The following is a 56035-nucleotide window of genomic DNA, read 5'->3' on the forward strand; positions in this document are numbered from 1 at the left end:
GTGCGGCTCAACCTCGGCGTGCCGCTGGTCCGCCTCGGCGAAGGGGCCAGCGACCTGCTCGGCGTGCCGGCGCCCGCCGCGCAGGGCGACCGCGCCGTCGCGACGGCAGCGGTGGCGGCGTCTGCCGTCGTGCCGGCGCCCCGAACGCCGTCCACGCCGTCCACCTCGTCCACGCCGGCCCTGGCGGCGCTGAGCAAGCTCGCCGGCCAGTCGAGCGCCGCCGCCGAGCTGGCCTCCCTGCTGGGCGGCGCGAACAACGGCGGGAGCGGGCCCGGCACGCCGCCGGCGCCACCACCGCCGCCGGAGGTCCACCGCACGGTCCTGCGGGTCGCCCTGGACACGATGCCGTATCTGCTCGACCACTGCTTCTTCTCCCAGCCCGACGACTGGCCCGATCCACAGGACCGCTGGCCCGTGGTGCCGGCGACCACGGTCATGCAGCACATGATGGACGCGGCCCGGCAGGCGGTTCCCGGCGCGCGGGTGGTCGCCGTGCGCGACGCCCGGTTCAACCGCTGGTGCGTCGCCGCGCCGCCGCAGGACGTCGAGATCACCGTCAAACCCGCCGGACCAGGCAGGCTCTCGGTGATCTTCGGCGGCTACTCCCGCTCCACGGTCGAGGTGGCGCCCGACTACCCGGCCGAGCGCCCGGAGGTGTGGCGGCACGACCCGGCCACGGAACAGCCCCCGAAGATCAGCGCCGAGCAGATGTACGCCGAACGGTTCGTGTTCCACGGGCCCTCGTTCCGCGGCCTGACCGAGGTCCGCGCCATCGGTGACGCGCACGTCCGCGGCGTGCTGACCGCACCGCCACCGCCTGGCGCGCTGCTCGACAACGCGTCCCAGCTCATGGGCGACTGGCTGTTCACGACGCAGCCGTTCGGGGCGCTGCCGGTCGGGATCGGGCACGCGCGGTTCTTCGGTCCCGAGCCTGCCGCGGGTACCGCGGTCGACTGCGTCGTCCACATCCGCTCGGTCGGCGCCGAGCAGGTCGTCTTCGATGCGCAGCTCGCCGTCGACGGCCAGGTCTGGGCGCAGCTCGACGAGTGCGTCCACCGGCAGTTCGTCAGCCACCCGACCGCACGGGCCGCGGAGCGCTTCCCGGGGCGCAACGCGATGTCGCTGCGCCAGCCGGAGGGCTGGACCGTCGCCTTCGACCGCTGGCCCGACCTGGTCACCCGCGGGCTGGCCGCGCGCGGCATCCTCGGCGCCGCCGGCGCGGCCGAGTACGAGCGGCGGCCGCCGAAGGCGCGCAAGCAGTGGCTGCTCGGCCGGATCGCGGTCCAGGACGCCGTCCGCTTCCAGATGTGGGACGAGGGCCACACCGACGTGTACCCGATCGAGCTGTCGGTGCGCAACGACCCCAACGGGAGGCCCCGGGTCCACCCGCGCGCCGGCCGCGGCTACCGGGAGTACACCGTCTCGCTCGCCCACGTCGCGGAGATCGCGGTCGCGATCGCCAGGCCGAGCGCCCCGGGCACGCCACCCGAGGCTCCCGGCGTGGGCATCGACGTCGCCGAGGTCACCGACTCCACGGACAGCACCATCGCCTTCGTGATGTCCGACGCCGAGCGGCGGCTGCTGCTCGAGTCGGCGGCGGCGACCGGCGAGGACCGGCACGTGTGGTTCGCCCGCTTCTGGACCGCGAAGGAGGCCGCCGCCAAGGCGGAGGGCACCGGCCTGGCCGGCGATCCCAAGCGGTTCACCGTGGTGGAGGCCACGCCGGCGGGGCTCACCGTGGCGGTGGCCGGCCGCGTGTACCTGGTCGCCCATCGAGAGATCTCCAACCCCGAGGACCTGCCGCCGCGGCGTTACGTCGTCGGCTGGACGTGGGGACCGGAGCCCGTCAACCCAACCGGCCGCGCAGAGCGGCCCGAACCATCAGAAGGGACATCCCATGCCTGCTGACCGATCCGCGATTCTCGCCGAGGTCGCCGAGATGCTGTACGCGATCCGTGACCACTCCGGCGTCGACGGCGAGATCACGATGTCGACCACCTTCCAGGACGACCTGGAGATGGAGAGCATCGACGTGGTGTCGCTCGCCGGCCGCCTGCAGGCCCGGTTCGGCGACACCGTGAACTTCGCCCAGTTCATCGCCGGCCTCGACATGGACGCGGCCCGGCACCTGCGGGTCGGCCAGCTCGTCGAGCACATCGCCGCCTCGGTGGACAACGCGGACGCCGGCCCCGGCAGGGTGGGCACGCCCGCATGAGCACGGTGCTGGCCAACGGCCTGTCCGTCCACGTGGAGCGGCTCGCCCCGCCCGAACCGGCGTCCGGCGCGCAGCGCACCGCACCGACCGCGGTGCTGATCCACGGCCTGGCCCTGGACACCCTGGCCAGCTGGTACCTCACCCTGGCCGCTCCGCTCGCGGCCGCCGGCCTCGACGTGGTCATGTACGACCTGCGCGGGCACGGACACACCGAACGCCCGGCGGAGGGCTACGCGCTGGACGACTTCGTGGACGACCTGGCGGCGCTGCTGGCCGCGCTGGACGTCACCGGCCCGGTCGTCCTGCTGGGCAACTCGTTCGGCGGCACGATCGCGTTCGGCTACGCGGCGCGCCACCCCGAGCGGGTCGCCGCCATCGTCGCGGTCGAGGCCGTGCCGCCCATCGCGGCGTGGCGCGAGCGGATGCCGCGGTGGCTCGCCAACGCCGCCGCGTACCTGCCCGACGACACGCTCGCCGGGATCGACGGGCGCGGCGGCCTCGGCCGGCGGGCGCGGACCATTCGCGAGGTGATCACCGGCACCAGCCTCATGCGCGACGTGCCGGCCAGCCGGACACCGCCGGAGGAGGACATCGCCGCGATCGGATGCCCGGTCCTGTGCGTGTACGGCGGCATGGCAACCGTGGGCGAGCTCGCTCCCGACGTGCGCAGGGTGCTGCCGCAGGCCCGGATCGTCACCGTGCCCGGGCAGAGGCACACGGTCCTCGTCGACCAGCCGGACTGCGTCCGCGACATCGTCCTGCCCTGGCTGCTGCAATCCGGCGGCCTGCACTCCCACCATCACCAACTGGCCTGCATTGACCAATAGGGACATCCATGGATCCAGCAACCCACGACCACGCCATCATCATCAACACGGGCCGGTGCGGCTCGACGATGCTCTCCGACCTGATCGCCGAGCAGCCCGACACCCTGTCAGTCCAGGAGTTCCTCATGTGGGTGACGCCTGGGATCGCCGGGGAGAAGGTGCTCACCGGCCCGGCGTACTGGGCGGCCCTGAGCGCGCCCAGCACCCAGCTCGCCACCCTGTTCCGGACCGGCCTCGTGCCGTCCGAGGTGCGCTACCCGGCACACGGCCGCTGGGCCGGCAACCTCGCCGAGCTGCCGCAGATCCTCGCGACCACGCTGCCGAAGATCTCGGCCGACCCGGACCTCCTGTACGACATGCTCGCCGGGCTGGTGCCCGCGTTCCCGGAGCAGCCGCTGGCCCGGCACCACCGGATGTTCCTGGACCTGCTCACCTCGCTCGCCGGCCGGCGGCGCTGGGTCGAGCGCTCCGGCGGCTCCAGCAACATCGCGCCGTACCTGCTGAAGGACTTTCCCGACGCGAGGGTCGTCTACCTGACGCGTGACTGGGCGGACACCGCCCGGTCGATGAGCCGGCACTCCTGCTTCCAGCTCATGCAGCTGCGCGTGGAACTGGTCGGCCGGTACGGCCTCGACCCGTTCGAGATCGCCCCCGGCCAGCGGGTGCCGGCGGAGGTGGAGCGCTACCTGCCCGACCGGCTGACCGCCGAGACGCTGCGCGAACGCGGCGAGGACGTCCGGCGTTACCAGGGACTGTGCGCGTTTCTCGCCAGCCAGGCCGAGCAGGCCATCGTCGACGCGCGGCCGCGCCGCCTGCTGAGGATGGCGTACGAGGACATCATCGACGACCCGCTGCCGCAGCTCGAGCGGCTCGGCCGGTTCCTCGGCTTCGAGGACTGGCAGCCGTGGGCGCGCCGCGTGGTCGGATCGGTCAAGGCGCGCTCCGGCGCGCAGGAGATGGTGGTGGGAGCATGACGGACTTCGCGGACAAGGCCGCGCTCGTCACGGGGGCCGGCTCGGGCATCGGCGAGGCGTGCGCGACGATGCTGGCCGATCGTGGCGCCAGCGTCCTGGTCGCCGACGTGGACCTCGACGCGGCGACGCGCGTCGCCGAGGCCATCGGCAAGCCCGCCGTGGCGCACCGGGTCGACGTGCGCGATCCCAAGGCGTGCGAGGCGATGGTGGCCGCCGCGGTGGACGCGTTCGGCCGGCTCGACGTCGCCGTGAACAACGCCGGCATCGGCGGGCCGCGGGCCCTCACCGGGGAGTACCCGCTGGACGGCTGGGACGACGTGATCGCGGTCAACCTCGACGGGGTGTTCTACTCGATGCGGGCCGAGATCCCCGCCATGCTCGGCAACGGTGCCGGGTCCATCGTCAACGTGGCATCGGTCATGGGGTCGGTCGGCTTCCCGCGGTCGGTGGCCTACGTGGCGGCCAAGCACGGCGTCGTCGGCATGACCAAGACCGCCGCCCTGGAGTACGCCAGGCACGGCATCCGGGTCAACAGCGTCGGGCCGGGCTTCATCCAGGCGCCCATGCTGAGCAAGGAGGGCGCCGCCGGGGTGGCCTACCTGCACCCGTCGTGCCGCTTGGGCCGCACCGAGGAGGTCGCCGAGCTGATCGCGTTCCTCGCCTCCGACCGCGCGTCCAACACCACCGGCTCGTACTTCGCCACCGACGGCGGATACACGGCGCAGTGACGTCGATGCCGTACCCGGACATGGTCGTGCCGGACCTTCCGTCGCCGAACGCGGCGCTGGTGCGGCAGATGCTGCGGCACGCCGCCCTGCGCCGTCCGGGCACCCTCGCGCAGTGGCGGGTCGCCTACGAGCGGGCCGCCGAGGCGTTCGCGGCGGCGCCGGCCGATCTGGAGGTGGTACCGGTCGGGGCGGCTTCCGGGATCTGGATCCGCCGCCCCGCCGGGAACCGGCCCGTCCTGCTCTACCTGCACGGCGGCTTCTACTGCCTGGGCTCGGCCCGGACCCACCTGCACCTGGCGGGGCTACTGGCGGACGCCGCCGGGGCCGCCTGCCTGGTGCTGGACTACCGCCGAGGCCCCGAGGATCCGTTCCCGGCCGCGGTCGACGACGGCCTCGCCGCGCTCCGGGCGATCCGGGCCGCGGCGCCGGACAGCCCGCTCGTCGTCGCCGGGGACTCGGCCGGCGCCGGCCTGGCCCTGTCGGTGGCGATGCGCGTGCGCGACGACGGGAGCCGCCCGCCGGACCTGCTGGTGCTGCTGTCGCCGTGGACCGACCTGACCTGCTCCTCCCGCAGCCATCGGGAGCTGGCGGCGGCCGACCCGGTGCTGGCCACCGACGACCTCCGGGCAATGGCCGCCCGGTACGCCGGCGGCGCCGATCCGCGGCGGCCGGAGCTCTCGCCCCTCTTCGGCGACCTCGCCCGCCTGCCGCCGGTGCTGGTCCAGGCCGGCGGCCAGGAGGTGCTGCTCGACGACGCGATGGGGCTCGTCGACGGCATCCGGGCCGCCGGCGGGCGGGCCGTCCTGCACCACTGGCCGCACATGTTCCATGTCTGGCAGTGGTACCACCCGATCCTGCCCGAGGGCGTCCGTGCGCTGCGCGACGCCGGCGAGGTCATCCGGGCGGTCACGGCAGGTGCAGGTACTCCGCCGGATCGAACCGCCGGGTGCGCCGCCAGTACTCCTGCGGCGGGAACGGCCAGTTCTGCGCCGACCGGCCGGCGCGGTTGACGTACCAGCCGCCGGTCTTCGAGAAGCCCCAGGCGCGCTCGGCGTTGCCCGCGTCCACCTCGGCGTTGAAGGCGTCGCAGACCTCGCGGCGCACCTCGACCGCCCGGTGCGTCGCGCCGAGCAGGTGCCGCACCGCGTCGAGCAGGTAGGTGACGGCGCACTCGGACATGTGGATGATGCTGCCGCCGTGCCCCGCGAGGTTCGTGTTCGGCCCGTAGAGGCAGAACAGGTTCGGGAAGCCGGGCACGGTCAGGCCGAGATAGGCGCGGGCGTCGCCGTTCCAGGACCGGCGCAGGTCGGCGCCGCCGCGGCCGGTGACCGACATCGGCGCGAGGAACTCCGAGGCGGCGAAGCCGGTGCCGTAGACGATGACGTCGGCGGGGTGCTCGGCGCCGTCCGCGGTCCGGATGCCGCCCGGCGTGATCCGCTCGATCCGCTCGCCCACCAGCCGGACGTTGTCGCGCTTGAGCGTGGCGATCCATGCGCCGTTGTCGCGCAGGATCCGCTTGGCGCCGACCGGGTAGTCGGGGATCACCAGCGGCTCGAGGTCGGGGCGGCCGGCGAGCTGGCCCCGCATGTAGCCGCTCAGCGTCGCGCGCAGCGCCTCGTTCATCGCCGAGACGGCCCGCTCGGTGGGCGGGTAGTCCCGGTCGACGACCCAGCCCTCCAGCACGCGGTGCAGCCCCGGCGCGAGCAGCCAGAAGCGGTGCCAGGCGATGTAGTACGGCAGGTGCTCGTACAACCAGCGCAGCCCCTCGGCGACCGGGTGGTGGTAGTTCAGGGTCGGCCGCAGCCACGGCGGCGTGCGCTGGAAGATGCGCACCTCGCCGGCCGTCGTGGCGATCTCGGGGACGAACTGGATGGCGCTGGCGCCCGTGCCGACAACCGCGACCCGCCGTCCGGCCAGCTCGACGCTGTGATCCCACCGGGCGGAGTGGAACGCCGCGCCCGCGAACTCGTCGCGTCCCGGGATGCCGGGCAGGCAGGGCCGGTTGAGCTGCCCGACGGCCGTCACGAGCACGGTGCTGGTGACGGTGCGTTCGCCGTCGGGCGTGGCCAGGGTGAGCCGCCAGCGGCCCGCCGCCTCGTCCCAGACGGCCGCGCGGACCTCGGTGTCGAACTGGATGCGCTCGTAGAGGCCGTGCTGCTTGGCGAACTCGGTGAAGTACTGCCGCAGGCTCTCGTGGGTGCTGAAGTGGTACGGCCAGTCGGTGCGCTGCGCGAAGGAGTAGCTGTACAGCTGGCTGGCGACGTCGACCCGGCAGCCCGGGTACGTGTTGTCGAACCAGGTGCCGCCGACGTCGCCGTTCTTCTCGTACACGGTGACGGGCACCCCGGCCTGGGTCAGCCGGTGCGCGGCGAGCAGCCCGCTCATCCCGGCGCCGACGACGGCGACCTCGACGTCCGGCGCGCCGGGCAGGTCGTCGCGGCTCCAGCCGGGCGCCCTGGGATCCGCGCCGGGCAGCACGATCTCCTCGGCCAGCATCGGTGCCAGGTCGGCCGTGTCCACGCCCAGGGCCCAGCCGGTGATCCGGCGCAGCGTCGGCGCGTCCGGCGGCGGCAGCGGGGCCCCGTCGCCCAGCCGGGCGAGCACGCCGGCCGCGAGCGTGCGCGCCTCCTCCCGCTGCCGGGCGGTGAGCCCGCCCTGGGGCAGGAACAGCCAGCCGTCGGTGCGGAGGTCGTCGCGCAGGATCGAGGTGTCGCCGGTCAGGTGCGCCACCGTCATCAGGAGCGCGGGAACCTCGGCGTCGCGGAGGTGACGGCGCAGTTGAGCGTCGTCGGCATGCATCGTCATCGCAGATGTCTCCGGTAGATCGGCGCAGCCGGCGGCGGATCTGTTGTCCGATGTGGACATCCGCTCGCGGCAAGGACATCGCCGAGCACCGTCGTTCCGCCCGTCCGCGCGCTGTCACAGCGCCTGCGCCCGCGGTGCGCGCCGATCGTAACACCCTGGTCGCGCCGTCCGCGGGCAAAGACCGGACCCTCGAAGCCGCCTCGTTCGCGCCGGGTCCGGGCAACCTCAGGTGACGTCGTCCAGTGAGACGCGGGGGACCGGCTGTGCGGCGGGGGCCGGGGCAGGGGTCGGAGTGGTTCCCGGCGCGGTGACCGACTTCGCGGCCGATGCGGCCGACTCGGCGTCGCGCTTCACCTGGTCGGCGACGCCGCGCACGTCGTCGTAGATGCCCTGCAGCGGCTTGCGCAGCGCGGCCTCGTCCTCCTCGCTCAGCAGGTGCTTGCGCACGAAGTTCTTCGGGTTCAGATCCTCGAGCTGAATGTCGGTGCCCAGCTCCTTGCTCAGGTCGCCGGTCGCGTTGCGGGCCATCTGGCGGACCTGGCGCAGCATCTTCACGCCGTCGCTGATCGCCTTCGGGAGCTTGTCGGGGCCGAAGATGAACAGCCCGACCAGGATGATCACGACGAACTCCCAGCCGCCGAGGTTGTCCAAGCCCATGTGCCGGCCCCTTCCCTTGCTCTTGCTAGCTGCTCTCGCTAGCGCGCTGATGTGTGCAACGGGCCTCGCCGGACCGCTGGCGGTGCTCGGGTTCAGGCGCCGGCGAGCGCCTCGTCGATGCGATCGGCGGCGAGGGCGTGCTGGATGACCATCGTCGCCGCGCCGATGACGCCGGCTTGCGGGCCGGTCGTCGCGGGCACGATCTGCAGGCGGGCGGTGGCGAGCGGGAGCGAGCGGCCGTACACGACCTCCCGCACCCCGGCGATGAGACTCTCGCCGGCCTGGGCCAGTGAACCACCGATGACGACGAGCTCGGGGTTGAGCAGGCTCACGCACGTCGCGAGGACTTCGCCGATCGTGCGCCCAGCCTGACGTACCGCCTGCGCGGCAGCGATGTTGCCACCGCAGACGAGCGCGACGACATCGCTGTTCGTCGTTGCCGGCACCCCGGCCGCGGCGAGGTGCCCGACGATCGCGCGGCCACTCGCGACGGCCTCGAGGCATCCGGTGTTGCCGCAGGTGCACATGACGTCGGGGGCGTGGGGGGCCGCCACGTGGCCGAGGTCGCCGGCGGCGCCGACCGCGCCCCGCAGCAGGCGGCGGCCACTGATGATCCCGGCGCCGATGCCGGTGGCGACCTTGACGAACAGGAGGTGGTCGAGCTCGGGGTGGGCCATCACGTGCTCGCCGAGCGCCATGATGTTGACGTCGTTGTCGACGAGGACCGGCACGTCCCAATGGCGCCGCAGGTGTCCGGGCACGTCGAAGCCGTCCCACCCCGGCATGATGGGCGGGCGCATCGGCCTGCCGCTGGAGTGCTCGACCGGGCCGGGCAGGCCGATCCCGATGCCGACGAGGTCCTCGACGTCCCGGGCCGCCTCGTCGAGCAGCCGCCGGGTCGTCGCGACGACCCAGTCGAGGACCGTGATCGGGCCCGCCGAGATGTCGACGTGCTCGGCGACCTCGGACAGGGGGCGGCCGGTGAGATCGGTGAGCGCGACACGACCGTGGGTCGCCCCGAGGTCGACGCCGACGACGACCCGAGCCTTCGGGTTGAACGCGAACCTGGTCGGAGGGCGGCCGCCGGTCGAGGCCGCCTCGCCCGAGGGGGCGAGCAGGCCGCTGGCGAGCAGGGCGTCGACGCGGAGGCTGACGGTGGACCGGGCCAGCCCGGTGAGTCTGGACAGCTCGGCGCGGGTCCGGGGCTGCCCGTCGCGAAGGAACTGCAGGAGTTCCCCGGCACCGGGAGCCCCGGACCCGGGCCCGGTGTGCTCGCCAGTGGCCGCCGCGCCGCGATGAGCCGACGCACGTGGCGGGGGTGGGGGCTGGGGCATGGTCGAAGTGAATCATATGACGGCGCAAGAGGCGATCCCGTTGCCCTGCAGGCAACTTCTGCTTGACGGCCGACCAACGGCCAGGCTTTATGCCGCCAATCAGACAACTTATGCATCCGGATCACGGACTTCTGTCTGACTCTTGTCAAATGTTCCGCCGCCGCCCTAGGGTCGTCAATGCGCGGCCATCGAGGAGCCCCCGCCCTTACACCCCCCTCCGTCCGCTACCGCGGCGGACGCTGGGCCGCGCGAACACCCGAAGGAGGACCAATGGAAAACAAGCTGAGTCGCCGCGCCATGCTCGGCGCCGGCGCCGGCGTGCTGGCCGCGGGAGCGGTCGCCGCCGCTGCGAGCCCAGCCTCCGCCCTTGCACCCTCGTCGGCGGGCCAGCCCGCAGGCGGGCCGAACGTGATCCCGGCCGACCGCGTCGGCCTGCAGATCTTCACCGTCCGCCAGCTGATCGGCAGCGACTACAAGAACCTCGAGCTGTCCCTGGAGGCGGTCCACGACGCCGGCGTCCGGGAGCTCGAGCTCGCCGGCGACTACTACGCCAAGACGACGGCCCAGCTCAAGTCCATCGTCGAGTCCTACGGGCTCCGCATCGTCAGCAACCACTTCGGCCCGCGCGCGCTCAACCTCCCGAACCCGTGGATGAGCTACGAGGGCCGGATGCAGATCTTCCAGGACGCCCAGACGCTGGGCAGGTTCCCGTACGTCGGGACCGGCAGCCAGATCGGCTTCCCCGGTCCCGGCGCCGGCGACTACACCAAAGACGGTTTCAAGGCCATGGCCGAGGCGTTCAACCAGTGCGGCGAGCACGCCGTCTCGCAGGGCTTCGGCGGCTTCTTCTACCACAACCACGACCGCGAGTTCATGCTCGACAACGGCGTCCCGCTGTACAACGTCCTGCTCGAGAACACCGACCCCCGGTACGTGAAGTTCGAGGTCGACCTGGGCTGGGTCTCGGTCGCCGGCGAGGACCCGTACTGGTGGATCAAGAACCACGGGGACCGCTTCGTCGCGTTCCACATCAAGGACATCAAGTGGGACCCGAACGGTAACCGCACGGCGGCCGCCGGCACCCGGGCGGGTGGCAAGAAGTTCCGGTTCGCCGACGCCGGCAAGGGCGACGTCGACTGGACCCGCGCGCTGTCCGCGATCAAGGACCTCCGGGACTACCGGTTCTTCCTGGAGCACGACGACGCCGGCGACCTGACGCTCAACCCGCCCGGGTCCGCGAACACGGTCTGGCGGGGCTGCAGCACCCTGGAGCGCATCAACACTTCCGGTCGCAAGTAAGCAACAGCCATACCGATCCTGGGGTCCCACTCCGGCATGGGTGGGACCCCAGGCAATTTTCAGTGAGGTGGCTTCACATGGGTGCAGTTAGGCCGTGGCACATCATCGTCCTGGCGGTGGTACTGATCCTGCTGTTCGGCGCCAAGCGTCTTCCGGACGCGGCGCGCTCGCTCGGCCGCTCGATGCGGATCATCAAGGCCGAGACGAAGGGCCTCGCGGACGAGGACGCCGACGCCAAGGCCGAGGCGCAGCCGGGCCGGGCGCCGCTCAGCGGCCAGATCGTCGACGACCAGCCGTCGCCGAAGCCGCAGGCGGACCTGGTCGATCACGCCCGTGAGCGCTGAGGCGCGCTCGGGTCGTGAGCGTCCTCGCCCGGCGGCGTGACAAGCAGCCGTCGAACATCCAGCACGCCGCAGATGGCTCCATGGCCCTCATGGAGCATCTGCGGGAACTGCGCACGAGGCTCTTCCGGGCATCCGTCGCGATCGTCCTCGGCCTGATCGTCGGGTACCTGCTGCACACCTGGGTCCTGAAGATCCTCCAGGACCCGTACTGCCAGATCTCGCTGAAGAACGCGACCGCGGCGAACAACGGCGTCCTGCCCCAGGGCTGGCGGTGCGAGTTCGTGGCCCTCAAGGTCACCGACCCGCTGCTGCTGACGCTGAAGATCTCGCTGTGGTCTGGCCTGATCGTCTCGTCGCCGTTCTGGATGTACCAGCTGTGGGCCTTCGTCGCCCCGGGCCTGCACCGCAGCGAGCGCCGGTGGGCCTACGTGTTCGCCGGTCTCGCCGCGCCGCTGTTCGCGGCCGGCGCGGTGCTCGCGTTCATCGTGGTCTCGAAGGGCCTCGAGTTCCTCATCGGCTTCATCAACCCGAACACGTCGATCATGCTCGAGGCGATGGCGTACGTCGACTTCGTCACCGGCATGATGCTGGTGTTCGGCGTGGCCTTCGAGTTCCCGCTGGGGATCATGCTGGCCAACATCGCGGGCATCGCCAGCGGCAAGCGCCTGCTGGGCTGGTGGCGCATCGCGGTCTTCATCTTCTTCGTCTTCGCCGCCATCGCCACCCCGACGGCCGACCCGTTCGGCATGACGTTCCTGGCGCTGTGCATGTCGCTGCTGTACTTCGGGGCAGTGGCCTTCGCGCTGGTCAACGACAAGCGACGGGGCCGCAACCGCCCGTCCTACGCGAACATCGGCGACGACGAGACCTCCGCTCTGGACGACTACGACGTGGAGCCGGTCGAGGCGGCGGCCCCGGTGGCCGCGCCGACGCCGCTGGAGCGCCGCTTCGACGACATCACCTGACGCGCGGCGACAGATCAGGATTAGTAGTCCTCCAGCCGCGCGGGCGTCAGGCCGGCCCGTTTGATGCCCTGGAGCGCGGCGATGAAGTCCTCGACGAACTGGTCGCGGAAGTGCATGAGGATGATCGCGGCCTTCATCCCGCAGTCGCGCACGGCGCGCAGCGTCGTCGTGTCCTTCTCGCCGAACGGCGGCCGGAACAGCACCGGCCGCCGGCCGTAGAGCTCGCCGAGCCGGTCGGCCGAGCCGCAGATCTCCCGCCGCTGCGCGTCGTACGACAGACCGGACAGCTTGGTGTGCGTGATCGTGTGCGCCTCGATCACGGCGCCGAGGTTCTGCAGCGTCCGGAAGTACTCGGGGTTGTCGCTGATCGCGTTGATCGTCCGCCACGAGGGGCGTGGCCAGCAACAACGCGGCCGCCAGCAGGCGAATCCAGCGCACCTTGGCGGCGGGGACCAACCTGCGCCGAGCGTAACCAGAGGCGAGCGTGCCGCGAGCCGATGTCGGGGCGAGACCGAGGGCGAGCGGCGGCCCGTCGTCGGCCCTACCGTTCCCGGGGATTGGGTCCGTCGGCCGGTCCGGTCCGGCTGCGTGGCCCGGCCGTGCGCCGTGGGCCGTCTGCCGCAACGGCACCGTCCTCGGCGTTGGGTCTGCGGCGCGCACCCAGGTGGCGGAATCCGGGGTGCACCCCCGGCGTGAGCCCCTGCTGTTCGGCGATGCGCTGCAGCATGCCGGCGAGCTGGACGCGCTCCTCGCCGTTCAGCGCTGCGCAGATGTCGTCGTCGTGGGCGGAGGCGATGGTGCGCATCTCCATCATCAACTGCTCTCCCTCGGCGGTGAGATGCAGGGCGTGGTGGCGGCGGTCCGTCTCGCCGGGTCGCCGCTCGACGAGCCCCTTGTGGTCGAGGTTGTCGACCAGGGCGACGACGCGGCTCGGCACGACCCCGAGGTCGACCGCCACCGACTGCTGGCTGCGCCCGGGCTGCGCCGCGATCATGCGCAGCAACCCGACGTCAGGCGGTGTCAGCCCGAGCTGCTGAACCCGTTGCGCGAACCGCTCGGCCGCGTGCGCGCCGATCTGGGCGAGCAGGAAGGCCGCTCCCCTCGGGGTGGGTTGCCGGCGTGAACTCATGGCGCTATGGTACTCGAAGCTGAACGATTCACTCAACAGAACTATTCGATCGAGAGAACGGATGGCACCATGAACTGCACCAGTCATCCCGATCTGGCGGGCAAGGTCGCGCTCGTGACCGGCGGCTCGCGGGGAATCGGCGCCGCCACCTGCGATGCCCTGGCCGCCAACGGCGTCAGCGTCGCGGTCAACGGGCGTGACACGGACGCGGTCGACCGCGTCGTGCGGCGCATCAACGACGATGGGGGCAGGGCGATGGCCGTGCCGGGCGACGTCACCGACGTCGACGTCGTGCGGCGGATCTGCGCGGACGTCGAGGCCGGCTTCGGGCCGATCGACATCCTCGCGCCCTTCGCCGGCGGCCAAGGCCAGCCCGTGCCGACCCAGGAGCTCGACGCCGACCGCTGGCGTTCGACGCTGGAGTCGGATCTGACGTCGGTGTTCCTCGCCGTGCGCGAGGTGCTAACCGGCATGATCGAACGGCGCAGCGGCGCGATCATCACCATGGCGTCGGCCGCGGGCCGGCACCCCAGCCGCGCCAGCGCCGCCTACGCGGCGGCCAAGGCCGGCGTGGTCATGTTCACCAAGCACCTCGCCAACGAGGTCGGCCGGCACGGCATCCGGGTCAACTGCCTGGCGCCCTCCGCGGTGCTCAACGACCGCATGCAACAGTTCATGACGGCGGAGCAGCTCGACGAGCTTGCCGGGTCCTTCCCGCTCGGCCGCATCGGCCGGCCGGAGGACGTCGCCGAGGCCGTGCTCTTCCTGGCGTCGGGCTCGGCGTCCTGGATCACGGGCGTGACGCTCGACCTGACCGGCGGGCGGGTGATCGTATGACCAGCGTCGCCAGCACCGAGACCCGGCGTCGACCCGCGCAGGGCGGCCCACCGCTGGGCATCCTCGCGGTGGTGTTCACCGGGCTGTTCCTCGCCGGACTGATCCTCGGCACCGTGCTTGCCGACGGCAAGCCATATCCCTCGCCGTTCGGCGCGACGCCCGACATCCTGGCGTACTTCCGTGACCACCGCCTCGCGGTCCAGATCGGCGGTGCGCTGCAGTTCGGCGCCGCGATCCCGCTGGCGATCTACGCCGCGACGGCCTCGGCCCGCCTGCACCAGCTCGGCATCCGGGCGCCCGGGGCCACCATCGCGCTCGTCGGTGGCATCCTGTCGTCGGGCTTCCTGGCACTGTCCGGGCTGCTCGCCTGGACCCTGTCGCGGCAGGAGGTGCTCGACGAACCGGCGTTGGTGCGCGGACTGCAATACCTCAACTTCGCGGCCGGCGGACCGGGCCACGTCGTCCCGCTGGGTCTGCTGATCGCCGGCGTGGCCGTTCCGGGCCTGCTCGCGCGGCTGCTGCCGGCCTGGCTCGCGTGGACCGGTCTGGTCATCGCGGCAGTTGCCGAGGTGGCCACGCTGGCGCTGCTGGTCGACAACGCCGCCTACCTGCTGCCGGTCGCTCGCTTCACCGGGCTGGCCTGGCTGATCATCGTCGGCTTCCGGCTCCCGCTGCAACGAGCCCGCGCGAACGATGCCTGAGCGCGAAGCCTCATGATCGTGGAGGACCCGGCTCCGGCCGGCGCGGCGGTTGAGGTAAGAACGGCGGAAGTGACGTGAGCCCGCCGGGAGGATGAGGCGATGGCTCGTCCGGCTTCGGCACAGGGCACTGTTGCCCGCCGAGCACACGGCGATCTGGCCGCGCAGCGGCCAGGGGGTGCGGGGTGGGACCCCCCCGCCGCGCCGAAGCCGCAGAAGCACAGCGTGGGCCGCCGGGGACTTGAACCCCGAACCCTTCGGTCCAAAAGGAGAAGGAAGCGCCTCCATGCCCGCGCAGGCGGAGAGCGGACGCGCTACGCAGCCGAATGCTCTACCAGTTGAGCTAGCGACCCAGGCGCCGATCATCGCACGGGCCGATTCGGCCGGGCGATCGAGTTTGCGGGTCGTGGTCAGACGGTGACCAGACCTGACTCGTAGGCGAAGACGACCAGCTGGGCGCGGTCCCGTGCGTGGAGTTTGGTCATGGCGCGGCTGACGTGGGTCTTGGCGGTGGCCAGGCTGATGACCATCTGCTCGGCGATCTCGTCGTTGGACAGGCCCCTCGCGGCCAGGGCGACCACCTCGCGCTCGCGGTTGGTCAGGGCGGCCAGGGCGCCGGCCTGGGGGCCTCGCGGGGGGCGGGAGACGAACTCGCCGATCAGGCGGCGGGTGATGGCGGGGGAGAGCAGGGCGTCGCCGCGGGCCGCGACCCGCACGCCGTGCAGGAGGTCGGCCGGTTCCGTGTCCTTGACCATGAAGCCGGCGGCGCCGGCGCGCAGGGCGGCGTAGACGTACTCGTCCAGGCCGTAGTTGGTCAGGATCACCACGTGGACCGCGGCCAGGGCCGGGTCGCCGGCGATGCGGCGGGTGGCCTCGATGCCGTCGACGCCGGGCATCTGGATGTCGACGAGGGCCACGTCCGGGTGGTGGGCGGCGGCGAGGGTCACGGCCTGGTCGCCGTCGGCGGCCTCGGCGACGACCTCGATGTCGTCCTCGGCGCTGAGCAGGGCGCGGAAGCCGGCGCGGATGAGCGCCTGGTCATCGGCCAGCAGCACGCGGATCATGCGGCGACCCCCAAGGGAAGCTCGGCTCGGACGCGGAAGCCGCCCGAGGTGCTGGGGCCGGCGTGCAGGTGGCCGCCGAGGGCGGTCACGCGCTCGCGCATGCCGGTGAGGCCCACGCCCGGGGTGTGTGCGGCAGCGCCCCGGCCGTCGTCGTCGATGCTCACCGTCAGGGCCGACTCGCCGTAGTGGATGGAGACGGCGGCGGTGGCCGGGCCGGCGTGGCGGGCCACGTTGGTCAGGGCCTCCTGCACGATGCGGTAGGCGGCGCCGTCCACCTCGGAGGGCAGGTCGCGGCGCGGGCCCTCGATGCGGACCGTCACCGGGACGCCGGCCTGGCGGGCGCCGTCGACCAGCAGGTCGAGACGGTCCAGGCCGTTGCAGGTCTCGTCGGTGCGCAGGACCTCCAGCGTGTTGCGCAGCTCGCGCATCGCGTCGGTGCTGGCCTGCTGGATGGCGACGAGCGAGTCGGGCATCTCGTCGCCTCGTTTCCTGGCCAGGTGTACGGCCACGCCGGCCTGGACCTTGATGATGGAGATGCTGTGGGTCAGGGAGTCGTGCAGCTCGCGGGCGATGCGCAGGCGCTCCTCGTCGGCCCGGCGGCGGGCCGTCTCCTCGCGGGTGCGCTCGGCCTCGGCGGCGCGCTGTTCGACCTCGGCGAGGTAGGCGCGGTGGTGGCGGGTCATCTCGGCCATGGCGCTGGCGGCGACCATCCAGCCGATGAGCAGGAACCAGCGCTGGACGACGTCGGGCGGGTGGGCGCCGGTGCTCAGCAGCTCGCCGGCCACGCCGACGACGAGGATGGTCAGGACCGTGACGGCGGCGACGGGGCGGGCGCCCTGGCTGACGACGTAGTGGAGGGCGACCAGCACCGGCAGGGCGGGGCCCACGCCCGGGAAGCCCAGGAGGAGGTACGCCAGCAGGCACCCGGCGGCCGCGAACACCACCGCCCGCGGGTACCGGCGGCGCACCGCCAGCAGCAGCCCGGCGGCGATCAGCAGGGCCACGCCCCGGCCGTCCAGGGCGGTGCGGGCCGGCGGGGCGGTCATCGCGCCGGCGACCGCCACCACGGCGACCACCGCCCCCAGCCCAACGTCCCGCCATGCCCGCGCGTTCATGGTTCGACGGTAGGCGATCGGGCCCGGCCGCGCGTCGGGTCGGGGGCGTAGGCGCGACGTACTACCAGCGTGGTAGTGAAACGCGCCCGCGGTCTGACGACCGGGCCGCCGCGGCGGGGCAGCATGGCCGGGCATGAGCGAACGAACGGTCCACATGGTGATGCGGGGCACCACGGCGGCGCTCGCCGCGCTCGCCGTCGCGCAGGTGCTGCTGGCCGGCAGCTTCCTCAGCGGGCACTACGTCGCGCTGACCTGGCACATGACGGTCGGCTTCTCGATGGTGCTGCTCGCGCTGGTGCATCTGGTGGTCGCGCTGCTGCCGGGGCGGCGCAACCGGCCGGCCAGCCTGCTGCGCGAGGCGATCGCGCTGCCGCTGGTGCTGGCGCTGCAGGGGGTGCTCGGCGTGTTCCGGATCCTGGAGCTGCACGTGCCCTTCGGGGTGGCGATGGTGGTCGGGCTGACGCACGCGGCCGCCTGGGCCTGGCGCACCCCGCTTCCCGGGAACACCGACCGGGTCGAGGTGCCGGCATGAACGGACGAAAGGTGAACCGCCGGGCGGTGCTCGGGATCGGCGGGGCGGCGCTCGTGGCGGCCGGGCTCGGCTGGTCGATATTCGAGCCGAAGCGGCCCGGGAAGCTGCTGCGCAGCCGGGCGCCGCTGCCCAAGCCGTTCGAGGCGCGACTGGTCGTCCCGCCGGTGCTGCAGGGCGACCAGATCGTGCAGCGCGAGGCCGAGCTGCGGATCCTGCCGGGGCTGACGACCCGCGCCTGGACGTACAACGGCAGCTTCCCCGGCCCGACGGTGGTCTCCCGGTCGGGGCGGCCGGCGGCCGTGACCCACCGCAACCAGCTGTCCGAGGCCACCGTGGTGCACCTGCACGGCGGGCACACGCCGGCGGCCGCCGACGGGTACCCGATCGACTACCTGCTGCCGGAGACGGCGACCACCATGGCCCACCACGGCGACATGCCGATGGGGGACGTGGCCAAGGGGAGCCGGACGTACACCTACCCGATGGCCCAGCGCGCGGCCACCCTCTGGTACCACGACCATCGGATGGGGTTCACCGGGCCGGCCGTGTACCGCGGCCTGGCCGGCTTCCACCTGGTCCGCGACGACGAGGAGGACGCGCTGCCGCTGCCCCGGGGGGAGCGGGAGCTGCCGCTGATGATCACCGACCGGGCCTTCGAGGAGGACGGGTCCTTCCGCTATCCGGAGGGCGACGACGAGTACATGAACGGCGTCCTCGGCGACGTGGTGCTCGTCAACGGGCTGCCGTGGCCGGTGCACGAGGTCGACCCGGCCCGCTACCGGCTGCGGCTGCTCAACGCGTCCAACGCCCGGCGGTACCGGCTGGAGCTCGACCCGCAGCCGCCGGGCGGGCGCGCGTTCGTGCAGATCGGCAGCGACGGCGGGCTGCTGGAGAAGCCGGTCAGGCACGACACGCTCGAGGTGGCGCCGGCCGAGCGGTTCGACGTGGTGGTGGACTTCGGGCGGTACCGGCCGGGGACCAGGGTGCGGCTGGTGGACCGCGACGGCGGGGACGTCATGCGCTTCGACGTCACCGGCGGCGGGCGCGGGGACGACTCGGGGGTGCCGGACCGGCTCAGCGCCGGCGCCGGGCCGCTGCCGCCGGCCGTGCGCACCCGCACGTTCCGGTTCAACCGGGCCGCGAACGGCATGTGGCGCATCAACGACCTGGAGTACCGGCCGGGGCGGGCGCTGGCCCGGCCGCGGCTGGGGGAGGTGGAGCGGTGGCGGTTCGTCACCGACTTCCACCATCCGATCCACCTGCACCTCAACCACTTCCAGGTGGTCTCGCGCAACGCGGCCGAGCCCGGGCCGTACGACTCGGGCTGGAAGGACACCGTGGACCTGCGTGCGTCGGAGGCGGTCGAGATCGCGGTCCGGTTCACCGACTACACCGGCACCTTCATGCTGCACTGCCACAACCTGGAGCACGAGGACATGGCGATGATGGCCGACTTCACCGTGGAATGACCCAGGAATTGGGCCCCCGGCCTGGGTCTTCAGGCCCAGCCGGTCGGCCCTAGGGTGTGCGAGCCCTCACCACATTCACCAGCGTCAGTGGGGAGAATCTCGTGCGACATCTCAAAGGTCTCACCGTGGCGGCGGCCGCCCTCGTGGTCACCGCCGCCATGGTGATGACGACGGCCGGCGCCGCCACGTCGGTGACCGTTCAGGCGGAGGCGTTCGCCGCACAGTCGGGAGCGCAAGTGGAGACCACCGTCGACACCGGCGGCGGGCAGGACGTCGGCTACCTCGCCGACGGGGACTGGCTGCGCTACGACGGGGTCGACCTCGGCCCCGCCGGCGCGCTGAGCATCGCGGCCCGGGTCGCGTCGGCCGGCACCGGCGGGACGGGCACCATCGAGCTGCGGACCGGTTCGCAGACCGGGCCCCTGCTCGTCCAGTTCACGGTCGCGCCGACCGGCGGCTGGCAGTCCTGGGCCACGCTGACCGCCACCGCGGCGAGCCACCCGGTGGGGCCGCAGACCGTGTTCGCCGTCATGCGCAACACCACCGGCGGCCGGGACTTCGTGAACATCAACTGGTTCTCCTTCACGGCCGGGGCGACCGCGTCGACGCCGCCCGGATGGGTCAGCGTGGACCCCGCGAAGTGGAACGCGCAGCTGGCCGAGTTCCGGGCCATGGCGATGGACCCGGCGCCGGCGAACGCGGTGCGGGTGTCGGAGTTCAACGCCTCCTGCACCTACAGCCACTCGTACAAGGACGACCCCATCGTGTTCCCGGGGCTGCCGGGCGCCTCGCACATGCACAGCTTCATCGGCAACCACTCCACGAACGCGTACTCGACCGCCGACTCCCTGCTCGCCAACGCGGGGACGAGCTGCGCGCCGGCGCCGGACCTCTCGGCGTACTGGGTGCCGACGCTGTACGAGCACGGGGCGGTGGTCGAGCCCAAGGCCGTGGTCGTGTACTACGGCTCGCGGCTGAGCGACCCGACCGGCACCGTGCCGTTCCCGCAGGGCTTCCGGATGATCGCCGGGGACGCCAAGCTGCAGCAGGCGACGCCCGCCGGTTCGGTCAACCAGTTCTACTGCGCCGGGCCCGGCGGGGAGGTCGGGCGCAGCGCCGACGGGAACTGGCCGCTGTGCGCGCCCGGCGCGACGCTTATGTTCCAGCTGGTCTTCCCGGACTGCTGGGACGGCGTGCACCTGGACAGCCCGGACCACAAGTCGCACGTGGCGTACACGTACAACGGCGCGTGCGGCGGGGCCTACCCGGTGGCGATCCCGTCGATCTCGTTCCTGCTGGCCTACCCGGCGAGCGGGACGGCCGACGGGTTCACGCTGTCGTCCGGCATGGCCTCGTCGATCCACGGCGACGCGTTCCTCGCCTGGGACAACGCGGCCCAGGGGCACCGGGTGAAGAACTGCATCGTCCAGAAGGCCAAGTGCAACACGGCCGGCGACTTCTAGCTCAGCGCAGCTCGATGCGGTTGATGTCCGGCGCCGGTCCGTTCTCGTTGAAGAACCGGATCCAGCTGGTACCGCGGGGCAGGAACACGGTCAGCTCGGTGCGCGCCGGGATCAGGTAGTCGCCGGCCCCGGCCAGCGACATGGTGTGCACCGGGCCGTCGTTGACGGCGATCCGCAGCGTGCGCGGGTCCTGCGTCTCGTACACGATCGTCAGCGTCCGCTCGCCGGCGGCGGGCACGCCGGCCACCCGGATGGCGAGCGTGTTGGGTCCGCCGATGTACCCGACCCGCCGCCCGCCGTCACACGAAACGCAGTCGATGACGCGAGCCCCCTTCCGGAGGTTCGCGTCATCGGCCGCGTGCAGGCTGATCACGGCGAACGACGGCGAGGCGATAGCCGAACCAACCGGCGAAGCGACGGGCGAAGCGACGTCGGACGGCACGCCATGGGAAGGCGCGACCGGAACAGGCGACGGCATCACCATCGGCGGCACGATCGCGACCGTCACGGCCACCGCCACCGCGAGCGAGGACCAGCCCAGCCACCGCAGGGAACGGCTCAACTCCGGCCGGTCCAGCGCAGCAGGGCCTCCGACCGGTTGGTCACGCGCAGCTTGGCGTACGCGCGGTGCAGATGGTTCTTCACCGTCTTCTCGGTCAGCAGCAGCCGGTGCGCGATGGCCGCGTTCGACAGCCCCTCGGCCAGCAGGTCCAGCACGTCCTGCTCGCGCCGGGTCAGCCCGTACCGCGGCCGGGGCCGCGCGACCGGCCGCGCCCGCATCGACGCCGTCGCCACCGCGGCCGCCGCCGGGGAGAGCCAGCCGTAGCCCGACGCCACCGCGATGACCGCCCGGTGCAGCTCCCCGGGCGTGAACGCGCCGTGGATGAGGTACCCGCGGGCGCCGCCGTGCAGCATCCGGGCGATGAGGTCCGGGTCGGGGTCGCTGGTGAGGACCAGCACCGAGGTCAGGCGGGACAGGTCGGCCAGTACGGAGAGCCCGTCGGCGACCGGCATGCGGTGGTCCAGCAGCGTGACGGCGGGGGCGGCCCGCCGCGCCTCGGCGAGCGCCTCCAGGCCGTCGGCCGCCTCGCCGACCACGGCCACGTCGGCGGCCGAGTCGAGGTAGCCGCGCAGCGCGGCCCGCACGATCGGGTTGTCGTCGACGATCAGCACGTCGATGCACCGGTCGATCATGCCCGGGCCGGGGTGCGCAGCGGGATCGTCGCCCGGATGGACGTACCGGTGCCGGGTCTCGAAACGATTCGCAGGGAACCGCCGGCGGACCGGGCCCGCTCGGTCATGCCGAGGATGCCGTAGTGGTGCCGGGCGCGCAGGGCGGCCGGGTCGGGCGGCACGTCGAAGCCCCGCCCGTCGTCGTCGACGGTGAGCTCGACCACGCCGCCGCGGCCGCGGACCCGGACGGCGACCGAGGTGGCGGCGGCGTGCCCGGCCGCGTTGCGCAGCGCCTCCTGCAGGATGCGGCACAGCTCGTAGCGGACCGCGACCGGCGGGTCGAGCGGCTCGGCGTCCAGGCGCACCGGCACCCGGTCGGCGAAGCGTGCGCACAGGTCGGCGAGGGTGTCGCCGAAGTCGCGGTCCGGCTCGTCGGCGCGCAGGCCGTCGAGCAGGTCGCGGGCCTCCCGGGCGGCGGCCGCGGCGCCGGCGCTGACCGTGCCGGCGAGCCGCTCGGCGAGGTCGGGGTGGCGGCGCAGGCTCTGCGGCAGGGCGAGGGCGGCGAAGGAGACCCCGCGCAGCGTCTTGGCCACCGAGTCGTGCAGCTCGCGGGCCAGCCTGGCGCGCTCGCCGGCCGCGGCGGCCCGCTGCGCGGAGGCGACCACCCGCACGGACAGCTCGACGTGCCGGCGCAGCGCCGCGGTGGCGACGGCGGCCCCCGCGGCGGCCAGCACGCAGGCGATCGGGAACGCGAGCACGAACTCGGCGTGGTCGGGGGCGCCGGCCAGCACCCGGGCGGCGACGGCGTAGCCGAGGGCGGCGTGCGCGGCGCCGACGAGCACGGCCCGGGGCCCGAGCACGACGCCGGCCAGGGCGGACGCGCCGGCGGCGGCGCAGAAGTACGCGATGCCGGGGTCGGCGGCCAGCACGGCCAGGACGGCGAAGGTGTCGGCGAGCAGGACCGGGACGGGGTGGCGCACGACGTACGGGTTCCAGGCCAGCGCGGTCAGGCCGGCCGCGGTGGCCGCGGCGGCGGTGCCGGCGGCCAGCAGCGGCGGGCCCGGGTCGGCGGCGAGGCGCAGCCCGGTGCCCCCCGCGGTCAGCGTGGTGGCGCCGTTGCCGAGCAGCACGGCCCGCCCGAGGGCGGCGGGGGCTACCGCCCGGTCGACGGTCATGCCAGGGACTGTACCGACTTTCGGGACTTTTTAAATGTCACGAACTAGCGCCAGCGCCCGGTCGCCCCACAGCAGGGCCGGGCCATCGGCGTGCGGGCCGCCGTCGAGCACCCGGACCAGGGCGAGCTCGGGCCCGTCGGTGGTGATGACGGTCGGGTCGGCCTCCGCGACGGCGGTGACGGCCGTGATCGGCGGGACGGGCGTGCCGGCCGCGCCGGTGCCGCGGACCGACATCGCCGGGGTGCGCGGCTGCAGGGTGCCGTCGACCGAGATCTCCTCGCGGGCCTCGGTGCCGCCGGTGAGGACGGCGGCGGTGAGCGCGGCGGCGTAGACGGGGTCGCCGGCCGCGTCGTAGATCCAGCGCGTGCCCAGGACGGAGTGCTCGGCGGTGCCCAGCAGCCAGGCCTCGGCGCCGGCCAGGGGCGCGTCGCGGTACGTCAGCGGGACCTGGAACACCGGGCCGCCCTCCTCGGCCCGCACGAGGATGGTCTCGACGCCGACCGCGCCCGCGGGGTCGTCGAACCGGAACGCGGACACCCTGACCAGCTGCGGCTCGGCCGGCCCGCGGTACCAGGGGCGGGCGGGCAGCCAGGGGGCGAGCAGGTCGAGCTTGCCGGGAGTGAGATCGGCACGGTACAGCAGGGCCATGCCGGGATGGTACCGATCACCCTAAGACGGGCGCTGCCCCTGCCGATGTCGACCAGGTGCGGGACAGATGGTGGCTGTGGTGGCTCCTCGCCGGGACGGTGGCGGTCGGAGGCTACTTCCTGCTGCCCCAGGGCTCCCTGGCCAGAAGCGTCGCCTACGACGCGATCGGGGCCGTCTCCTCCGTCGCGATGCTCGCCGGGGCCCGGCGCACCGACCGGACCCGCCGGCTGGCCTGGATGCTGGCCGCGGCCGGCAACGGGCTGTGGTCCATCGGCGACTGGGTCTACACGTACTTCCAGTTCGGCGCCCACATCCAGCCGTTCCCGTCGCTGGCCGACGTCTTCTACCTGTGCGCGTACCCGTTCCTGCTCGGCGGCGTGTTCCTCCTCGGCCGCCGCCGCACCTGCGGGCCGGGCTGGCCGGCCGTGGTCGACGCGCTGATCTTCGCCACCGGCACCGGACTGGTGCTGTGGGCGTTCGTCATGCAGCCGATCGCCCACGACAGCGGCTCGCCGATCGCCACGCGGATCATCGCGCTGGCCTACCCGGCCGCCGACGTGCTGCTGCTGGTGCTGGTCGCCCGCCTGGCCGTCTCGGGCGCGGGCCGCGACGCAAGCACCCGCCTGCTCGTCACCGCGCTGTGCACGCTGCTGACGGCCGACATCGCCTACTCCGTCGTCAGCTCCCACACCGGCTACTCCGGCGGCCTGTTCGACGCCGGCTGGCTGCTGGCATACCTGTGCTGGGCGGCCGCCGCGCTGCACCCCTCGGTCCGGGCCGCCGTCGGCCCGCCCCGCGACGACGCCCTGCCGGCGGCGAGCGTGCGGCTGGCCGCGCTGGCCTGCTCGTCGCTGCTCGCCCCGGCGGTGCTGGTCGTCCAGGGCTTCTGGGAGCCGAACCACATCGAGTGGCTGGCCGTCGGGGTCTGCGCCGCCGCGCTGTTCCTGCTGGTCGTCGTGCGGATGGCGGGCCTGGTCCGGCAGGTGCGCCGGATGGCGCTGCGCGACGAGCTCACGGGGCTGGCCAACCGGCGGGCGCTGGAGGCCGGCATCCGCGCCGAGCTGGCCACCGGGCCGGCCGCCCAGGTGGCGCTCATCGACCTCGACGACTTCAAGGGCATCAACGACCGGCTCGGCCACGGCGTCGGCGACCGGCTGCTGACCGCCGTCGCCGAGCGGCTGACCCGGGTCGTGCGCCCGGGCGACACCGTGGCCCGGCTCGGCGGCGACGAGTTCGCCATCCTCATGCCGCGCACCCCCGCCGAGGTCGCCGACCGGATCGTGGCCGGCGTCGTCGCCTCGCTCGAGCAGCCGCTGTCCGCCGGGTCGCACCGGCTGCTCGTGCGGGCCAGCATCGGCGTGGCCGACAGCGCCGGCACCACCGACCCGTTCGAGCCGCTGCGCCGGGCCGACGTGGCCATGTACGCCGCCAAGGTCAACGGCGGGCGGCAGCAGCGGTACCTGCCGATCCTCGACGAGCGGGCCACCGAGCACGCCGAGCTCGGCGCGCAGCTGCGCACCGGGCTCGACGACGGGCAGTTCTTCCTGGTGTACCAGCCGATCGTGGAGCTGCCCGGGGGCCGCGTGTCCTCGGTGGAGGCGCTGGTGCGCTGGCGGCACCCCGAGCGGGGCCTGGTCAACCCGGTCGAGTTCGTGCCCGTCGCCGAGCACAACGGCCTGATCGTCGAGCTCGGCGCCTGGATCCTGCGGGAGTCCTGCGAGCGCCTGCAGGCGTGGCGGGCCGAGCTGGGCCCGGCCGCCCCCGAGCGGGTCAGCGTGAACGTCTCGGCCCGACAGCTGTCCGAGCCCGGCTTCCCGGCGTTGGTGGCGACGGTACTGCGCGAGACCGCCCTCCCCGCCGCCTGCCTGACGGTCGAGGTGACCGAGACGGCGGTCTTCGACAGCTCCACCGCGCTCGACGCGCTGCGCGCCGTGAAGGCCCTCGGCGTGCGGATCGCCCTCGACGATTTCGGCACCGGCCACTCGTCGCTGGGCCTGTTGCGCACCGCCCCCGTCGACGTGCTCAAGGTCGACAAGTCCTTCGTCGACGACGTGGCCGGCCCGGGGGAGCAGTCCGTGATCGCGACCGCCCTCATCGACGTGTCCAACCACCTCGGGCTGACCGCGATCGCCGAGGGCGTCGAGACGCACGAACAGGCCGACGCGCTGTACCGCATGGGCTACCGCTACGTGCAGGGCTACCTCTTCGGCCGCCCATCCGAGCGCCCCGACTTCGCCGCCCTGGCGCTGGCGGGCTAGCCAACTACCTCGACCCGGACAGGACGGTCCGAAGGCGGTTCGCGTCGCCGGTGAGGTTGCGGCGCACCAGGGGAGCGGCCAGGCGCTGCGGGCCGGGCACCGTCATGTGCAGTTCCAGGCGCACGGTCGCGTTCGCCGGGCACGGGCTGCACCGCGGCGAGCGCGGCCGCGCCCGACCAGGCCGCGCCTCCTACCAGGGAACCTCGCCGTCGTCGTCGAAGAACTTCCCGCTCGGGCCGTCGTCGGGCAGGGTGGCGAGCCGGATCGCGACCTGGGCGCCCTGTTCGGCGGTCCGGTAGCCGCGGAAGCCGTTGAGGTCGGTCGCGCAGAAGCCCGGGCACCCGGCGTTGATGAGGATGTTCGACCCGTGCAGCTCCTTGGCGTACTGCAGGGTCACGGCGTTGAGGAAGCTCTTCGAGGGCGCGTACGCCGCCGAGATCGGCCCCTGCCCCTCGCCGGGGCCGGCCGCCTCCTGCCGGGCCATCGACCCGACGCTGCTGGACATGTTCACGATCCGCGGCGAGGCGGAGCGGCGCAGCAGCGGCAGCAGCGCGTTGGTGACCCGGATGACGCCGATCACGTTGGTCTCCACGACGTCGCGCACCAGGCCGGGGTCGACCACGGTCGGCTCCTGCGGCCGCCCGCCCGTGATGCCGGCGTTGTTGACCAGCACGTCGAGCCGCCCGCCCCGCTCCTGCAGCAGCCGCGCCGCGGCGGCCACGCTCGCGTCGTCGGTGACGTCCAGCGGCACCCCGAACGCGTCCACGCCCGCCGCCCGCAGCTTGCCCACCGCCTCCTCGAGCCGCTCGGGGTCGCGGGCGCCGACGCCGACGCTCCAGCCCAGCGCCCCCAGCCCGGCCGCGATCTCGTACCCGATGCCCTTGTTCGCGCCGGTGACCAGCGCGATCGTCCGTTCGCTCATGGTTCGATCCTGGCCCCGTCCCCGTGCGCGGACCAACACCGTCTGGGTGCGCGGCGATACCGGACGGGTATGAATCCGCGCTACGGTGGCGGCATGGAGACGCGCGAGCTGCGGTACTTCGTCGCCGTCGCGGAGGAGCTGCACTTCGGCCGGGCCGCCCAGCGCCTCGGCATCGCCCAGCCCCCATTGTCGCGCGCGATCCGCCAGCTGGAGCGCCGCCTCGGCGTCACGCTGCTGGAGCGCACCAGCCGCGCGGTGGCCCTGACCGAGGCCGGAGCGGTCCTGCTGCGCGAGGGCCGGGCCGCCCTCGACGCGGTCGACGCCGCCGACCGCCGCACCCGCCGGGCGGCGTCCGGCGGGCCCGGTCTCGTGCTGGTCACCAAGGCCGGCGCGGCCGCCGACCTGCTGCCCCGGACGCTCGCGGGCTACGCCGCCCAGCCGGGCGCGGTCGCCGTCGACGTGCAGCTGTGCGGCATCGGCGAGCAGGAGCGGCTGCTGCGCGACGGCCGGGCCGACGTGGCGCTGCTGCACCTGCCGTTCGACTCGGTCGCCGGCTTCGACTACGAGGAGCTCGGCACCGAGGGGCAGGTCGCCATCGTGCCGGCCGGGCACCCGAGCGCCGCCCTGGAGAAGCTCACGATGGCCGAGGCGGCCGTGCTGCCGGGCCTGCCGCTGCCGCGCTGGCCGCACCGCGACGGCAGCTATCCGGACGGCCCCGGCCCGGAGGTGCGCGACAACGCGCAGCTGTTCCAGCTCATCGCGCTGGGCCGGGCGGCGGCGGTGCTGCCCGAGTCGGTCCGGCTGCACCTGCGCACCGACCTCGCCGCCGTGCCGGTGCCCGACGCGCCGCTGGTGACGACCGTGATCGCCTGGCCCGCGCACAGCCGCTCCCTCGCGGTGGCGGGGCTGGTGCGGGCCGCTCAGGCCACGATGCCGCGCCTGTAGGCGTAGACCACGGCCTGCACGCGGTCGCGGAGGTCCAGCTTGGTGAGGATGCGGGAGACGTACGTCTTCACGGTCTCCTGGCTGATCACCAGGGTCGCCGCGATCTCGGCGTTGGACATCCCGTCGGCGATGAGCCGCAGCACCTCCAGCTCCCGCGGGGTGAGCGGCACCCCGGCGGAGCGGTCCTCGGCCGGGCGGATGCGGGTGGCGTAGCGGCCGACCAGCTGCCGGGTCACCTCCGGGGCGAGCAGGGCGGCGCCGCCGGCCACGGTGCGGATACCCTGCAGCAGCTGGGCCGGGGGCGCGTCCTTGAGCAGGAAGCCGCTCGCGCCGGCCCGCAGCGCCTCGTAGACGTACTCGTCCAGGTTGAACGTCGTCACCACGAGGACCTTCACCGGGTCGGGCACGCCGGCCCCGGCCAGCTCCCGGGTCGCCCCGATCCCGTCGAGCACCGGCATGCGCACGTCCATGACGACGACGTCCGGGCGCAGCCGCCGGGCCAGGTCGACCGCGGCCCGCCCGTCCCCGCACTCGCCGACCGCCTCCAGGTCCGGCTGCGCGTCGATGATCGTGGTGAACCCGGCCCGGATGAGGGCCTGGTCGTCGGCGACCAGCACCTTGATGCTCATGCCGGGATCCTCGCGCTCACGACGAAGCCCTCCGGCTCCGGGCCCGCTCGAAAGTCCCCGCCGAGCGCCTCGACCCGCTCCCGCAGCCCGGCCAGCCCACGGCCTCCGCCGCCGATGTGCTGCACGGACGGCCCCTCGGTGCTGATCCACACGTGGGCCTCCGCCGGGCCGTGCTGCACGCGGACGGCGGTGGGCCTCCCGTGGGCGTACTTCATGGCGTTGGTCAGCGCCTCCTGCACCACCCGGTACAGCACGACGGAGGACCGGGGCGTGCCGTCCTGCGTGAACTCCACCGGCTGGCCGGAGCGGCGGGCCTGCTCGACCAGGGCGTCCAGCTCCCCGCCGTGCTCGGGGTTGAGCAGGTCGAGCAGGTGCCGCAGGTCGGCGATCGCGCCGCGGCCGGTGTCGCTGACCGCGGCCAGGGCGGCGTCGAGCCGGTCGGGGGCGGCGGTGAGGTACCGCGCCGCCTCCGCCTGCACCACCATCGCCGTCACGTGGTGGGTGACCACGTCGTGCAGGTCGCGGGCGATGCGCGCGCGCTCCGCGGCCCGGGTCGCCGCGGCCTCCGCCTCCCGGGCCCGCCGCTGCCACGCCCCGACGAACCAGGGAATGGTCAGCACCAGATAGAACGTCGCGAACCCGGTGACCCCCTCGGTCGCCCCGAGCCGGTCCAGCGCCACCGCCAGCGGCAGGTAGGCCGCCGAGGCCGCCGCCGCGACCGCCCGCCGGTGCCGCCGCAGGTGCGCGCCCGCGCTGAACAGCGCGATCGGCAGCGCCAGGCCCGACGCCAGGTGGTACGCGAGCAGCTGGTCCACCGCGAAGCCGGCCCCGGTCAGCGCGAGGCAGACGGCCGGCCACCGGCGGCGGACCACCAGCGGCAGGCACTCCAGCGCGATCACCGCCAGCGCCGCCGCGTCGAGGGGCCGGGTCGGCAGGTCGCCCACCTGCGTGCCGTGCCCGCGCAGCACCGGCACCACCGAGGCGACGACGATGGCCAGCGCCAGCGCGCCGTCGCGGTACCGCCGCAGGTCGATCACCGGGCGAGCGTAGCGCCGACGCGCCGCACCACCCACCGGTACGCGGCGATCGTGGCGATGGCGGTGGCCACGCCGAGGATCAGCGTGAGCCACGCGTGGCCGTCCACGGCGGCGACGGCCAGGCTCCCGGCCAGGGAGACGACGACGATGGTCCCGAATTGCAGCAGCAGTCTCATACGTTGAACGCTATGGATTCCCGGGCCCCGGATCGTCACCGCGCGGTGGACAGTTGCCCGTAGCTCGCTCGGGGGACCAGCGCACGTCGCCGGCGATCCCGTGTTCCCATGCCCACGCCGCGATCTCCACCCGGTTGCGCAGCCCCAGCTTGGTCTGGATCGCCGACACGTGGCTCTTCACCGTGCTCAGCGAGATGAAGAGCCCGGCCCCGACCTCCTGGTTGGTCCGCCCCCGCGCGATGAGCCGCACGACCTCGACCTCCCGCCCGGACAGCCGCGCGTCGGTCGCGGCGGCCCTCCCCGGCGTTCTCAGGTGCTTCAGGAGTCGTACGGTGATCGACGGCGACACCAGCGCATCGCCCGCGTGCGCGGCCCGCACCGCCTCGACCAGCAGCGCCGGCCCGGCGTCCTTGAGGATGAACCCGGCGGCGCCCCCGCGCAGCGCGCCGTACACGTACTCGTCCAGGTCGAACGTGGTGACCACGATGACCCGCAGCGGCTCGGCCACGCCCGGGCCGGCCAGCGCCCGGGTCACCTCCAGCCCGTCGAGCCGGGGCATGCGGATGTCGACCAGGCACACGTCGGGCCGCAGCCGCCGGGCCGCCTCGATCGCCTCGACGCCGTCGCCGGCCTCGGCCACCACCTCGATGTCGTCCTGGTCCTCCAGGATCATCCGCAGCCCGCCGCGGACCATCGCCTGGTCGTCGGCGAGCAGCACCCGGATCGTCATGCCGGGATCCGCGCCTCGACCTTGAACCCGGCGTCGAGCGTGCCGCCGAGCGCCTCGACCCGCTCCCGCATCCCGATCAGCCCGTAGCCCGCCTTCTCCGGCGTCCCGTTGTCGGCCACCTCGACGGTCACCACCCCGTCGCGCTGCCGGACCTGCACCGTGACCGCCGTCGCCGACCGCGCGTGCCGGGCCACGTTCGTCAGCGCCTCCTGCACGATGCGGTGCACCGTGCCGGCCAGCTCCGGCGGCCAGGCGCTCGGGTCGGCGTCCAGCTCCAGGCGGACCGGCTGCTGGTCGAACCGGCCGGTCAGGGCCTCGAGGCTCTCCGTGCCGTCACTCGTCGGCGCCGCGTCGCCCTCGTCGCGCAGCAGCCCGACCACCCGCCGCATCGCCGTGAGCGCCTCCGACCCGGCGGACTCGATGCCGGCGACCGACTCCTCGAGGCGCTCCGGCCGCCGCCGGGCCACCACCCGGGCCGCCTGCGCCTGCACCACGATCCCGGTCACGTGGTGGGCCACGACGTCGTGCAGCTCCCGGGCCAGGGCGAGGCGCTCCTCCCGCCGGACCGCGTCGATGGCCTCGCGCCGCCGCTGCCGGCCGTGCTTCTGCAGGAGCCCGATCCCGGCCCCGGCGACCCAGGCCAGCACGTCGGCCACGGCCACGACGGCCGCGCCGCCGGAGGCGGCATGCGCGGAGACGATGGGCCCGACGGCCAGCACCGCCAGGGCCGCCCCGGCGATCCCCGCCGCCCTCGGCGTGTCCAGCCGCCGCACCGCCGTGGCCACCAGCGCGGCCAGCCCGATCGCCAGGCCCGGCTGCGGCTCGACCGGCCAGCCTTCGACCCGGGCCAGGACCACCGCCACGGCCGCGATGCCGATCCCGGCCACCGCCGCGGCCACGGGATTCGCCCGGGGGACGAGCGCGAGCGCCAGCACCAGCGCCCCGGCCACCAGCCCGGGCACCCAGGAGAGGCCGCCCCAGCTTGCCGCCAGCGCGAACGCCGTGCCCGCCAGCACCAGCCCGGCCCCCGCCGCGATCCCGATCCGTTCCACCGTCACGGTTCCAGGCTACGGACGGCCCGGCCTCCCCGAACCGGCCGAAAGAAGGGCTTTTCACGGAGCCGGGGCATCCGAACGGCGGGTGAACGGACCGTACCGGCACGACGGCTTGGGGCCGAAAGGTTGTACCCCTTGATCACCGTGAGTCACAACAATCTGCCTCGTGGTTGCTGAAGCGGTACTGCGAACCCCCGTGCTGGTGGTCGGGGCGGGCACGGCCGGCGCCGTCCTGGCCCTGGAGCTCGCCCACCACGGCGTGCCGTGCACCGTGCTGGAGCGGGCACCCGGCCTGCCCCGCCACGACGACGTGGACCGCCTGGGCGGGCGCAGCATGGAGCTGCTGCGCCGCCTGTCGCTGGCCGCGCCGATCCGCCGCGCCGGCGTCGACCCGGACGCCGCCACGGACGTCGTCTGGAGCCCCGGCCTGGACCGCCCGCCGGCCCTGATCGCCCAGCGCCCCTCGGTCAACCAGCTCCGCCGGCGCTACGCCACCGTCAACGACGGCACCGCCCCGGCCGAGCACCACCAGGAGATCTTCGGCACAGCGCTCGCGCAGCTGCTGCGCTCCGCCCTGCGCGCGTCCCCGCTCGTCGACCTGCGCGAGGGCTGGACCTGCACCGGCGTCACCATCTCCGAGGACGCCGCGACCGCCACGGCCCTGGACGCCCGCGACGGCACCGAGCACCGGCTGCGGGCCCGCTTCCTGGTCGGCTGCGACGGCGCCCAGAGCACGGTCCGCGAGGCCGCGGGCATCGGGCTGGACGGGCTGGCGCCGGCGGTGACGTACCGCGGGATCCATTTCCGCAGCAAGGACCTCGCCCTGCGCTCCCGCGGCCCCGGCCTGTCCACGCTGGTCGTCGGCGCCCTCATCCTGCTGTCCCGCGAGGAGCGCGACGTGTGGCTGGCCCACGTCCCGTCCCCGTCCGGCGACCCGGCCCAGGCGCTCGCCGCCGCGCTGGGCGCCGGCATCGAGCCCTCGGAGGTCCTCGGCGTGCGCGAGTGGACCGACGCCCTGGAGGTCGCCGCGTCGTACCGGAGCGGCGTCGTGTTCCTGGCCGGCGAGGCGGCCCACCGCTTCCACCCGGCCGCCGGCTCCCCGGACACGTCCGTCGCCGACGCGGTCAACCTGGGCTGGAAACTCGCCGCCGTCCACCACGGCTGGGGCGGCCCGGCGCTGCTGGACAGCTACGAGGCCGAGCGCCGCCCGTGCGCCCTGATGGACCGCGAGCTGCTGTCCCGCGTCCTGGAGTCCCGCCGCCGCTTCGGCCGCCTCTCCTCGGCCGGCGCGCCGCAGGAGTACCTGGCCGGGTTCCTGCGCCACGAGCCGCCGCCCACCGAGGACCTCGGCGGCCGGTACGCCTCCTCGCCCGTCGTCTGGCCCGAGCGCGGCGCCCCGCACGGCACCCCGAGCACCTTCCCGGGCGGCCGGCCGCCGTCGCTGCGGCTGGCCGACGGTTCACAGCTCTTCGACCACCTGACCCCGGGCCTCACGCTGGTCGACCTGACCGCGGACGCCGCCGGCGCCGCACTGTGCGAGGCCGCCCGGGCGATGCGCATCCCGATGACCCACCTGCCCCTGACCGACGACTTCGCCCGCGCCGGCTGGGGCCGCCGCCTGGTTCTGATCCGCCCCGACCACCACGTAGCCTGGCGCGACGACACGGCACCGGACAACTGGCTGCCGATCCTGAACCACATCCGAGGCACGTGATGCTGTGTCCACGCGTCTCGCGGCATTCGCCCCGGCTCAAGCCCGCCGAATCATGGCGCTGCGCCGCCGCATCCTTGTCGGCCAGTACGACTCGTGGGGCGGGCCGGCGCTCGCCGGGGCGTGGGCCGTCCATGCGCTCGGCGGGCTCGGGTTCCGGCCCCTCGTCGCCTGGCTGCTGCGCGGCTACGCGGCCCCCTGGCCGCACCTCGCCGGAAGGACACCGCAGCGCTAGCACCGAGTACGAGTCCATAGGCTGGACGCATGCGGCGCATCGAGACTGAACGACCGGTCGTCTCGCTTCACTGGGCCGAAGGCGAGCCCGTGGACCTCATCGACGGGGCGGCGGGGCGGTCGTACCGCGGGCGGTTCGACCAGGTCGTCGTGTCGCCGTCCGGGCGGTACAGCGTCATGTACGCCGAGCGCGGCACCGCCGGGCTCCTGCTGCGCGACGGCGAGCCGCTGCGCGAGCTCATCCGGGCCGAATACAGCGCCGAGGACTACGACTATCCGGTGGCGGTCGGCGTGCTCCCCGACGGCCGGGAGGTGGTGGTGCACTGCCCGGAGGAGTACAACGTGCTGCGCATCGACGACGCCGAGACCGGACGGCCGCTGCTGAGCGGGGATCGCCGGCCGATGGACGTCTTCCACTCGCGGCTGGCGATCAGCCCCGGCGGGCGGCATCTGCTCGCTGCCGGGTGGTACTGGCATCCGTACGGCGTCTGCATGGTCTTCGACCTGCGGCAGGCGCTCGACGACCCGGCGGTGCTGGACGACGGCGGCGTCATGCCGATCGACGCCGTCGATGCCGAGGTCGAGTCGGCCTGCTGGTTGGACGCGGACCGGCTCGTCGTCGCGACCACGCTCGACGGGCCCCGCGACCGCGGCGTCGAAGGCGCGCTAGGGTCCGGACACATCGGCGTCTGGTCGATCGGCGCCGGGGCCTGGACACACCGCGCAACTCTCGACCGCCCGGCCGGCACGATGCTGCCCTGCGGCGACCGGGTCGTGGCCCTGTTCGGGCACCCGCGCGTGCTGGACCCCACTACGGGCAAGGCCCTCGCCGAGTGGCCCGACGTCGACTCGGGCACGAAGAGCGGCAGCTACGGCGTCACGCACGTGCCCACCCCGATCGCTGCCGTGGACCCGGACGGGCGCCGGCTGGCGGTCGCGCAGTCCTACGGCGTCGCGGTGGTCGACCTGCCGCCGGCTGGATGACCGGGGCGGTGGCTACGGTACGGCGCGGCGCTCCGGCGCCAGGGTGAAGCGGAAGACGGCGCCGGGGTCGGTGTCGGCCCAGATGCGCCCGCCGTGGCGCTGGACGGCGCGCTGGGCGATGGCCAGGCCGATGCCGTTGCCCTGCGGGGTGCCCGGGATGGGCGGGTGCAGCTTCTGGAACGGTTCGAAGAGCTGGTCGGCCAGGCGCGGGTCGAAGCCGGGCCCGTCGTCGCGCAGCACGAACACGGTCGGGCCGCCGGGGCGCTCCTGGGTGAGCTGGACCCGGCCGGCGGCGAACCGCCAGGCGTTGCGCAGCAGCTGCTGCAGCAGGAGGTGGGTCAGCGGGGCGTCGCAGTTGGCCCGCAGGTCCGGGGTGATGTCCAGGACCACGCCGCGGTCGGGCAGCTCGGCGACGATCGAGGCGGCCATGGCGCTCAGGTCGACCGGGGTGCGGCGCATGGGGGCCTGGGTGACGGCGAGCAGGGTGTGCAGGTCCTCGCTCAGCGCGGTCATGCGGGCCACGTCGGCGCGGATCCGCTCCAGCGCCGGGCGGGCGGCCGGGTCCAGGTCGAACCGGGCCAGCTCGCCGGTGGCGTCGCGCAGGTCGAGCAGCGGGCGGCGCAGGTCGTTGGACATGGCGTTGGCGATCGTGTCCAGCTGGCGGGTCACCGACTCCAGCTCGGCGTCGCGCTGCAGCATGCGGTGCTCGAGCTCGGCGTTGAGGTCGCTGACCCGCTCCTCGGCGCGCTTGCGGGCGGTGATGTCCGTGGAGATGCCGCACACGGCGTAGGCGGCGCCGGAGGAGTCCATCAGGGGGAACTTCACCGTGATGTACGTGTGCGGGCCGTCGTCGCCGGGGGCGATCTCCTCGAGCTGGATGGGGGCGCCGCGGCGGACGGCCTGCAGGTCGTTGGCGCGGAAGGCGTCGGCGATCTCGGCGGGGAAGAGGTCGTGGTCGGTGAGGCCGACGATGTTCTCGCGGCGCACGTCGAACAGGCGCTCGTACTCGCGGTTGACCAGCATGTACCGGCCGTCCGGGTCGCGCATGTAGACCACCGCGGAGGTGTGGTCGATCAGCGCCAGCAGCTGGTCCGTGCCGACCCGCGGATCGTGCCGAGCCTCGGCCGGGGCGTCCGTACTCAAGAATCGACCTCCGCGCTCACGTGGGCATCCGCGGCGACGAGGCCGTCCCCTCCGCCGAGGCGCGGGCGGGGCACCGGCCACTCGGTGTCGTGCCAGCGGCCGGCCCGCACGAAGCCCGCGGTGCACGGCAGGGTCTCCGCGGCGGACAGGCCCTCGCCGCCGAGCAGCGCGGTCACGCCGGCCCGCGCCTCCAGCTCCGGCAGCGGCAGGGCGCGCAGCGCGGACAGGCGGTGCTGCTGGCGGACCCGGGTGAGGTGGCGCAGCGCGGACTCGTCCATGCCCGTCGTGCCGCGGCGGTTGGACACCACGCCGGTGTCCCCGTGCCCGGACCGGTCGCGCTCGGCCTGCGGGCCGAACAGGAACCGCCGAGCCAGCAGGAGGTGTACGCCGGCCACGCGGGCGTGGGCCTGCTGCGCGACGAACAGGGCGGCCAGTACCGGATGATCGTCTACCAGACCGCGCAGCTGGGGCACGGTCAGGCCGGTCAGGCCCGCCGGCCGCCCGCAGCGGGTCAGCACCAGGTCCGGGACGGCGGGCTGGTCCTGCACCTCGGCGAGGCGGGCGCGCTCGTCGTCGAGCAGGCCGGGCAGCAGGCGGCGGATGTGGTCGCGGTACCCCAGCGGGTCCACGCCCAGACGCAGGTCGCGCTCGATCGCCTCCGGGTCCAGCGCGCCGCTCGGCGGCACGTCGCCGGGGCGCCAGTGCACCGCGAACTGGCGGAACACGTCGAGGAAATGCCCGACGCCCAGGCCCTCGGCGGGCGGGAGGGCGGCGAAGTCGGCGTTGAGCCGGCGCATCCCTTCGAGCAGGACGGCGGCCGAGGCGAGGCGGTCCACGGCCTCCGGGCCGGCGGGGTCGACGCCGCCGGTGACGATCGGGTCCAGGGTCTCGTTGACCGCCCGTTCGTACGTCTCGGAGAGCTTGATCAGCTCGAAGAACCTGGTCTCGTCGATGGCGCCGGTGTACGTGCGCAGCGCGCCGTCCTCGAAGGCGCTGGGTAGGCCGGCCAGCCGGGCGCCGTGCCAGCGCACCTCGGTCGGGGGCAGGTTCCAGCGGGTCAGCGACGCGTAGGTGTCCCGCGGCGGATGGCCGGTGCCGGTGTGCCCGGCCAGCGCGGCGAACCCGTCGAGGAAGCCGGGCAGCTCGGCGAACGCCGCCTCCGGCGCACGCTTGTGGGCCGGGTCGCGCTCCTGGTGATGGCGGGCCAGGCCGGCACCGACCAGCCCGAGCAGCACCACGAGCCGCCGGGCCTCGTCCGGGCCGGGCCCCGGCGACGGGCCCCCTGGCAGCGCGGCGGCGACGGCCGCGGCGGCCTCGCGCGGAAACGCCTCGGCGGGCCGCGTGCCCCGGAGGATGTCCCGGTTGAGCGCGGTCATCGGGCCGAGCACCCAACGGTTCAGCGCGTCGTCGGCGGTGCCCACGACCTGAACGTACACCCAAAGTAATCATGGGGTGACTCGTTCGGCCGCGACTTCAACCGTTCGCGTTTCGCCTCAGCTTCGCCCGGCCGGGGACGATTGGCCGGGTGCCAGATTCGTAGAAGTCTTGGAGCCGTCGTGGTGCAACAGTCCCAGCCCCGTCGGGACGCGTACCCCGATTACCCGGACGAGACCGTCGCGGAGCTGGATCGACTGCGGCACGTGCTGGCGGACGCGCCGGACGCGTTCGTCTCGCTCGACGAGGGCGGGTGCGTCCTCGAATGGAACGCCGCGGCGACCCGGATGACCGGCTGGCGGGCCGACGAGGTCATCGGGCGACCGTTCGCCGGGACGCTGCTGCCGGCCGAGTACCGTGCTGGGCTCCTGGCCCGGCTGGCCCGCTTCCTGCGCGCCGACGGCGCGGAACCGTCCGCCGCCGAGCCGGTCGAGCTGGAGCTGGTGCACCGCGGCGGCCATCGCGTGCCGGTGGAGGCGACGGTGTGGCCGGCGTGGCGCTACGGCCGCTGCTACGCCTTCCTGCGCGACGTGCGCGACCGTCGCGAGACCGCGCAGCAGAAGGCCTTCCTCGGGGCCGTGCTGGAGAACCTCTCCGACGCCGTGGTGGCCTGCGACGGCGCCGGCGAGCTGACGGTCTTCAACCCGGCGGCCGAGCGGATGCACGGCCTGCCCGCCGAGCCGCTGCCGCCGCAGCGGTGGGCGGAGCGGTACGACCTGCTGAACCCCGACGGCACGCCGATGCGCACCGAGGACGTGCCGCTGTTCCGGGCCCTGCACGGCGAGCCCGTGGCCGGCGTGCCGATCCTCATCGCCCCGCGCGGGCAGCCGGTGCGCAGCGTGGTGGCCAGCGGCCGGCAGCTGCGCGACGAGCGCGGCCGGGTGCTCGGCGCCGTCGTGTCGATGCGCGACGTCGGCGCGGCGGCCGCCGCCCAGCAGCGGGCCGAGCGGCACAACCGCGCGCTGGTGGCCACCATCGAGGCCCAGCGGGCGGTGACCGCGGCCGTGCACGACCGGGCCGAGGTGCTGCGGGTCGTCGCCGACCGGGCGGTGGCCGCGTTCCCCGCGGCCGACGGGGCGGTGGTGGAGCTGCTGGTGACCGGCGACGCGCTGGAGTACGCGGCGGCCGCGGGCACCCTGCAGCCGCACGTGGGCACCGTGCTGAAGCTGGCCGGGTCGCTGTCCGGGCTGGCCATGGCCGCCGGCGTCACGGTGCGCTGCAGCGACACCGGGCACGACGCGCGGGTCAACGCCGAGGCCTGCCGGCGCACCGGGATCGGGTCGATGTGCATCGCGCCGCTCTACGCCGCCCAGCAAGCGATCGGCGTGCTCAAGGTGTCCAGCCGGACGCTGCGGGCGTTCGACGAGGCCGACGAGCAGCAGCTCGAGCTGCTCGCGGCCAGCCTCAGCGGTGCGCTGCGCCACGCCGAGGACTACGGGCACAACGCGCGGCTGCTGCAGGAGCGCACCGAGGCCCTCGCCGCGCTGGAGGTCTCCGAGCGGCGGTTCCGGCTCAGCTTCGACAACAGTCCCGTCGGGATGCTGCTCATCGACCTGCGCCCCGCGAAGATGGGACGGTTCCTGCAGGCCAATCCGATGATGTCGGAGATCACCGGGTACCGCCACGACGAGCTGACGGCGATGACCTACGCCGACCTGGCGCACTCCGACAACCTCCCCGACATCGAGACCACGATCGACAAGCTGACCAGCGGCGGGATCGAGACGGCGACGGTCGAGCGGCGGTACCGGCACAAGACGGGCCGTACGACATGGGTCACCGCCCGCGTCGGGGTCATCCGCGACACGACGGGCCGCCCGTCCTCCCTCGTCGCCCAGATCGAGGACATCACCCAGCGCCGGGCCGCCCAGGCGCGGCTCGAGCAGCAGGCGCGGCTGCTGCAGCTGATCCCGGCCCCGGTCATCGTGCACGACCTCGACGGCACCGTGCGCTCCTGGAACGACGGCGCCGAGGCCACCTACGGCCACCGCGCGGACGCCGCCGTCGGCCGGCGCATCCACGAGCTGCTCGCCCTCGACGAGCGCGACGGGACCGCCACCGCCGTCACCGCCGCCCTGCTGCGCGACGGGCACTGGACGGGCGAGCTGACGTACCGCGGCGCCGACGGCCGCACGATCACCGTCCTGAGCCGCCAGGTGCTGCACCGCGGCCTGGCCGACCCGGACGACCTCGACGAGTTCGACACGCCGGGCGGCACCGGCCAGCGCGCCGCCGTGCTGCAGGTCGACACCGACATCACCGCGCTGCGCGCCGCCGAGCAGGCGGTCAGCGCCAGCGAGCAGCGCCTGCGGGCCCAGTTCGTGTACTCGGGCGCCGGCCAGGTGCTGCGCGCCCCCGACGGCACGTGGCTGGAGGCCAACCCCGCCTTCGCCGCGATGCTCGGCACCACCCCGGACCGGCTCGTCGGCATGAACGTCAACGACCTCATGCACCCCGACGACCTGCCGGGCAGCATGGCCAACGTCTCCGCCCTGCTGGCCGGCGACGTCGAGTCGGTCACCAGCGAGGGCCGCCTGCACCGGGTCGACGGCGGCTGGATGGACTACCACAGCACCATCTCGGCCGTCCGCGACGCCGCCGGCCGCCCGCTGTACCTCGTCGTGGTGGTCACCGACATCACCGACCGCCGCAGCGCCGAGCGGGCCCGCGACGCCGCCGCCGCCCAGCTGGCCCAGCGCAACGTCGAGCTGGCGGCCGAGCGGGCGTACCTCAACGAGATACTCGACATCATCAACGTCTACGTGATGACGTGCGACCGCGACGGCAACCTCGTCCACCTCAACCGGGCCGGCCGCTCGGTGCCGGTGGGCCCGCCCCCGACCCGCATCGAGCACCTGCACCGGGTCGCCCCCGCCGGCCTGGACCCGGCCCCGGACAACCACCCCCTGGCCCAGGCCCTGCGCGGCGAGGTCATCGAGGCCGCGCAGATGGTCCTGCACGCCGACACCGGCCGCGACCGCGCCCTCATCGTCGACGCCCGCCCCCTGCAGGACCCCGACGGCCGCCCCGCCGGCGCGATCTGCACCGCCTTCGACGTCACCGCCCTGCGCGACCGCGAGGCCGAACTCGCCGGGTTCGCCGGCGTCGTGGCCCACGACCTCAAGAACCCGCTCACCGGCATCATCGGCTTCGCCGAGATGGCCGCCGACCTGCTGGACGAGGCCGGCACCGGCCGTGGGCTGGGCACCGCCGCCCGCTACGTGACCCGGGTCAAGGAGAACGCCCAGCACATGGACCAGCTGATCGACGACCTGCTGGCCTTCGCCACCGCCCGCGACGCCCCGCTGCGCCCGGGCTGGGCCGACCTGTCGGCCATGGTGAACCACATCGTCATGGTCCGCACCGGCCACCTCCCGCCCCCGGACCGCCCCGACATCGCGGCCGCGGACCTGCCCACGGTGTGGGCCGACCCGGGCATGCTGCGCCAGGTGCTCGACAACCTCGTCGGCAACGCGGTGAAGTACACCCGCCCGGGCAGCCGCGCCGAGGTCACGGTGTCGGCCGAGCGCGGCCCCGCACAGGTGTGCATCCGGGTGGCCGACCGGGGCATCGGCATCCCGGCCGACCAGCGCCAGAAGGTCCTGTCCCAGTTCCACCGCGCCCACACGAGCCAGGGCTACGCCGGCACGGGCCTGGGCCTGGCCATCTGCCAGCGCGTGATCGACCGCCACGGCGGCACCATCGAGATCGCCGAGAACCCGGGCGGCGGCACCCTCGTCACCGTCACCCTGCCCCAGCCGTCCTGACCATCCTCTTCCAGACGGCCGGGATGGCGGGTACGTCAGCCGCTTGCCATGATGCGAGAGTGACCAGCGACTCGCTGCTCGAACGCGCCCGGCGGCTCTGGGCGGACCTGGCCGGGACGCCGGTCGCCTTCACGGAGTCAGCCATCGAAGTGGTGACCTCCCCGCAGTCGCTGCTGTGTCCGCCCGGCTGGGTAGGCATCGTCGCTCTGGGCCGCGCCGCGATCGCCACTGCGCCTGACAACGCCACCGCCGAGATCGTGAGGCACGCCCTCAGCGACCTCCCCGCGACCACCGTGGTCGACCCGGCCGCAGTGCGGGGCAGGTTGCCGGTCGCGGAGACGCTGGGACCAGCGACCTTGGCCTACTGCGACGCGGCCGGCTTCCGCCCGGCTCAGTCCGGTGCCGTCGAGGCAATCCCCGCGGACCACCCCGACATGGCAGCTCTGCTCGCGCGGGTGCCGGCCGAGGACGCCGGCGAATCCGGCTTGGCCGATATCACATCCCCGGCGTTCGTGGTGCGCACCGGACCGGACGTCATCGCGGCCGCAGGTTACCACGCCTGGCCCAGGCGAACCGCCCACCTCAGCGTGCTGACCGCCCCGGCGGCACGTGGACGGGAGCTCGGCCGCATCGTCGCTGCCGCGGCCGTCACCCACGCACTGAACGCCGGCCTGCTCCCTCAGTGGCGAGCCCGCCCGGAAGCGTCCCGCCGAGTGGCCCAAGCGCTCGGCTTCCACGAACTGGGCTCCCAGCTGAGCATCAACCTCACGCCCGCCGACAGCACCACGCAGCGATCCTGACCGGCCCCCAACCCGGTGGCGCGACATCGCGCTCGTCGACGAGCATCACTTGCCTCGGATGTGGTTCAGGATCGGCCGAGTGCAGACAGCGCGGGACGCCGGAGTTGCGAGCCCCGGTCACGACCGGTTGACGTCGTCGTCGCTCTGCGGCGCCCTTCCGGCGAGGTGCAGCCAGAGGGCCGCGTAGGCGCGCAGCAGCCAGGCGACGAGGAGCCAGAACCCGAGCCCGCCGAGCGCGTGGACGGCCCAGGCCCCGGCGAGCGTCGGCCCGCCCCACGAGTCGTAGTACGCGCCATTCATGCCGAACAGCGGCCGCGCGGGGTACGCCAGGTTGAGCACGACGCCGAGCCAGCAGTACCCCACCACGACCAGCGCCACGGCGTCGACCGGCGCCGCGAGCAGCCCCCGCCCCCGCGACTCCTCGACCTCGTGCCGCAGCAGCGCGGCCGCGACCCGCCGCTGCACCGCGCCGCAGTCGGCCACGGACCAGATCGCGAGCGGGATCGAGAGGAGCAGGAAGAGCGTGAGGCGGTACGGCTCGCCGGTGAACGGCAGCCTCCACCATCCCATCGGCTGATGGTATCGACAGTCGCCGACTACCGTGCCCAAGGCCGGAAGTGCCGTCCGATTTCCTGCGCTTTCCGGTCGTCGTACGGGGCGGACACCATGCCCGGCCCATCTGCGTCCGCCCTCGCCCGGGCGGTGGCGACGAACACGCCGATGGCCAACACGCCGACGAGCTCCGCGATGACGCCGCCGGTGACCGTCTCGGCCACGCCGATGCGCGGGCGGTCGGCGCGCTGGAAGGGGGCCGGCCAAGCGGGCGCTTACTGCGGCGGGTGGAGCTCATCGAAGATGTTCCGGTAGTAGCCACGCCGTTCGATCAGCAGTCGGGTGACCTGTTCATCGGTGGTCCCCGCAAGGCCGTTCAGGAGATCCAGCAGGCCGTCACGTTGGGGATGGGTGGAGCTACGCACGTGCTCGGCGGTGACGGCAACGCCGGCTGCGTAGAGCAGGCGATGGGGTAGGCCGCACCAGGTGTCGAAGCTCCGGCACACCGCCTTCCACAGCAGCCAGATGTCGGAGACGTCGCGGTGCTCGGCGACGAGGAGGGCAGCGATCTCGATGCTGTGGTTGAAACTCCAGCAATGTCCGTGGCGCAGGATTTCCTGGGCGAGGAGGAACCGCGCAAAGTCCGCGTCGGCCCGATCGGTGGTTCGAGCCAGCATTTCGAGGACTTGCTGGCGTTCCCGCCCGAGCCGGTCGATCGGCGCCCCTTCGCCGTTGTGGCCCTCGTCGAACTCCAACAGCTGCCAGCGTTCCGGGTCCTCGTACCACCAGTGCAGTGGCAGAACTTCGCGGCCTGCCCTGGCGTCTTCGGACTCGGTCACGGCGGCAGTCTAGGCGTCCCCAATCGGGTTCGAGGAGGTCACTGCATGGCTCCTCTTCCCAGGCGGTGATCCGGGCGTCGAGGTCGGTCAGGCCGTACCGAGCTCCCGCCGCGTCGGCACGGGCGCCGCCGCGTAGATCTCCCGGCTGTGGCGGATACGACAACATCACACGGTCCGCGGAGCCGTAGGTGTGCGGCTCCGGCCCCTCTGTGGCGGCCGCCCATACGGATCGACGAGAATGCCGGCCATGACGGGGACGCCGATCACGCAGCTCGATCTCAGCGGATTCCAGCCGGTGGATGAACTCGCCTGGCAGGATGACAACGGGATCGTGCTGAGCCTGCACTACTTCGACATCCCGCCGGATCTGCCGGCCCCGCTGGACCCCGTGCCGCAGCTGCAGGCGGCGCTGGCCCGATACACCGCGGCGGCGGGCGCCGGCCTCGTCGACTGCGCCGTCGAGCTGGTCGACGGTGTGCCGGCCGTACGCCAGCTCGTGAAGGTGGCGCACCCGCAAGGCCATGGGCAGGTGTTCATCGCCGCCTGCACGGTGCCCCGGGCCACCTGCAGCACGGTGCTGAAACTGCAAGCGCCCGAGCGCGGCATGACGGGATTCCGGGAGGCCGTGATCATGGACCGGCTCGGCCCGAGCGACTTCTTCATGCCGTCGCCGTATGCGCCGGACCTCACCGACGGGCTGCCGTCGCATCGGGCCGACGATCCGCAGTACGACGCCGAGTTCCCCGAGCACCCGCTGACCCTCGCCCGGCAGATCATGCGTCGCCTGTTGCCCACGGTCCGCCTGGATCCGCGCTTCAAGGCCGAGCAGGCCTTCGCCTGATCCGCTGCAGCCCCGATCGCGTATGTCGCCAGGCGGCAATCGACTGGTAGCCGACCGTCGAGATCCGCACGAAACGACCGATAGTCGACAGCCCCGGCGGCGGTACCGGTACCACAATACGATCATGACGAGGCTCATGCGCCGGGGCAGCTGGCCGCACGCGGCGCTGCTGGTCGCCGTTACCGTGCTGGTCTGGCTGGTCGCCGGCGTGGCGGGCGCGCTGGGCGGTTGGATGTGGTGGGCGGTGGCGGCGTTGCCGACCGTGGCCCTCCTCGTCGCGCCGATCCTGCTGTTCTGGCTCAGCGGCGAACGGACCTGGCCGACCTGGGTGGCGTTCGCCTTCGTGTTCGTGCTGCTACTGACCGCGTACGCCGGCCCGGGCGACTGGTACCTGCGCGCCGCGGGCACCCGTACCACCGCGACGGTCCGCGAGGTGTCCTGCCTGCAGACGGTCCGCAACGGCCGGTGCCTGTACCGCTACACGCTGCACGACGCGTCCGGCGCCCCGCTGCCAGGCGAGTTCCGCGACACGATCGAGTACGAGTACGGCAGTCCGGTCGACGTGGTCGTCGATCCGCGCGGCCTGCTCGGGCCACGCCTCGCCGCCGACCTCGACAGCCGGGTGTTCGACGTCATCGCGCTGGTCGGTTTCGCCGGCTTCGCCGCGACGGTCGCCGCCGCAACCGCGGTCGGCCGCCGCGATCCTGACCAACCTGCGCCAGCTCCTCAAGTAAGGCCGTGACCCGATCACAGGAAAGACCGAGCATTGACGGCGCCGATCGTGTGAGGATGCTCGGCATGTCTAGTCGCGCACTGAGCTTCGGAGTGGTGGCGGAAGCATACGAACGGTTCCGGCCGGGGTACCCCGCGGAGCTTTTGGACATGGTGATGCGGTACGCGGATCAGCCGATTCTGACTGCCCTCGAGATTGGCGCCGGGACGGGCAAAGCGACCCGTTTGTTCGCGCAACGGGGGATCGCGGTCACCGCGACCGAGCCCGACGCGGCCATGCTCGCCGAGCTGTGCAAGCACGTGCCGGGGAACGTCAGGACCGTGCAGGCCGCGTTCGAGGACCTGCGGCCGGGCGAACGGCATGGGCTGGTGTACGCGGCAGCGGCGCTGCACTGGACGAGCCCGGAAGGTCGGTGGCCGCGCGTGGCCGCGCTGCTGGAGCCGGGTGGCGTGTTCGCCTCGTTCGGTGGATCGGTCCAGCTGGCCGACCCGGTTGTGCAGGAAGCTGTCCGCGCGGCCCGGGCGCCGTTCTTGCACAGCGACGAGATTCCGTCTCCGGACGGGACGCCTCCGGGACGTGAGATGCAGTGGCCAGGTACGGAGCTGCGACAATCTGCGTGGTTCGCCGATGTTCAGCAGTCCGTGATCGAGCGGCGCTTCACGATGAGTGCTGGCGACTACGTTGGCCATCTCTCGACCATCTCGGCGTATCTCGAATTGCCGGCCTCGGAGCAAGAGGAGGTATATAGCCGGATCAGGCAGGTCCTGCCCGAGACGGTCGAGGTTGCCGCCGACATCACCGCCCATTTCGCGCGTCGGCACCGCGAGCGGTAGTGCCTCGATCGTCACGTCACCGGCTCACGACGTGACGGCGGCGACGACCTGCTCGGCGAGCGACTGCCACTTGGCGTAGGCGTCCGGGTACGCCGACACCTGGACCGTCTGTGCCGCCACGGTCACCGCCATCTGCTCCCAGCCGTTGACCTCGGCGAGTGCGGCGTAGAAGCGCTGTGCGGCCTCCGCCGGGTTCATCAGCTCGGCGACGGTGCCCCAGCTCGGCCGTTGCTGGAACAGCCCGACCGAGTCGTGGTCGCTGCCCACGCCCTCGTTGGGCAGGTTGAGCGACGCGGGAACGTTGGAGTTGGCGAGGTTGTGCAGGTGGCTTTCCTGCAGCGCGGTGGCGATCGCCACGACGTAGGCGCGGCTCGGGAGGCCCTGCTTCTGCCCGGCGCGGATGATCGCGACGGCGTTGTTCATCTCGGCCTGGGTCAGCCCGCCGACCGCGGCGATGACCGCCGGCGCCGGCGCGCGGCTCGGCGGCGCGGTACTGCCCGCCGGTGACGGCTTCGGGGCGGCGCTCGCCGGTGCCGGTACCGATGCCGATGGTTGCTGGCTGGGCACGTCGCCGGTGCGTTGTTCGCTGCGGGAAGCGCGGCGCTCGGCGTCCGCCGCCCGGTCGTACTCGCGCTGCGTCGACGGTTCGGACTGCGCCACGGTCTGTGAGCGGCCGTTGTGCGAGGAGACCAGCAGCAGCGCGCCGATGACGGCGAACGCGATGACGGCGCAGGCCGAGGCCAGGCTGACGTGCCGGCGGACCGCCGAGTGGCGGCCGCGTCGCGCGCGCCGCAGGTGCCGCGGTCCGCCGGTCTTATCGGCCGGCACGGATCCTCCTCATAGCCGGGAAATGGTTGGGTTGCGTGGGGTACTGCACGGAAACCTCGACAGACGTCATCGCCGGCCCGCGCGTCGCGGGGCCGGTACGGAACAAGGGGGCGCACCACCGACCGTCCACTGGGGACGGTGCTGGTCGCGGATCCGTGGCGGGGGCCGGCGTGCGGCCCGGACGGTCAGCCGATGTGGCCGCGTCGCCGGCGTGCCGGGCGGCCGGCGGGGCGCTGTGCCGGGGTATGGTGCGGTTCGAGGGTCTGCATGCGCTGCTCCTTCCGGTGCCGCCTACCGGGTTAGCTGACGGATTCGGGCGGGAGGATCGCCCTACCTTGCGGCACGTGGCCGCGCGGATTCACCCCAGTGGAGCTTGGGTCCCCGGCTCGTTCGAGCACGACTCGGCGGGCCGCCGCGCTGTCACCTGGAACGGTGACAATCAGCGGCGGGCCCCATGACCATAGCCGCTCCGGACACGCAGGTGAACCCCTCGATCGGAACTGCCGAGGTGCTGCTAGCACCCCGGCGACCTGCGACTTTGCGGCGAAAGTGACGCACGTCGACGCGGACGGCGCGGGGCCCGGAGACGTGTGTCCCCGGGCCCCTGGTGCCTGGCTGCGGTCAGCAGGCCCCGTTGTCGGTCCAGACGTTCTGGCTGTTGTTGCCGGGGATGTCACCCTGGGTCCACCACTTGGCGGTCCACTTGTGGCCGTTGTAGGAGGCGGTGGCCCCGCCGCTGTAGGCGGTGCCCGCGCTCCAGGCCGCCGGGCAGTTGCCCGTCGGCGTGGTAGTGGTACCGCCACCGCAGGCACCCTGGTCGGCCCAGACGGCGGCGCTGCCCGGGGTCTCGCCCTGGGTCCACCACTGCGCCTTCCAGGTGTGGCCGTTGTACGACACGACCGCGCCGCCGGTGTACGCCGTGCCCGCGTTCCACGCCGCGGCCGAGCACGTGCCCGTGGAGGGCGACGTGGACGGCGACGACGAAGGCGACTTCGACGGGGACGCCGACGTGGACGGCCCCGTGCTGCCGGTCGGCGTCGGCGACGAGGTCGGGCAGGCCGCGGCGGAGCCGCTCACGTCGGTGACGATCTCGTTGACGAGCACGGCGCTCGGGTCGTTCGACAGCGCGTACACCATCGCGCCGCCCAGGCCCTTGCAGTGCGCGTAGTCGATCTTCGCCTTGATGGACTGCTTCGTCTCGCCGCTGAAGAACTCGGTGCCGTTGTAGAAGTACGACGACAGCGTCACCGGGTCCCAGTAGGTGTACGACGGGTTGTCGACGAACCCGGTGAGCTCCTTGTAGGCGGCGACGCCGGCCTGCTGAGTGAGCGGGCGCGCCGAGGACGGGCCGCTGGCCGTCGAGTACAGGCCGTGGCTGCTGCCGGCGGTCACCCCGGTCCAGCCGCGGTAGTACAGCGGCACGCCGACGGTCAGCTTGGCGGCGGGGAAGCCGCCGGGGATGCCGTACGCGCTGCTGCCGGTCGTCCACGCCTTGACGGCGTTGTCCACGGTGTACTTCTCGGTGCCCGGCGGCACCGGGTTCATCGGGTCGCTCGGCGACTCGTAGATCGGGCTCTGGTGGTTCGTCGGCCCGGTGGCGTCCCAAGCGCCGTGCATGTCGTACGTCATGACGTTGGCGTAGTCGAGGTACTGGCCGATCTTGTCCGTCTCGACGTACTTGATCTTGTCCTGGCCGGCCGGCATCGCCGCGGTCAGGTACATCTTCTTGCCGCCGTTGGCCGCGCCGTACGCGTCGAGCTGGCTGCGCAGCTCGGCCAGCAGCAGGGTGAAGTTCTGCTTGTCGTTGGCACTGGCGTGGTTGCCGGTGTGCCCGCCGCCGCCCGGGTACTCCCAGTCGACGTCGATGCCGTCGAAGATCCCGGCCGCCGTGCCGGCACCGCCGTAGCCGCCCTGCACGGGCAGGTTGCCCTTGATGAACATGTCGACGCAGGAGCTGACGAGCTTCTTGCGCGAGGCGTCGGTGGCGGCGACGTCGGAGAAGTACTTCGAGTAGGTCCAGCCGCCGATCGACACCAGGATCTTCAGCTTCGGGTACTTCGCCTTGAGCTTCTTGAGCTGGTTGAAGTTGCCCACGATCGGCTGGTTCCAGGTGTCGGCCACGCCGTCGACGCTGATGTCCGAGCCGAAGCTCTTCTGGTAGTCGGCGAAGGCGTCACCAGCGCCGTCGCCGGCGTTGGGGTTGCTCTCGTTGGTGGAGTCCGACGCCTTGGTCGCCTCGAAGCAGGTGAGGTTCGTCGGGTCGATGTTCTCGAAGGCGTACACCAGGTAGTCGAGCTTGCCCGCCGTACCGTTGGTGTCGAGGTTCTTGGGGTAGAAGGCGTTGCCGTAGATGCCCCATTGCTCGAAGTAGGCGAAGGTGGCACCACCACTGCTGGCGGCGGCTGGGGTGGCGGCCGAGGTCGTGGCGAGGGCGATGCCCGCCGCGAGCGGGACCGTCGCGGCGGCGAGCGCCGCGACCAACACCCGTTTACGGATGCTCACTGTCGATGCTCTCCTTACATGTACCGGTGGGGTGTACACCGGCCGGTGGACGGACTACCGCCCACCGGCCGGGGGTCTCAGCAGGTGCCGTTGTCCGTCCAGACGTTCTGGCTGTTGTTGCCGGGCACGTCGCCCTGGGTCCACCACTTGGCGGTCCACTTGTGGCCGTTGTAGGAGACGGTCGCCCCGCCGCTGTACGCGGTGCCCGCGCTCCAGGCGGCCGGGCAGTTGCCCGTCGGCGGCGTGGTGGTGCCGGCACCGCAGGTGCCCTGGTCGGTCCAGACGTCAGCGCTGCCCGGGGTCTCGCCCTGGGTCCACCACTTCGCCTTCCAGGTGTGGCCGTTGTACGACACGACCGCGCCGCCGGCGTACGCCGTGCCCGCGTTCCACGCCGCGGCCGAGCAGGTGCCCGGCGGCGTCGAGGGCGACGAGGAGGTGGACGGGGACGAGGACGGCGACGACGGCGGCGTCGACTGCCCCGAACCGGAGGTGAACGGCGCGAAGGCGTGGCTGAACTGCCACGTGGACTGGCTCACGCCCGAGCAGCTGTCACTGCCGGCGGTACCCGGGCAGCCCCCGTTGTCGCGCTGCAGCGCCCAGAACGACAGCTGGCCGAGGCCCTTGGCGGCCGCCCACGCCTCGACGGTGGGCGCGTCGGCGGTGGTGAAGGTCTCCGCGGCGCCGTAGTCGTCGATGCCGATCATCTCGGTGACGCCGATCATGCCCCACAGCTCCGCCTCGGTCTTGGCCGGGTAGAGCTGCTTGAGCTGGTCGTGCAGGCCGGTGGCGGCGGTCTGCGTGTCGGTGGCCATCTGGTGGGACGCGCCGTCGTAGTAGTCGAAGGTCATGATGTTGACCAGGTCGATCCGGGCGTTGTTGGTCGCCGCGTTGCGCAGGACGGCGAGGCCGCTGCTGGCCAGGCCCTGCGTCGTGGTGGGCAGCGTGTAGGAGAACTGGACGGTGCGTCCGTTGGCGGCGGCCCAGTCCTCGACCTGCTTGATCGCCTTGTTACGCCGGTCGATGCCGGCGCTGTTGGTCAGCGAGTTGTCCTCGATGTCCAGGTCGATGCGGGTCACGTTGTACGTCGTGACGACGTTCTCGAAGACCGCGGCGATGCTCGCCACGGTCGTGCAGCTGTCGGCGATCTCGGTGCCGGTGTTGTCGGCGGTGTAGCCGCCGAAGGAGGGGATGACGTCGCCTCCGGCGGCCCGGATCTTGTCGAAGTCGGCGCCGAAGGTGGCCGAGGAGATCGGGCTTCCGGTGTCGCCGTTCCAGTACGCCGTGCAGGAGCCCTTCGTTGCGGCCTGCAGGAACGCCATGGTGAGGTACTTGGCGCCGGACTGTTGCGACAGCGTCGCCGGGCTGTCGCCGGTCCACGCCTCGAAGTACGGGGCGAAGACGTGGGCGGGTAGCGGGGTGCCGCCGGTGGCGGCGTTGGCCGAGCCGATCGCGGCCACGGTGGCGGCGGCCACCGTGGCCGCGACCGTGGCGGCCAGGACGAGTGAGCGCTTCCTGATCATTGCACCTGCCTTGACGTGGGGGTCAGCGTGCGCGAGGCACGCACGAGCAGCCGTGCTGGTGGGGTGAGGAGCGTTATATCAATTAGGAAACTTTCCTAATTGATAGAGCAACGTAGATTCTGCGCGAACGGCCTGTCAAGGTCTCTTAACCCTCCGTTGAGCAACCCCGCCCGACCTGAACCGGCTCAACCTCCGCTTGATTGGGGCGCAGCGGCTGCTGGAGGTGACGGTCTCACCGGATCAGGGTCGGCCGTTGCGAGCGATAGCATGCCGATCATGGTTCGGACGGTGGTCTTCGACCTGTTCAACACCCTCGTGCACGGGGCCGATGAGGCGCGGGACCGGGTGGTGGAGGAGATGGCGGTCATGGTCGGGGTGACACCGGGGGCGTTCGTGGCCGCGTACCACGACAGCTGGCCCGAGCGGCTCCTGCGCTGGGACGTGGAGGAGACCGTGCGGATCCTCGCCGGGCGGCTGGGCGCGACACCGAGCGACGAGCAGGTGGCGCTGGCCGCGGAGCATCGGCGGGCGCTCGCGCGGCGCGTGGCCGAGGCGGTCTCGTCCGGGACGCTCGAGGTGCTCGACACGCTGCGCGCCGAGGGGTACCGCCTCGGCCTCGTCAGCAACGCCACCTCGGACAGCGCGCAGGCGTGGCGGGAGGGGCCCCTCGCCGCGCGCTTCGACGCCGCCGTCTTCTCGTGCGAGGCGGGGCTGGCCAAGCCCGACCCGGCGATCTACCTGGCCGCGGCCGAGCGGCTGGGCGCCGAACCGGCCGACTGCGTGTTCGTCGGCGACGGCGCCGACGGCGAGTTGGCCGGGGCCGCCGCGGTGGGTATGACCGTGTTCCGGACGCGGGAGTACCGCGACACCGACCCGGACTGGCCGGGGCCGGTGCTGGACGAGCTCGCCGAGCTCCGGGACCGCCTACCGGCCTGAGCGCGTAGCGTCCGGGCGGAGGGCTGCCGCCCAGGCCGCGGCCATCTTCGCGTAGCCGGCGGCGCTCGGGTGCACGCCGTCGTCCAGGTCGGCCACGGTCAGGGCGGCGCGCATGTCGACGAGGTGGACCCGCGGGCCCTTCGCCGCCACCAGGTCCGGCAGGGCGGCGTTGAAGGCGTCGGCCCGGGCCTGCCACACCGGGTCGGCCAGCGGGACGAGCGAGGCCACGTAGATGTCGGCGCCCGGCGCGGTGGCGGCGATGTGGTCGATCAGCCGGCCCAGCCGCTGCGGTGCCTCGGTCAGCCGCGCATCCTGTACCACGTCGTTGGTGCCGAGGTGGATCAGCACGATCCGCGGGTCGGTGGCGTTGACCCACTTCGTGACGTCGGCGTCGATCTCGTCGATGCGCAGGCCGGGGTGGCCCTCGTGGTCGCGGTCGGGCAGGTCCCGCGGGCCGCCGCGGCGGGAGCCGACGAAGTCGACGCGCATGCCGTCGGCGGTGAGGCGGCGGTACAGCTCGGTGCGGTACGCCCCCGGCACGCTGAACCCGTCGGTGATCGAGTCGCCGAGCGGCAGGATCCGGATGGTGCGCGGATCGGGGTCGGCGCCGCAGCCGGCCAGCAGCGCGGCGGCCAGCAGGGCAGTGAGGGCACGCACGCCCCCGATTGTGCCGTAGGCGCGTTCCCAGGCCGGGCACAGCGGGCGCACAGAGAGGCCACGCAGTCTGGGCCCATGACGACCTACGAGGGCCGGCCGCTGGCCCGGCCGGACGAGCACATCGAGGACCAGGGCCTGGCGTTCGACCTCGGCACGCTGTTCGGGCGGCGGCACCTGCTGCGCGCCGTCGGGCTGGGCGGGGCCGCGCTCGCCGGGCTGGCCGCCTGCGGCACGAGCACCGGCGATGGCACGGCACAGAGCGGCGCGGCACCAAGCAGCGCGGCACCAAGCAGCGCCGCACAGGGCAGTACCACGGCGGAGACCGTCGAGATCCCGGACGAGACCGCCGGGCCCTATCCCGGCGACGGATCCAACGGCCCGAACGTGCTCACCCAGAGCGGCATCGTGCGCGCCGACATCCGCTCCAGCTTCGGCGGCGCCACGCAGACGGCGGAGGGCGTCGCGCTCACCATCGAACTGACCATCGTGGACCTGGCCGGCGGCGGCACCCCGTTCGCCGGCACGGCCGTCTACGTGTGGCACTGCGACCGGGCCGGCCGCTACTCCCTCTACTCGCAGCCGATCACCGACCAGAACTACCTGCGCGGCGTGCAGATCGCCGACGCGGCCGGCACGGTCCGGTTCACCAGCATCTTCCCCGCCTGCTACTCGGGGCGCTGGCCGCACATCCATTTCGAGGTGTACCGCGACCAGACGGCCATCACGGCGGCCACCAACGCCATCGCGACGTCCCAGGTCGCCCTGCCGAAGGCCGCGTGCGACACGGTCTACGCGACCTCGGGCTACGAGGCCTCCGTGACGAACCTGGCCCAGGTCTCCCTGGCCCGGGACAACGTCTTCGGCGACGACTCGGCCGCCCACCAGCTGGGCACGGTCACCGGCTCGGCGGACGCCGGCTACACCGTCGCGCTGACCGTCCCGGTCGACACCCGCACCGCGCCGACCGGGGGCGGGGCGCCCCCGGGCAGCCGTTAGGACCGCCTAGAACGGGCCCGGGTCCAGCACGCGGTGCAGCAGCCGGCCCTCCTGCAACGCCCGGACGGCCGGGTGCTCCGGGCCCAGCGCGACGGTCAGGTCGGCGAGCACCTCGGGGTCGGCGGTGCCCCGCTCGCTGCGCATGAGCCGGGCGTTGGCCAGCGCCCGCAGCGCGTCGGGGTGCTTGTCCCCGAGCACCCCGAGGAGCGTCGCGGCCACCTCGTCGGCCAGCGGCCGGGCCTCGTCGGCGCGCTCCGCCTCGAAGAGGTACACGGCCTGGTTGGCCTGCGCGGCGAGCAGGACCGGGTGGTCCGGGCGCAGCGCCAGGGCGAGCCCCTCGACGGCCCGCTCGGCCATCGCCAGGGCCGCCGGGACGTTGCCGAGGGCCCGCTCGATGGCGGAGAGGTTGTTCTCGCACACGAGGGTGTGGGGATGCGCCGCGGTCAGGTTGCGGCGGTAAGCGTCGAGGACCCGGATCGTCTCGTTCTTCGCCTCGGTCAGCCGGCCCACGGAGAGCAGGTTCGTGGCGCGGCTCAGCTGGCAGGCGAGCGTGTCGGGGTAGTCGGCGCCGTACTGCAGCAGCGCCGTGTAGCAGTCGTCGAGCTTCGTCTGGGCCAGCTCGGCCTTGCCCTGACTGCGCAGCGACACGGCGAGGTGGGCGTGCGTCGAGAGGGTCGGGGCGGCGTCCGGGCCGGGGTCCTCGCTGTAGCCGTTGAAGGCGTCGGTGAGCATGGCGATCGAGCGCTCGTAGTCGCCCAGCTCGCGCAGGTCGCGGCCGAGCTGGGCCTGCGACCACAGGGTGTAGTAGGCGCGCCGGCCCAGGATCGCCTCCCGCCGCTGCAGCGCGAACTCGTCCTGCGCGCGGGCCTCGGCGTAGTAGCCGGCCAGGCGCAGCGACGTGGCGAGGTTGTTCAGCGCGGCCAGGGTGCGGCGGTAGGTGTCGCCGTACTCCATCGACAGCGTCGCGTGGGTGGCCCGGTCGCGCTTGAGGGCCTCGTCGTAGCGGCCGAGCGCGCGCAGGTCGCCGCCGAGGCCGCCGGCCGTCATGAGGGTGTCGAGGTGCGTCTCCCCGAGCAGCTCGCTCTGCTCGGCGTGGGTGGCGGTGTCCAGGTCGAACGCCTCCTGGAAGCGGCCCAGTTGGCGCAGCGCGTTGGCGTGGTTGAACTGGGCCCGCAGCAGCGACACGCGCAGGGTGTCGCGCAGCACCGGGTCCTTGACCGTCGCCAGGCGCTGCCGCCACGCGTTCTCGATCCGGGTGGCGAGGCGGTCGCACTGGTCGGCCGGGCCGCGCACCCACACGTAGCGGATGCGGTCGACCAGCAGCTCGAGCACGGCCGGCTGGTCGGAGGCGACGGCCATGAGGAACAGCGACCGGGTCCCGGCGGCGACCTCGGCCTGCTCGTACCCGATCTCCAGGTGCGGCCACAGCGCGCGGTAGCCGTCCCAGGCGTCGCGGTCGTCGACGTCCTTCTCGGGCTTGGCCGCGGTGAGCACCGCGAGCACCGCCCGCTGGGCCGCCTCCCGGTGCTCGGCCCCCATGCGCTGGCGCATCGCGGCCTGGAGCATGCGGTGGACCTGGATGCGCCCGGTGGCGTGGTCGAGCTTGAGCAGGGCCAGGCGGCTGAGCTTCTGCACGGTCCGGGTCGCGCTGGGGCGGCGCCGGGAGGGGTCGCTCGCGCGGAGCAGGTCGACCATCGCGTTGTGGTGGATGAGGTCGAGCGAGATGTCCGGGGCGAGGACCGACAGGACCTCCATCAGCCGGTAGGCGACCGGATCGTTCTGCTGCAGCTCGTCCAGCGACAGGTCGTACACGGCCTGGACGGGGATCTCGGTCTCGCCGGCGGCGAGCTGTTCGAGGTACTCCGCCACCGGCGTCCCGCGCTCGGCCAGCGCCGCGCCGCCGGTGGCGATCGCGATCGGGAGGTCGCCGAGGGCGTTGGCGAGGTCGTTGGCGTCCGGGGCCGAGATGTCGGGCACCCGCTGGCGCAGGTGCTGGACGCTCTCGATCCGGGCGAACGTGTCGACCTCGATGGCCGTGGCCGCGTCGGTCAGGTTCTTGTCGCGGGTGGTCACCAGGACGTGGCCGTGGCCGCCCGGCAGGAATCGCTCGATGTCGCCGTACTGCCCGACGTTGTCGAACACGAGCAGCCAGCGGCCATAGGGCACGCCGCGGCGCAGGGCCTCGCGGACGGCCCGGGTGCCCAGGGTCACGTTGGCGGGGCGGGGCAGCTCCAGCAGGTCGCCGAGGTCGGTGACGGCGGTGTCGATGAGGATCCGCGGCTCGGCGCCGATCCACCAGATGAGGTCGTAGGCGGCGCCGAAGCGGTGCACGTACTCCAGCGCCACCTGGGTCTTGCCGATGCCGGGGGAGCCGTGCAGCGCCACCAGCGCCGGCGGGCCGGAGCTGGGGCCGGTCAGCGCCGAGCGCACCGCGCGCAGGGTCTCGTCGCGGCCGGTGAAGAGGTGGTTGCGGATCGGCGCCTGCTGGATGGCCGGGGCCTCGCCGGGGTAGCGGGCGCCCGGCGCCGTGTCGATGTCGGCCGGCCCGCCGATCATGGCGATGACCCGCCGGGCCGCCTCGGCCGGCCCCATGCCCTTGAGGTAGACGGCGGAGCGGAACTCGGGCTGCGGCGTCGAGTCGTCGACGAAGACCGCGAGCGACCCCATCGGCCGGGGCAGGCCGGCCGCGAGGTAGGAGGCCGAGACGATGGCCAGCGGTCGGCCGGTCTGCGCCGTCCTGTCGATCCGCGTGCCGTCCACGACGGTGACGCTGATCGCGCCGAAGAGCCGCTCGACCCACTCGTACCAGAGATGGTCCTTCGGGGCGTAGTAGACCACCACCTCGGTGGTGAGCGGGACGCGCTTGCGCAGGAACCGGTCGCGCCACATGCTGCGCACCCCCGGGTCGATGCGCGGCATCTCGGTCACCTCGCCCTCGGTGACCGCGGCGGCGATCTTCTCGTACGCCGTCAGCAGCGAGTTCTTGGCGCCCTGCTCGTCGCCGAAGGTGGCCAGCGTCTCCTCGTAGGCGTAGTAGGCGAGGTAGGGCACCTCGACGTCCAGCCAGTACCGGCTCCGCTCGGCCGGGTTGAGCCCGGCCGGCAGTCCCTCCATCTTGGACATCGCGTGCTGGCGCCCGGCGTCGGCCTTGTCCTTCTCGGCCGGGTCGACCCGCATCGGCACCGGCAGCACCCGGATGCCGCGCTGCTTGTACTTCTGCCCGACGCTGCGGGCGACGTCGGCGGCGCCGTCGATGCCCTGCTCGCTGAGGGTGAAGCAGTCGACAAGGACGTCCGGCAGGTGGATGGTGCAGATGTCGGCGACGTCACTCAGGCCCGTGCGGCTGTCGATGAACGTGTAGTCGTAGCGGCGCTTCATGTCGGCCCGCAGCGCGTCGAGGAACTCCTGGCCGCCGAGCCGGTTGTAGAACGTGTCCCAGTCCAGGCCGGTCACGCCCGCCTTGTAGTCGTGGTTCTGCATGCCGGCGGTGAGGAAGCTGATGCTTCCGCCGGCGGCGAACGG

At 73.2% G+C, this 56035-nt stretch carries 53 protein-coding genes, 1 tRNA gene and 1 riboswitch (1 of these 55 cut by a window edge); of the genes, 26 read left to right on the forward strand and 28 right to left on the reverse strand.

Going from position 1 to position 56035, the window contains the following annotated elements; translation table 11 throughout:
• From ABD352_RS29570 to ABD352_RS29595, 6 genes are all read left to right on the forward strand, one after another.
• Nucleotides 1-1908, forward strand: a 1908-nt coding sequence (locus ABD352_RS29570) for a 4'-phosphopantetheinyl transferase superfamily protein (protein ID WP_344615790.1), incomplete at its 5' end; no start/stop codon positions are given.
• Nucleotides 1898-2215 carry an acyl carrier protein gene (locus ABD352_RS29575; protein ID WP_344615791.1) on the forward strand — a complete coding sequence of 106 codons (318 nt, stop codon included), beginning with the start codon at nt 1898-1900 and terminating at the stop codon, nt 2213-2215. The genes ABD352_RS29570 and ABD352_RS29575, both read left to right, overlap by 11 nt.
• A complete protein-coding gene (locus tag ABD352_RS29580) occupies nt 2212-3042 on the forward strand; it encodes an alpha/beta fold hydrolase (protein ID WP_344615792.1) in 831 nt (276 codons plus the stop codon). The genes ABD352_RS29575 and ABD352_RS29580 overlap by 4 nt, the downstream gene beginning before the upstream one ends.
• A gap of 8 nt (nt 3043-3050) precedes the next feature.
• Nucleotides 3051-4016, forward strand: a complete 966-nt coding sequence (locus tag ABD352_RS29585) for a sulfotransferase domain-containing protein (protein ID WP_344615793.1) — start codon at nt 3051-3053, stop codon at nt 4014-4016.
• Nucleotides 4013-4744: an SDR family NAD(P)-dependent oxidoreductase gene (locus ABD352_RS29590; protein WP_344615794.1), complete on the forward strand. Its 732-nt coding sequence runs from the start codon at nt 4013-4015 to the stop codon at nt 4742-4744. The genes ABD352_RS29585 and ABD352_RS29590 overlap by 4 nt, the downstream gene beginning before the upstream one ends.
• Before the next feature lie 5 nt (nt 4745-4749).
• Nucleotides 4750-5754 (forward strand): alpha/beta hydrolase, encoded by a 1005-nt coding sequence (locus ABD352_RS29595; RefSeq protein WP_344615795.1) that lies wholly within the window; start codon nt 4750-4752, stop codon nt 5752-5754.
• On the opposite strand, the gene ABD352_RS29600 is transcribed toward ABD352_RS29595, so the two are convergent.
• The 3 genes from ABD352_RS29600 to ABD352_RS29610 form a co-directional block, all read right to left on the reverse strand.
• Entirely contained in the window at nt 5651-7549 is a 1899-nt protein-coding gene (locus ABD352_RS29600) for a flavin-containing monooxygenase (protein ID WP_344615796.1), read from the reverse strand. The two genes, ABD352_RS29595 and ABD352_RS29600, sit on opposite strands and share 104 nt — an antisense overlap.
• Nucleotides 7550-7774: 225 nt before the next feature.
• Nucleotides 7775-8206, reverse strand: a complete 432-nt coding sequence (locus ABD352_RS29605) for a Sec-independent protein translocase subunit TatB (protein ID WP_344615797.1) — start codon at nt 8204-8206, stop codon at nt 7775-7777.
• Nucleotides 8207-8298: 92 nt separating this feature from the next.
• Nucleotides 8299-9540 carry an ROK family transcriptional regulator gene (locus ABD352_RS29610; protein WP_344615798.1) on the reverse strand — a complete coding sequence of 414 codons (1242 nt, stop codon included), beginning with the start codon at nt 9538-9540 and terminating at the stop codon, nt 8299-8301.
• A 270-nt stretch (nt 9541-9810) separates the two neighbouring features.
• On the opposite strand from ABD352_RS29610, the gene ABD352_RS29615 reads away from it, so the two are divergent.
• The 3 genes from ABD352_RS29615 to tatC all read left to right on the forward strand — a co-directional run bounded on the left by ABD352_RS29615 (nt 9811) and on the right by tatC (nt 12148).
• Nucleotides 9811-10839 (forward strand): sugar phosphate isomerase/epimerase family protein, encoded by a 1029-nt coding sequence (locus tag ABD352_RS29615; RefSeq protein ID WP_344615799.1) that lies wholly within the window; start codon nt 9811-9813, stop codon nt 10837-10839.
• A gap of 77 nt (nt 10840-10916) precedes the next feature.
• Nucleotides 10917-11183, forward strand: a complete 267-nt coding sequence (gene tatA, locus ABD352_RS29620; RefSeq protein ID WP_425553687.1) for a Sec-independent protein translocase subunit TatA — start codon at nt 10917-10919, stop codon at nt 11181-11183.
• Between the two features lie 80 nt (nt 11184-11263).
• Nucleotides 11264-12148 (forward strand): twin-arginine translocase subunit TatC, encoded by an 885-nt coding sequence (tatC, locus tag ABD352_RS29625; protein ID WP_344615869.1) that lies wholly within the window; start codon nt 11264-11266, stop codon nt 12146-12148.
• Between the two features lie 20 nt (nt 12149-12168).
• Here the strand turns inward: tatC and ABD352_RS29630 are convergent, their stop codons facing one another.
• A complete protein-coding gene (locus ABD352_RS29630) occupies nt 12169-12624 on the reverse strand; it encodes a polysaccharide deacetylase family protein (protein ID WP_344615870.1) in 456 nt (151 codons plus the stop codon).
• Nucleotides 12625-12689: 65 nt separating this feature from the next.
• On the reverse strand, nt 12690-13277 hold the full coding sequence (locus tag ABD352_RS29635; protein WP_344615800.1) for a MarR family winged helix-turn-helix transcriptional regulator: 588 nt from the start codon (nt 13275-13277) through the stop codon (nt 12690-12692).
• Between the two features lie 69 nt (nt 13278-13346).
• Between ABD352_RS29635 and ABD352_RS29640 the strand changes: the two genes are divergently transcribed.
• Nucleotides 13347-14114, forward strand: a complete 768-nt coding sequence (locus tag ABD352_RS29640; RefSeq protein ID WP_344615801.1) for an SDR family NAD(P)-dependent oxidoreductase — start codon at nt 13347-13349, stop codon at nt 14112-14114.
• Nucleotides 14111-14815, forward strand: a complete 705-nt coding sequence (locus tag ABD352_RS29645) for a DUF4386 domain-containing protein (protein WP_344615802.1) — start codon at nt 14111-14113, stop codon at nt 14813-14815. The genes ABD352_RS29640 and ABD352_RS29645 overlap by 4 nt, the downstream gene beginning before the upstream one ends.
• Before the next feature lie 223 nt (nt 14816-15038).
• On the opposite strand, the gene ABD352_RS29650 is transcribed toward ABD352_RS29645, so the two are convergent.
• From ABD352_RS29650 to ABD352_RS29660, 3 genes are all read right to left on the reverse strand, one after another.
• Nucleotides 15039-15165 (reverse strand) — tRNA-OTHER (locus tag ABD352_RS29650).
• A gap of 57 nt (nt 15166-15222) precedes the next feature.
• Nucleotides 15223-15876 (reverse strand): response regulator, encoded by a 654-nt coding sequence (locus tag ABD352_RS29655; protein ID WP_344615803.1) that lies wholly within the window; start codon nt 15874-15876, stop codon nt 15223-15225.
• Complete coding sequence (locus ABD352_RS29660) at nt 15873-16991, reverse strand: sensor histidine kinase (RefSeq protein ID WP_344615804.1); 1119 nt, start codon at nt 16989-16991, stop codon at nt 15873-15875. The genes ABD352_RS29655 and ABD352_RS29660 overlap by 4 nt, the downstream gene beginning before the upstream one ends.
• A 133-nt stretch (nt 16992-17124) precedes the next feature.
• On the opposite strand from ABD352_RS29660, the gene ABD352_RS29665 reads away from it, so the two are divergent.
• The 3 genes from ABD352_RS29665 to ABD352_RS29675 all read left to right on the forward strand — a co-directional run bounded on the left by ABD352_RS29665 (nt 17125) and on the right by ABD352_RS29675 (nt 20455).
• Nucleotides 17125-17523, forward strand: coding sequence for a hypothetical protein (locus tag ABD352_RS29665; RefSeq protein ID WP_344615805.1), 399 nt, complete (start codon nt 17125-17127; stop codon nt 17521-17523).
• Complete coding sequence (locus ABD352_RS29670) at nt 17520-18992, forward strand: multicopper oxidase family protein (protein WP_344615806.1); 1473 nt, start codon at nt 17520-17522, stop codon at nt 18990-18992. Before ABD352_RS29665 ends, ABD352_RS29670 begins: the two co-directional genes overlap by 4 nt.
• Nucleotides 18993-19093: 101 nt before the next feature.
• Nucleotides 19094-20455, forward strand: a complete 1362-nt coding sequence (locus tag ABD352_RS29675; protein WP_344615807.1) for a DUF1996 domain-containing protein — start codon at nt 19094-19096, stop codon at nt 20453-20455.
• 1 nt (nt 20456) lies between these two features.
• Here ABD352_RS29675 and ABD352_RS29680 read toward each other — a convergent pair whose 3' ends face one another.
• The 4 genes from ABD352_RS29680 to ABD352_RS29695 are packed head-to-tail and all read right to left on the reverse strand — an operon-like array spanning nt 20457 to nt 23451.
• Nucleotides 20457-21017, reverse strand: a complete 561-nt coding sequence (locus tag ABD352_RS29680) for a carbohydrate-binding protein (protein WP_344615808.1) — start codon at nt 21015-21017, stop codon at nt 20457-20459.
• The gene (locus tag ABD352_RS29685) at nt 21014-21649 is read right to left on the reverse strand and encodes a response regulator (protein WP_344615809.1); all 636 of its coding nucleotides are present in this window, start codon (nt 21647-21649) and stop codon (nt 21014-21016) included. Before ABD352_RS29685 ends, ABD352_RS29680 begins: the two co-directional genes overlap by 4 nt.
• Nucleotides 21646-22803, reverse strand: a complete 1158-nt coding sequence (locus tag ABD352_RS29690; RefSeq protein WP_344615810.1) for a sensor histidine kinase — start codon at nt 22801-22803, stop codon at nt 21646-21648. Before ABD352_RS29690 ends, ABD352_RS29685 begins: the two co-directional genes overlap by 4 nt.
• Nucleotides 22804-22833: 30 nt before the next feature.
• Entirely contained in the window at nt 22834-23451 is a 618-nt protein-coding gene (locus tag ABD352_RS29695; RefSeq protein WP_344615811.1) for a CG0192-related protein, read from the reverse strand.
• Nucleotides 23452-23507: 56 nt separating this feature from the next.
• Here ABD352_RS29695 and ABD352_RS29700 point away from each other — a divergent pair, with 56 nt between their 5' ends.
• Nucleotides 23508-25709, forward strand: a complete 2202-nt coding sequence (locus tag ABD352_RS29700) for a putative bifunctional diguanylate cyclase/phosphodiesterase (RefSeq protein WP_344615812.1) — start codon at nt 23508-23510, stop codon at nt 25707-25709.
• A gap of 190 nt (nt 25710-25899) precedes the next feature.
• Here ABD352_RS29700 and ABD352_RS29705 read toward each other — a convergent pair whose 3' ends face one another.
• Nucleotides 25900-26631, reverse strand: a complete 732-nt coding sequence (locus tag ABD352_RS29705) for an SDR family oxidoreductase (RefSeq protein WP_344615813.1) — start codon at nt 26629-26631, stop codon at nt 25900-25902.
• A 93-nt stretch (nt 26632-26724) separates the two neighbouring features.
• On the opposite strand from ABD352_RS29705, the gene ABD352_RS29710 reads away from it, so the two are divergent.
• Complete coding sequence (locus tag ABD352_RS29710; protein ID WP_344615814.1) at nt 26725-27576, forward strand: LysR family transcriptional regulator; 852 nt, start codon at nt 26725-26727, stop codon at nt 27574-27576.
• On the opposite strand, the gene ABD352_RS29715 is transcribed toward ABD352_RS29710, so the two are convergent.
• The 5 genes from ABD352_RS29715 to ABD352_RS29735 are packed head-to-tail and all read right to left on the reverse strand — an operon-like array spanning nt 27552 to nt 31206.
• The gene (locus ABD352_RS29715; RefSeq protein ID WP_344615815.1) at nt 27552-28205 is read right to left on the reverse strand and encodes a response regulator; all 654 of its coding nucleotides are present in this window, start codon (nt 28203-28205) and stop codon (nt 27552-27554) included. The genes ABD352_RS29710 and ABD352_RS29715 overlap by 25 nt on opposite strands.
• Complete coding sequence (locus ABD352_RS29720; RefSeq protein WP_344615816.1) at nt 28202-29242, reverse strand: sensor histidine kinase; 1041 nt, start codon at nt 29240-29242, stop codon at nt 28202-28204. The genes ABD352_RS29715 and ABD352_RS29720 overlap by 4 nt, the downstream gene beginning before the upstream one ends.
• Entirely contained in the window at nt 29239-29418 is a 180-nt protein-coding gene (locus tag ABD352_RS29725) for a hypothetical protein (RefSeq protein ID WP_344615817.1), read from the reverse strand. The genes ABD352_RS29720 and ABD352_RS29725 overlap by 4 nt, the downstream gene beginning before the upstream one ends.
• Before the next feature lie 10 nt (nt 29419-29428).
• Nucleotides 29429-30148, reverse strand: coding sequence for a response regulator (locus tag ABD352_RS29730; protein WP_344615818.1), 720 nt, complete (start codon nt 30146-30148; stop codon nt 29429-29431).
• Complete coding sequence (locus ABD352_RS29735; protein WP_344615819.1) at nt 30145-31206, reverse strand: sensor histidine kinase; 1062 nt, start codon at nt 31204-31206, stop codon at nt 30145-30147. The genes ABD352_RS29730 and ABD352_RS29735 overlap by 4 nt, the downstream gene beginning before the upstream one ends.
• Nucleotides 31207-31369: 163 nt before the next feature.
• Here ABD352_RS29735 and ABD352_RS29740 point away from each other — a divergent pair, with 163 nt between their 5' ends.
• The 3 genes from ABD352_RS29740 to ABD352_RS29750 are packed head-to-tail and all read left to right on the forward strand — an operon-like array spanning nt 31370 to nt 34132.
• Nucleotides 31370-32917: an FAD-dependent monooxygenase gene (locus ABD352_RS29740; RefSeq protein ID WP_344615820.1), complete on the forward strand. Its 1548-nt coding sequence runs from the start codon at nt 31370-31372 to the stop codon at nt 32915-32917.
• A 4-nt stretch (nt 32918-32921) separates the two neighbouring features.
• The gene (locus ABD352_RS29745) at nt 32922-33149 is read left to right on the forward strand and encodes a hypothetical protein (RefSeq protein ID WP_344615821.1); all 228 of its coding nucleotides are present in this window, start codon (nt 32922-32924) and stop codon (nt 33147-33149) included.
• 29 nt (nt 33150-33178) lie between these two features.
• The gene (locus ABD352_RS29750) at nt 33179-34132 is read left to right on the forward strand and encodes a WD40 repeat domain-containing protein (RefSeq protein WP_344615822.1); all 954 of its coding nucleotides are present in this window, start codon (nt 33179-33181) and stop codon (nt 34130-34132) included.
• A gap of 12 nt (nt 34133-34144) precedes the next feature.
• Here the strand turns inward: ABD352_RS29750 and ABD352_RS29755 are convergent, their stop codons facing one another.
• Both ABD352_RS29755 and ABD352_RS29760 read right to left on the reverse strand, forming a co-directional pair.
• Complete coding sequence (locus tag ABD352_RS29755) at nt 34145-35275, reverse strand: sensor histidine kinase (RefSeq protein ID WP_344615823.1); 1131 nt, start codon at nt 35273-35275, stop codon at nt 34145-34147.
• Nucleotides 35272-36696 carry a hypothetical protein gene (locus ABD352_RS29760; RefSeq protein ID WP_344615824.1) on the reverse strand — a complete coding sequence of 475 codons (1425 nt, stop codon included), beginning with the start codon at nt 36694-36696 and terminating at the stop codon, nt 35272-35274. Before ABD352_RS29760 ends, ABD352_RS29755 begins: the two co-directional genes overlap by 4 nt.
• A 135-nt stretch (nt 36697-36831) precedes the next feature.
• On the opposite strand from ABD352_RS29760, the gene ABD352_RS29765 reads away from it, so the two are divergent.
• Nucleotides 36832-40476, forward strand: a complete 3645-nt coding sequence (locus tag ABD352_RS29765; protein WP_344615825.1) for a PAS domain S-box protein — start codon at nt 36832-36834, stop codon at nt 40474-40476.
• Between the two features lie 59 nt (nt 40477-40535).
• Entirely contained in the window at nt 40536-41276 is a 741-nt protein-coding gene (locus tag ABD352_RS29770) for a GNAT family N-acetyltransferase (protein WP_344615826.1), read from the forward strand.
• A 117-nt stretch (nt 41277-41393) separates the two neighbouring features.
• On the opposite strand, the gene ABD352_RS29775 is transcribed toward ABD352_RS29770, so the two are convergent.
• Genes ABD352_RS29775 through ABD352_RS29785 form a run of 3 tightly spaced genes read right to left on the reverse strand, consistent with a single transcriptional unit; the run spans nt 41394 to nt 42667 of the window.
• Nucleotides 41394-41846, reverse strand: coding sequence for a hypothetical protein (locus ABD352_RS29775; protein ID WP_344615827.1), 453 nt, complete (start codon nt 41844-41846; stop codon nt 41394-41396).
• A gap of 26 nt (nt 41847-41872) precedes the next feature.
• Nucleotides 41873-42052, reverse strand: a complete 180-nt coding sequence (locus tag ABD352_RS29780; protein WP_344615828.1) for a hypothetical protein — start codon at nt 42050-42052, stop codon at nt 41873-41875.
• 51 nt (nt 42053-42103) lie between these two features.
• Nucleotides 42104-42667: a hypothetical protein gene (locus tag ABD352_RS29785; RefSeq protein WP_344615829.1), complete on the reverse strand. Its 564-nt coding sequence runs from the start codon at nt 42665-42667 to the stop codon at nt 42104-42106.
• A 247-nt stretch (nt 42668-42914) separates the two neighbouring features.
• Between ABD352_RS29785 and ABD352_RS29790 the strand changes: the two genes are divergently transcribed.
• The 3 genes from ABD352_RS29790 (at nt 42915) to ABD352_RS29800 (ending at nt 45074) form a co-directional block, all read left to right on the forward strand.
• Complete coding sequence (locus tag ABD352_RS29790; protein WP_344615830.1) at nt 42915-43508, forward strand: hypothetical protein; 594 nt, start codon at nt 42915-42917, stop codon at nt 43506-43508.
• A gap of 124 nt (nt 43509-43632) precedes the next feature.
• Nucleotides 43633-44250: a DoxX family protein gene (locus tag ABD352_RS29795; RefSeq protein WP_344615831.1), complete on the forward strand. Its 618-nt coding sequence runs from the start codon at nt 43633-43635 to the stop codon at nt 44248-44250.
• A gap of 56 nt (nt 44251-44306) precedes the next feature.
• Nucleotides 44307-45074 carry a class I SAM-dependent methyltransferase gene (locus ABD352_RS29800; RefSeq protein WP_344615832.1) on the forward strand — a complete coding sequence of 256 codons (768 nt, stop codon included), beginning with the start codon at nt 44307-44309 and terminating at the stop codon, nt 45072-45074.
• A gap of 24 nt (nt 45075-45098) precedes the next feature.
• Here ABD352_RS29800 and ABD352_RS29805 read toward each other — a convergent pair whose 3' ends face one another.
• From ABD352_RS29805 to ABD352_RS29815, 3 genes are all read right to left on the reverse strand, one after another.
• A complete protein-coding gene (locus ABD352_RS29805) occupies nt 45099-45902 on the reverse strand; it encodes a hypothetical protein (protein ID WP_344615833.1) in 804 nt (267 codons plus the stop codon).
• A 273-nt stretch (nt 45903-46175) separates the two neighbouring features.
• Nucleotides 46176-46319: riboswitch (cyclic di-AMP (ydaO/yuaA leader) on the reverse strand.
• Nucleotides 46320-46523: 204 nt separating this feature from the next.
• Entirely contained in the window at nt 46524-48404 is a 1881-nt protein-coding gene (locus ABD352_RS29810) for a glycosyl hydrolase family 18 protein (RefSeq protein ID WP_344615834.1), read from the reverse strand.
• Between the two features lie 77 nt (nt 48405-48481).
• Nucleotides 48482-49924 carry a chitinase gene (locus ABD352_RS29815; RefSeq protein ID WP_344615835.1) on the reverse strand — a complete coding sequence of 481 codons (1443 nt, stop codon included), beginning with the start codon at nt 49922-49924 and terminating at the stop codon, nt 48482-48484.
• A 276-nt stretch (nt 49925-50200) separates the two neighbouring features.
• On the opposite strand from ABD352_RS29815, the gene ABD352_RS29820 reads away from it, so the two are divergent.
• The gene (locus ABD352_RS29820; RefSeq protein ID WP_344615836.1) at nt 50201-50860 is read left to right on the forward strand and encodes an HAD family hydrolase; all 660 of its coding nucleotides are present in this window, start codon (nt 50201-50203) and stop codon (nt 50858-50860) included.
• Here ABD352_RS29820 and ABD352_RS29825 read toward each other — a convergent pair.
• Complete coding sequence (locus ABD352_RS29825) at nt 50849-51517, reverse strand: SGNH/GDSL hydrolase family protein (protein ID WP_344615837.1); 669 nt, start codon at nt 51515-51517, stop codon at nt 50849-50851. The genes ABD352_RS29820 and ABD352_RS29825 overlap by 12 nt on opposite strands.
• 75 nt (nt 51518-51592) lie before the next feature.
• Between ABD352_RS29825 and ABD352_RS29830 the strand changes: the two genes are divergently transcribed.
• The gene (locus ABD352_RS29830) at nt 51593-52513 is read left to right on the forward strand and encodes a dioxygenase family protein (RefSeq protein ID WP_344615838.1); all 921 of its coding nucleotides are present in this window, start codon (nt 51593-51595) and stop codon (nt 52511-52513) included.
• 6 nt (nt 52514-52519) lie between these two features.
• Here ABD352_RS29830 and fxsT read toward each other — a convergent pair whose 3' ends face one another.
• On the reverse strand, nt 52520-56035 hold the 3' portion of the coding sequence (gene fxsT, locus ABD352_RS29835) for an FxSxx-COOH system tetratricopeptide repeat protein (RefSeq protein WP_344615839.1). The gene runs 327 nt beyond the window's last position; only the last 3516 of its 3843 coding nucleotides appear in the window; its start codon lies beyond the right edge, outside the window — the gene reads right to left on this strand; it ends in the stop codon at nt 52520-52522.

The sequence above is a fragment of the Dactylosporangium salmoneum genome (genome assembly GCF_039532525.1).
In the GTDB taxonomy this organism is placed as follows: domain Bacteria; phylum Actinomycetota; class Actinomycetes; order Mycobacteriales; family Micromonosporaceae; genus Dactylosporangium; species Dactylosporangium salmoneum.

What these genes read in the sequence shown, in the direction of transcription:
- ABD352_RS29750 (WP_344615822.1), top strand. Translation starts at nt 33,179, where the DNA reads ATGCGGCGCATCGAGACTGAACGACCGGTCGTCTCGCTTCACTGGGCC.
- ABD352_RS29685 (WP_344615809.1), bottom strand. Translation starts at nt 21,649, where the DNA reads ATGATCGACCGGTGCATCGACGTGCTGATCGTCGACGACAACCCGATC.
- ABD352_RS29600 (WP_344615796.1), bottom strand. Translation starts at nt 7,549, where the DNA reads ATGACGATGCATGCCGACGACGCTCAACTGCGCCGTCACCTCCGCGAC.
- tatC (WP_344615869.1), top strand. Translation starts at nt 11,264, where the DNA reads ATGGCCCTCATGGAGCATCTGCGGGAACTGCGCACGAGGCTCTTCCGG.
- ABD352_RS29790 (WP_344615830.1), top strand. Translation starts at nt 42,915, where the DNA reads ATGACGGGGACGCCGATCACGCAGCTCGATCTCAGCGGATTCCAGCCG.
- ABD352_RS29820 (WP_344615836.1), top strand. Translation starts at nt 50,201, where the DNA reads ATGGTTCGGACGGTGGTCTTCGACCTGTTCAACACCCTCGTGCACGGG.
- ABD352_RS29645 (WP_344615802.1), top strand. Translation starts at nt 14,111, where the DNA reads ATGACCAGCGTCGCCAGCACCGAGACCCGGCGTCGACCCGCGCAGGGC.
- ABD352_RS29705 (WP_344615813.1), bottom strand. Translation starts at nt 26,631, where the DNA reads ATGAGCGAACGGACGATCGCGCTGGTCACCGGCGCGAACAAGGGCATC.
- ABD352_RS29580 (WP_344615792.1), top strand. Translation starts at nt 2,212, where the DNA reads ATGAGCACGGTGCTGGCCAACGGCCTGTCCGTCCACGTGGAGCGGCTC.
- ABD352_RS29665 (WP_344615805.1), top strand. Translation starts at nt 17,125, where the DNA reads ATGAGCGAACGAACGGTCCACATGGTGATGCGGGGCACCACGGCGGCG.
- ABD352_RS29640 (WP_344615801.1), top strand. Translation starts at nt 13,347, where the DNA reads ATGAACTGCACCAGTCATCCCGATCTGGCGGGCAAGGTCGCGCTCGTG.
- ABD352_RS29715 (WP_344615815.1), bottom strand. Translation starts at nt 28,205, where the DNA reads ATGAGCATCAAGGTGCTGGTCGCCGACGACCAGGCCCTCATCCGGGCC.
- ABD352_RS29800 (WP_344615832.1), top strand. Translation starts at nt 44,307, where the DNA reads ATGTCTAGTCGCGCACTGAGCTTCGGAGTGGTGGCGGAAGCATACGAA.
- ABD352_RS29815 (WP_344615835.1), bottom strand. Translation starts at nt 49,924, where the DNA reads ATGATCAGGAAGCGCTCACTCGTCCTGGCCGCCACGGTCGCGGCCACG.
- ABD352_RS29695 (WP_344615811.1), bottom strand. Translation starts at nt 23,451, where the DNA reads ATGGCCCTGCTGTACCGTGCCGATCTCACTCCCGGCAAGCTCGACCTG.
- ABD352_RS29725 (WP_344615817.1), bottom strand. Translation starts at nt 29,418, where the DNA reads ATGAGACTGCTGCTGCAATTCGGGACCATCGTCGTCGTCTCCCTGGCC.
- ABD352_RS29575 (WP_344615791.1), top strand. Translation starts at nt 1,898, where the DNA reads ATGCCTGCTGACCGATCCGCGATTCTCGCCGAGGTCGCCGAGATGCTG.
- ABD352_RS29775 (WP_344615827.1), bottom strand. Translation starts at nt 41,846, where the DNA reads ATGGGATGGTGGAGGCTGCCGTTCACCGGCGAGCCGTACCGCCTCACG.
- ABD352_RS29710 (WP_344615814.1), top strand. Translation starts at nt 26,725, where the DNA reads ATGGAGACGCGCGAGCTGCGGTACTTCGTCGCCGTCGCGGAGGAGCTG.
- ABD352_RS29655 (WP_344615803.1), bottom strand. Translation starts at nt 15,876, where the DNA reads ATGATCCGCGTGCTGCTGGCCGATGACCAGGCGCTCATCCGCGCCGGC.
- ABD352_RS29730 (WP_344615818.1), bottom strand. Translation starts at nt 30,148, where the DNA reads ATGACGATCCGGGTGCTGCTCGCCGACGACCAGGCGATGGTCCGCGGC.
- ABD352_RS29830 (WP_344615838.1), top strand. Translation starts at nt 51,593, where the DNA reads ATGACGACCTACGAGGGCCGGCCGCTGGCCCGGCCGGACGAGCACATC.
- ABD352_RS29660 (WP_344615804.1), bottom strand. Translation starts at nt 16,991, where the DNA reads ATGAACGCGCGGGCATGGCGGGACGTTGGGCTGGGGGCGGTGGTCGCC.
- ABD352_RS29595 (WP_344615795.1), top strand. Translation starts at nt 4,750, where the DNA reads ATGCCGTACCCGGACATGGTCGTGCCGGACCTTCCGTCGCCGAACGCG.
- ABD352_RS29615 (WP_344615799.1), top strand. Translation starts at nt 9,811, where the DNA reads ATGGAAAACAAGCTGAGTCGCCGCGCCATGCTCGGCGCCGGCGCCGGC.
- ABD352_RS29590 (WP_344615794.1), top strand. Translation starts at nt 4,013, where the DNA reads ATGACGGACTTCGCGGACAAGGCCGCGCTCGTCACGGGGGCCGGCTCG.
- ABD352_RS29605 (WP_344615797.1), bottom strand. Translation starts at nt 8,206, where the DNA reads ATGGGCTTGGACAACCTCGGCGGCTGGGAGTTCGTCGTGATCATCCTG.
- ABD352_RS29795 (WP_344615831.1), top strand. Translation starts at nt 43,633, where the DNA reads ATGACGAGGCTCATGCGCCGGGGCAGCTGGCCGCACGCGGCGCTGCTG.
- ABD352_RS29610 (WP_344615798.1), bottom strand. Translation starts at nt 9,540, where the DNA reads ATGCCCCAGCCCCCACCCCCGCCACGTGCGTCGGCTCATCGCGGCGCG.
- ABD352_RS29690 (WP_344615810.1), bottom strand. Translation starts at nt 22,803, where the DNA reads ATGACCGTCGACCGGGCGGTAGCCCCCGCCGCCCTCGGGCGGGCCGTG.
- ABD352_RS29585 (WP_344615793.1), top strand. Translation starts at nt 3,051, where the DNA reads ATGGATCCAGCAACCCACGACCACGCCATCATCATCAACACGGGCCGG.
- tatA (WP_425553687.1), top strand. Translation starts at nt 10,917, where the DNA reads ATGGGTGCAGTTAGGCCGTGGCACATCATCGTCCTGGCGGTGGTACTG.
- ABD352_RS29635 (WP_344615800.1), bottom strand. Translation starts at nt 13,277, where the DNA reads ATGAGTTCACGCCGGCAACCCACCCCGAGGGGAGCGGCCTTCCTGCTC.
- ABD352_RS29670 (WP_344615806.1), top strand. Translation starts at nt 17,520, where the DNA reads ATGAACGGACGAAAGGTGAACCGCCGGGCGGTGCTCGGGATCGGCGGG.